This window comes from Streptomyces sp. NPDC001617 (assembly GCF_053596855.1).
The window spans coordinates 1-57500 of record NZ_JBSFHA010000065.1 but is presented as its reverse complement, the minus strand read 5'-3'; the positions used below and the strand labels follow the sequence as shown (position 1 = coordinate 57500).

The 57500-nt window shown below is 70.1% G+C and carries 48 protein-coding genes, 3 pseudogenes and 1 riboswitch (1 of these 52 running past the window's edge); of the genes and pseudogenes, 29 read left to right on the top strand and 22 right to left on the bottom strand.

The window, feature by feature from the left end:
- Both ACWC09_RS36870 and ACWC09_RS36865 read left to right on the top strand, forming a co-directional pair.
- Positions 1-267 carry the end of a class I SAM-dependent DNA methyltransferase gene (locus tag ACWC09_RS36870; protein ID WP_450855396.1) on the top strand. 423 nt of this gene lie to the left of the window's left edge, so the window shows 267 of its 690 coding nt (coding positions 424-690); its start codon lies off the left edge, out of view; the stop codon is at positions 265-267.
- 23 nt (positions 268-290) lie between these two features.
- Complete coding sequence (locus tag ACWC09_RS36865; protein WP_450855395.1) at positions 291-2129, top strand: SpoIIE family protein phosphatase; 1839 nt, start codon at positions 291-293, stop codon at positions 2127-2129.
- Positions 2130-2159: 30 nt separating this feature from the next.
- Here the strand turns inward: ACWC09_RS36865 and ACWC09_RS36860 are convergent, their stop codons facing one another.
- From ACWC09_RS36860 to ACWC09_RS36850, 3 genes are all read right to left on the bottom strand, one after another.
- Positions 2160-3632: an FAD-binding protein gene (locus ACWC09_RS36860; RefSeq protein WP_450855394.1), complete on the bottom strand. Its 1473-nt coding sequence runs from the start codon at positions 3630-3632 to the stop codon at positions 2160-2162.
- A 195-nt stretch (positions 3633-3827) separates the two neighbouring features.
- Positions 3828-4046, bottom strand: a complete 219-nt coding sequence (locus ACWC09_RS36855; RefSeq protein ID WP_450855393.1) for a hypothetical protein — start codon at positions 4044-4046, stop codon at positions 3828-3830.
- A gap of 228 nt (positions 4047-4274) precedes the next feature.
- Positions 4275-4688: a class I adenylate-forming enzyme family protein gene (locus tag ACWC09_RS36850; RefSeq protein WP_450855392.1), complete on the bottom strand. Its 414-nt coding sequence runs from the start codon at positions 4686-4688 to the stop codon at positions 4275-4277.
- A 152-nt stretch (positions 4689-4840) separates the two neighbouring features.
- On the opposite strand from ACWC09_RS36850, the gene ACWC09_RS36845 reads away from it, so the two are divergent.
- From ACWC09_RS36845 to ACWC09_RS36790, 12 genes are all read left to right on the top strand, one after another.
- On the top strand, positions 4841-5908 hold the full coding sequence (locus tag ACWC09_RS36845; protein WP_450855391.1) for a glucose-1-phosphate thymidylyltransferase: 1068 nt from the start codon (positions 4841-4843) through the stop codon (positions 5906-5908).
- On the top strand, positions 5905-6897 hold the full coding sequence (gene rfbB, locus ACWC09_RS36840; protein WP_450855390.1) for a dTDP-glucose 4,6-dehydratase: 993 nt from the start codon (positions 5905-5907) through the stop codon (positions 6895-6897). The genes ACWC09_RS36845 and rfbB overlap by 4 nt, the downstream gene beginning before the upstream one ends.
- Positions 6894-7823, top strand: coding sequence for a dTDP-4-dehydrorhamnose reductase (gene rfbD / locus ACWC09_RS36835; RefSeq protein WP_450855389.1), 930 nt, complete (start codon positions 6894-6896; stop codon positions 7821-7823). The genes rfbB and rfbD overlap by 4 nt, the downstream gene beginning before the upstream one ends.
- Positions 7820-8419 carry an acyltransferase gene (locus ACWC09_RS36830; RefSeq protein ID WP_450855388.1) on the top strand — a complete coding sequence of 200 codons (600 nt, stop codon included), beginning with the start codon at positions 7820-7822 and terminating at the stop codon, positions 8417-8419. Before rfbD ends, ACWC09_RS36830 begins: the two co-directional genes overlap by 4 nt.
- Before the next feature lie 271 nt (positions 8420-8690).
- The gene (locus ACWC09_RS36825) at positions 8691-9854 is read left to right on the top strand and encodes a hypothetical protein (RefSeq protein WP_450855387.1); all 1164 of its coding nucleotides are present in this window, start codon (positions 8691-8693) and stop codon (positions 9852-9854) included.
- The gene (locus ACWC09_RS36820) at positions 9851-10621 is read left to right on the top strand and encodes a WecB/TagA/CpsF family glycosyltransferase (protein WP_450855386.1); all 771 of its coding nucleotides are present in this window, start codon (positions 9851-9853) and stop codon (positions 10619-10621) included. Before ACWC09_RS36825 ends, ACWC09_RS36820 begins: the two co-directional genes overlap by 4 nt.
- A complete protein-coding gene (locus ACWC09_RS36815) occupies positions 10621-11880 on the top strand; it encodes a nucleotide sugar dehydrogenase (protein WP_450855385.1) in 1260 nt (419 codons plus the stop codon). The genes ACWC09_RS36820 and ACWC09_RS36815 overlap by 1 nt, the downstream gene beginning before the upstream one ends.
- A gap of 4 nt (positions 11881-11884) precedes the next feature.
- Positions 11885-13018 carry a non-hydrolyzing UDP-N-acetylglucosamine 2-epimerase gene (wecB, locus tag ACWC09_RS36810; protein WP_450855384.1) on the top strand — a complete coding sequence of 378 codons (1134 nt, stop codon included), beginning with the start codon at positions 11885-11887 and terminating at the stop codon, positions 13016-13018.
- 51 nt (positions 13019-13069) lie between these two features.
- A complete protein-coding gene (locus tag ACWC09_RS36805; RefSeq protein WP_450855383.1) occupies positions 13070-13936 on the top strand; it encodes a chain length determinant protein in 867 nt (288 codons plus the stop codon).
- Positions 13899-15395, top strand: a complete 1497-nt coding sequence (locus ACWC09_RS36800) for an oligosaccharide flippase family protein (protein ID WP_450855382.1) — start codon at positions 13899-13901, stop codon at positions 15393-15395. Before ACWC09_RS36805 ends, ACWC09_RS36800 begins: the two co-directional genes overlap by 38 nt.
- Entirely contained in the window at positions 15392-16438 is a 1047-nt protein-coding gene (locus ACWC09_RS36795; RefSeq protein ID WP_450855381.1) for a hypothetical protein, read from the top strand. The genes ACWC09_RS36800 and ACWC09_RS36795 overlap by 4 nt, the downstream gene beginning before the upstream one ends.
- Before the next feature lie 14 nt (positions 16439-16452).
- Positions 16453-17244: a glycosyltransferase family 2 protein gene (locus tag ACWC09_RS36790; protein ID WP_450855380.1), complete on the top strand. Its 792-nt coding sequence runs from the start codon at positions 16453-16455 to the stop codon at positions 17242-17244.
- Positions 17245-17254: 10 nt separating this feature from the next.
- On the opposite strand, the gene ACWC09_RS36785 is transcribed toward ACWC09_RS36790, so the two are convergent.
- Positions 17255-18154, bottom strand: coding sequence for a glycosyltransferase family 2 protein (locus ACWC09_RS36785; RefSeq protein ID WP_450855379.1), 900 nt, complete (start codon positions 18152-18154; stop codon positions 17255-17257).
- Positions 18151-20166 (bottom strand): O-antigen ligase family protein, encoded by a 2016-nt coding sequence (locus ACWC09_RS36780; protein ID WP_450855378.1) that lies wholly within the window; start codon positions 20164-20166, stop codon positions 18151-18153. The genes ACWC09_RS36785 and ACWC09_RS36780 overlap by 4 nt, the downstream gene beginning before the upstream one ends.
- Before the next feature lie 71 nt (positions 20167-20237).
- Between ACWC09_RS36780 and ACWC09_RS36775 the strand changes: the two genes are divergently transcribed.
- The gene (locus tag ACWC09_RS36775) at positions 20238-20894 is read left to right on the top strand and encodes a hypothetical protein (protein ID WP_450855377.1); all 657 of its coding nucleotides are present in this window, start codon (positions 20238-20240) and stop codon (positions 20892-20894) included.
- A 17-nt stretch (positions 20895-20911) separates the two neighbouring features.
- Here ACWC09_RS36775 and ACWC09_RS36770 read toward each other — a convergent pair whose 3' ends face one another.
- The 8 genes from ACWC09_RS36770 to ACWC09_RS36735 all read right to left on the bottom strand — a co-directional run bounded on the left by ACWC09_RS36770 (position 20912) and on the right by ACWC09_RS36735 (position 32190).
- Positions 20912-21940 (bottom strand): glycosyltransferase, encoded by a 1029-nt coding sequence (locus ACWC09_RS36770; RefSeq protein WP_450855376.1) that lies wholly within the window; start codon positions 21938-21940, stop codon positions 20912-20914.
- A gap of 94 nt (positions 21941-22034) precedes the next feature.
- The gene (locus tag ACWC09_RS36765) at positions 22035-25592 is read right to left on the bottom strand and encodes a DUF4082 domain-containing protein (RefSeq protein WP_450855375.1); all 3558 of its coding nucleotides are present in this window, start codon (positions 25590-25592) and stop codon (positions 22035-22037) included.
- A gap of 115 nt (positions 25593-25707) precedes the next feature.
- Positions 25708-26826 carry a DegT/DnrJ/EryC1/StrS family aminotransferase gene (locus tag ACWC09_RS36760; RefSeq protein ID WP_450855374.1) on the bottom strand — a complete coding sequence of 373 codons (1119 nt, stop codon included), beginning with the start codon at positions 26824-26826 and terminating at the stop codon, positions 25708-25710.
- Between the two features lie 30 nt (positions 26827-26856).
- Positions 26857-27534: an acetyltransferase gene (locus tag ACWC09_RS36755; protein WP_450855373.1), complete on the bottom strand. Its 678-nt coding sequence runs from the start codon at positions 27532-27534 to the stop codon at positions 26857-26859.
- Complete coding sequence (locus tag ACWC09_RS36750) at positions 27531-28670, bottom strand: DegT/DnrJ/EryC1/StrS family aminotransferase (protein ID WP_450855372.1); 1140 nt, start codon at positions 28668-28670, stop codon at positions 27531-27533. Before ACWC09_RS36750 ends, ACWC09_RS36755 begins: the two co-directional genes overlap by 4 nt.
- Positions 28667-29647 (bottom strand): SDR family NAD(P)-dependent oxidoreductase, encoded by a 981-nt coding sequence (locus ACWC09_RS36745; protein WP_450855371.1) that lies wholly within the window; start codon positions 29645-29647, stop codon positions 28667-28669. Before ACWC09_RS36745 ends, ACWC09_RS36750 begins: the two co-directional genes overlap by 4 nt.
- A 24-nt stretch (positions 29648-29671) precedes the next feature.
- Positions 29672-30727, bottom strand: coding sequence for a Gfo/Idh/MocA family protein (locus ACWC09_RS36740; protein ID WP_450855370.1), 1056 nt, complete (start codon positions 30725-30727; stop codon positions 29672-29674).
- A gap of 23 nt (positions 30728-30750) precedes the next feature.
- Positions 30751-32190, bottom strand: a complete 1440-nt coding sequence (locus ACWC09_RS36735) for an exopolysaccharide biosynthesis polyprenyl glycosylphosphotransferase (RefSeq protein ID WP_450855369.1) — start codon at positions 32188-32190, stop codon at positions 30751-30753.
- 287 nt (positions 32191-32477) lie between these two features.
- Between ACWC09_RS36735 and ACWC09_RS36730 the strand changes: the two genes are divergently transcribed.
- From ACWC09_RS36730 to ACWC09_RS36720, 3 genes are read left to right on the top strand one after another with little or no spacing between them, the layout of a single operon-like run.
- Positions 32478-33332: a glycosyltransferase gene (locus tag ACWC09_RS36730; RefSeq protein ID WP_450855368.1), complete on the top strand. Its 855-nt coding sequence runs from the start codon at positions 32478-32480 to the stop codon at positions 33330-33332.
- Positions 33333-33357: 25 nt separating this feature from the next.
- Positions 33358-34701: an MFS transporter gene (locus ACWC09_RS36725; protein ID WP_450855367.1), complete on the top strand. Its 1344-nt coding sequence runs from the start codon at positions 33358-33360 to the stop codon at positions 34699-34701.
- Positions 34698-35747: a TolB family protein gene (locus tag ACWC09_RS36720; RefSeq protein WP_450855366.1), complete on the top strand. Its 1050-nt coding sequence runs from the start codon at positions 34698-34700 to the stop codon at positions 35745-35747. The genes ACWC09_RS36725 and ACWC09_RS36720 overlap by 4 nt, the downstream gene beginning before the upstream one ends.
- Here the strand turns inward: ACWC09_RS36720 and ACWC09_RS36715 are convergent.
- A pseudogene (locus tag ACWC09_RS36715) lies at positions 35744-35878 on the bottom strand (cupin domain-containing protein); the annotation flags it as partial. The gene ACWC09_RS36720 and the pseudogene ACWC09_RS36715 sit on opposite strands and share 4 nt — an antisense overlap.
- A 113-nt stretch (positions 35879-35991) precedes the next feature.
- Between ACWC09_RS36715 and ACWC09_RS36710 the strand changes: the two are divergent.
- A complete protein-coding gene (locus ACWC09_RS36710) occupies positions 35992-36927 on the top strand; it encodes an ornithine cyclodeaminase family protein (RefSeq protein WP_450855365.1) in 936 nt (311 codons plus the stop codon).
- A gap of 14 nt (positions 36928-36941) precedes the next feature.
- On the opposite strand, the gene ACWC09_RS36705 is transcribed toward ACWC09_RS36710, so the two are convergent.
- Both ACWC09_RS36705 and ACWC09_RS36700 read right to left on the bottom strand, forming a co-directional pair.
- A complete protein-coding gene (locus ACWC09_RS36705; RefSeq protein ID WP_450855364.1) occupies positions 36942-37640 on the bottom strand; it encodes a TetR/AcrR family transcriptional regulator in 699 nt (232 codons plus the stop codon).
- Between the two features lie 113 nt (positions 37641-37753).
- Entirely contained in the window at positions 37754-38041 is a 288-nt protein-coding gene (locus tag ACWC09_RS36700; protein ID WP_450855363.1) for a hypothetical protein, read from the bottom strand.
- Positions 38042-38085: 44 nt separating this feature from the next.
- On the opposite strand from ACWC09_RS36700, the pseudogene ACWC09_RS36695 reads away from it, so the two are divergent.
- The 7 genes and pseudogenes from ACWC09_RS36695 to ACWC09_RS36665 all read left to right on the top strand — a co-directional run.
- Positions 38086-38652: pseudogene (locus tag ACWC09_RS36695) on the top strand (DUF3500 domain-containing protein); the annotation flags it as partial.
- Between the two features lie 411 nt (positions 38653-39063).
- Positions 39064-41358: a protein kinase domain-containing protein gene (locus ACWC09_RS36690; protein WP_450855362.1), complete on the top strand. Its 2295-nt coding sequence runs from the start codon at positions 39064-39066 to the stop codon at positions 41356-41358.
- A gap of 433 nt (positions 41359-41791) precedes the next feature.
- Entirely contained in the window at positions 41792-43972 is a 2181-nt protein-coding gene (locus tag ACWC09_RS36685; RefSeq protein WP_450855361.1) for an RICIN domain-containing protein, read from the top strand.
- Positions 43973-44058: 86 nt separating this feature from the next.
- The gene (locus tag ACWC09_RS36680; RefSeq protein WP_450855398.1) at positions 44059-44763 is read left to right on the top strand and encodes an NPP1 family protein; all 705 of its coding nucleotides are present in this window, start codon (positions 44059-44061) and stop codon (positions 44761-44763) included.
- Between the two features lie 232 nt (positions 44764-44995).
- Positions 44996-45832: a maleylpyruvate isomerase family mycothiol-dependent enzyme gene (locus ACWC09_RS36675; protein ID WP_450855360.1), complete on the top strand. Its 837-nt coding sequence runs from the start codon at positions 44996-44998 to the stop codon at positions 45830-45832.
- A gap of 54 nt (positions 45833-45886) precedes the next feature.
- Positions 45887-45955: riboswitch (guanidine-III (ykkC-III) riboswitch) on the top strand.
- A 12-nt stretch (positions 45956-45967) separates the two neighbouring features.
- Positions 45968-46870, top strand: coding sequence for an MBL fold metallo-hydrolase (locus ACWC09_RS36670; RefSeq protein WP_450855359.1), 903 nt, complete (start codon positions 45968-45970; stop codon positions 46868-46870).
- Between the two features lie 63 nt (positions 46871-46933).
- Complete coding sequence (locus ACWC09_RS36665) at positions 46934-47380, top strand: SRPBCC family protein (protein WP_450855358.1); 447 nt, start codon at positions 46934-46936, stop codon at positions 47378-47380.
- 63 nt (positions 47381-47443) lie between these two features.
- On the opposite strand, the gene ACWC09_RS36660 is transcribed toward ACWC09_RS36665, so the two are convergent.
- The 6 genes from ACWC09_RS36660 to ACWC09_RS36635 form a co-directional block, all read right to left on the bottom strand.
- On the bottom strand, positions 47444-47680 hold the full coding sequence (locus tag ACWC09_RS36660; protein ID WP_450855357.1) for a DUF5302 domain-containing protein: 237 nt from the start codon (positions 47678-47680) through the stop codon (positions 47444-47446).
- A 192-nt stretch (positions 47681-47872) separates the two neighbouring features.
- Positions 47873-50350 (bottom strand): carbohydrate binding domain-containing protein, encoded by a 2478-nt coding sequence (locus tag ACWC09_RS36655; protein ID WP_450855356.1) that lies wholly within the window; start codon positions 50348-50350, stop codon positions 47873-47875.
- Between the two features lie 122 nt (positions 50351-50472).
- The gene (locus ACWC09_RS36650) at positions 50473-51330 is read right to left on the bottom strand and encodes a glycoside hydrolase family 43 protein (RefSeq protein WP_450855355.1); all 858 of its coding nucleotides are present in this window, start codon (positions 51328-51330) and stop codon (positions 50473-50475) included.
- 97 nt (positions 51331-51427) lie between these two features.
- Complete coding sequence (locus tag ACWC09_RS36645) at positions 51428-52354, bottom strand: carbohydrate ABC transporter permease (RefSeq protein WP_450855354.1); 927 nt, start codon at positions 52352-52354, stop codon at positions 51428-51430.
- Between the two features lie 32 nt (positions 52355-52386).
- Positions 52387-53259 carry a carbohydrate ABC transporter permease gene (locus ACWC09_RS36640; protein ID WP_450855353.1) on the bottom strand — a complete coding sequence of 291 codons (873 nt, stop codon included), beginning with the start codon at positions 53257-53259 and terminating at the stop codon, positions 52387-52389.
- A gap of 89 nt (positions 53260-53348) precedes the next feature.
- Positions 53349-54617, bottom strand: coding sequence for an ABC transporter substrate-binding protein (locus ACWC09_RS36635; RefSeq protein WP_450855352.1), 1269 nt, complete (start codon positions 54615-54617; stop codon positions 53349-53351).
- A 420-nt stretch (positions 54618-55037) separates the two neighbouring features.
- Between ACWC09_RS36635 and ACWC09_RS36630 the strand changes: the two genes are divergently transcribed.
- The 3 genes and pseudogenes from ACWC09_RS36630 to ACWC09_RS36620 all read left to right on the top strand — a co-directional run.
- A complete protein-coding gene (locus ACWC09_RS36630) occupies positions 55038-56057 on the top strand; it encodes a LacI family DNA-binding transcriptional regulator (RefSeq protein ID WP_450855351.1) in 1020 nt (339 codons plus the stop codon).
- A gap of 413 nt (positions 56058-56470) precedes the next feature.
- Positions 56471-57232 carry a DeoR/GlpR family DNA-binding transcription regulator gene (locus ACWC09_RS36625; protein WP_450855350.1) on the top strand — a complete coding sequence of 254 codons (762 nt, stop codon included), beginning with the start codon at positions 56471-56473 and terminating at the stop codon, positions 57230-57232.
- 81 nt (positions 57233-57313) lie between these two features.
- A pseudogene (locus tag ACWC09_RS36620) lies at positions 57314-57500 on the top strand (sugar ABC transporter substrate-binding protein); the annotation flags it as partial.

The window sequence follows — 57500 nt, the reverse complement described above, 5'->3', positions numbered from 1 at the left end:
CTGCGGGCCATCCACCACCTGCTGGTTCCGGACGGCCTGTTCGCGCTCTCGATGGTCGAGGCCGACGTGGACGACTTCTCCATCCCGTTCATCGGGAGCACGATCCGGGTCTCCGGCTATCTGCGGGAGGAACTGCGGGAGGTGGTCGAGGCGGCGGGCTTCGACATCGTCGACGAGTCCTCGTACTCGTACGCTCCGGCCATCGCGGACGTCCCGCCGGAGGTACAGATCTTCCTGCGCTGCAGGCGGCGCCCCGACGACTCCTGATCCGCCCGGCTGGAAGGACACGCGTGACGAAGCACCTCGGAGCCGACTCGGGCAGCGGCGGGCAGCCGGCCGGCGGGCAGCCGCCCGCGCGCACGCGCCCGTCGCGGCCTCCCGCTCCGTCACCCGTGGACACCCCCTCCGGACGTCTGCGGCGCGACCGGCCGGCGGTCGCCGAGCTGCAGACCGACCGGCTCCGCTATCTCGACGCGGCGACCCGGCAGATCGCCCGGGGCATCGATCTCGACGAGAGCCTGCAGGAGCTGAGCCGGGTGGCCGTCCCGGCGTTCGCCGACACGGCGTTCATCCATCTGTACGCTCCGCTGCCCGTCGGCGACGACACCGCCGAGGCCCCCGACATCCTGCGGCTGCACACCGCGAACGCGCCGTCCACCGAGTCCGACCCGCCGACACCGGCCGTCGGCGCCGTACGGGCGGCGGAGGTCGTGCGCCCGGCCGCCGCGGGTCTGCTGGCCAAGCTGCTGCGGACCGGACGGCCGGTGTTCGGGAACACGCCGGGCATCCGCTCCGCCGTCGCCGAACTGCTGGGGGTGGTGAACGCCCCGGGCGCGGTACCGCCCGGCAGACGGCTGATCATCGCCCCGCTGCACGGCCGCAGTCACGTCATGGGCAGCGTCGTCCTCGTACGCGGCCCCGGCCGCCCGCATTTCACGTACGACGACCTGCTCGTCGCCTCCCAACTGGCCACGCACACCGCGCTCGCGATCGACAAGGCGGCGGCGTACGAGCGTGAGGCGTCCGTCGCGGACGCGTTGCAGCGCGCGATGCTCCCGCCGTCGCTGCCCGAGCCGACCGGCATCCGACTGGCCAGCCGCTATCTGCCGGCCTCGCGGACCGCGCAGGTGGGCGGCGACTGGTACGACGCGATCCCGCTGCCGGGCAACAGAATCGCCCTGGTCATCGGCGATGTGATGGGCCACTCCATGACGTCGGCCGCGATCATGGGCCAGTTGCGCACCATCGTGCAGACCCTGGCCGGTCTCGACCTGCCGCCGGACGAGATCCTGCACCACCTCGACGAGCAGGCGGAACGACTGGGCAGCGAGCACACCGCGACCTGTCTGTACGCGATGTACGACCCGGTGCTGCACCGGCTGCTGGTGGCCAACGCCGGCCATCTCCCGCCCGTGCTCCTGCATCCCGACGGTCGTCCGGAGGTGCTCGAGGTTCCGCCGGGGGCGCCGATCGGCGTCGGTGTCGGTGGTTTCCAGTCCACCGAGATGCACGCGCCGGCCGGGGCGACCCTGTTGCTGTACACCGACGGTCTGGTCGAGTCCCGCGACTCGGACGTGCTGACCGGGGTGGAACGGCTGCGCTCCCGGCTGAAGGCGGCCGCCTCCGACTCCGCGCCACCGGCGCTGGAGGACCTGTGCGACCGGGCGCTCGGCACGTTGGAGACGGGGAACCGGGACGACGACATCGCGCTGCTCGCCGCCCGGTTCGAGGGCATCCTGCCGGAGACCGTCGCCTACTGGTACATGGCTCCCCGTCCGCAGACCGCGGGGCAGGCCCGTCGGCTGACCCGCCGGACGCTGCACCACTGGGGGCTCGACTCCCTGGTGGAGTCCACCGAGCTCCTGGTCAGCGAGGTGGTGGCCAACGCCGTGCGCTTCGCCTCCCGGCCGATCACCCTGCGGCTGCTGTGCACGGACGTCCTGCGCTGCGAAGTGGAGGACGACTCGTCGGTGGTGCCGAGGATGCGGCACGCCCAGCTGAGCGACGAGGGCGGCCGGGGCCTGTTCCTGGTCGACCAGCTGGCCGAGCGCTGGGGGGCGACACGGCTGAGCACGGGCAAGGTGGTCTGGTTCGAGCAGCCGCTGCCCGGCGACCGGTACCGCCGCTGAGCGGTCCGGCGCCGGCCGCAGGCCTTCGGCTCAGAAGATGCCCTGGCCGGGGACCAGGATGCCCCGTGGGTCGTACGTGTGCTTGGCCGACTTGAATGCCGGCCAGGCCGCACCGAAGTGGGTGCGCCAGTCCGCCTCGGTGAACGGGATGCTGCCGACCGGGTACTGGGTGCCGCCCGCCGCCGCGGTGGCCTCGTAGGCGGAACGGTTGGCGGCCAGCAGTCGGTCGACGGTGACGGTGTCGTCGGGCGGGGTCGCGCGCAGAACGGCGAAGAGGTACGGCACCGGGTCGGCCGGGGCGCTCAGCAGGGGCGTGGTGAGGCGGGCGCGCAGGACCGGGTAGACGAGGACGACACCGGGGCCCAGGTCGGAGGGGGTGAGGGCGTCGAGCACCTCGGCGGTGAGGGCGCGGGCGGACCTGCCGGGGAGCAGCAGGTTGAGCCAGGGGTGTGCGTACGACCAGAGGCCCGCTTCCTTGAGAGCGGCGACGGCGGCCGCGAGCCGGTCGAGGAAGTCGTAGTAGGCGAGGTCGGCACTCTGGACGCCGGTCGGGTTGTGGCGCAGTCCGCGCAGCAAGGCCGTGTCGTCCGGGGCGGGGCCGACCGGAGGGCCGTAGGCGACCGCCTCCAGGGTGTAGACGCGGAACGCTCCGTCGCTGTCCGCCGAGACCTGGCCCTCGACGTAGTCGAAGCGGCCCTCCTCGACGAGGGCGCGCTGGTCCTGGAGGAAGGTGTCCAGGTCGTCGTAGGGCAGGAGGTAGTGGCGTACGGTCTTCGGCGCGCGCACCAGGCGGAGGGTGGCGCCGACGATGACCGCGCACTGGCCGAGGCCGGCCAGGACCGCGTGGAAGAGGTCGGGGCGGCGGGTCGGGGAGCAGCGCACGATTTCGCCTGCGCCGGTGACGACCTGGAGTTCGGTGACGTTGTCGACCTGGGCGCCGTGCCGGTGGGTCTGTCCGCCGATGCCGCCCACGGAGAGGGTGCCGCCGACGGAGAGTTCGAGATAGTCGGTGAAGACGGGCGGGGTGAGGCCGTGGGCGACCGTGGCCTTGGCGACCTCGCTCCATCGGACGCCGGCGCCCACGGTGACGGTGGTGCTGTCCGCTCTCAGGGGGCCGATCTCCGCGAGCGTCGCCGTCTCGATGACCAGGCCGCCTTCGACCTGCGCCTGACCGAAGGTGCCGTGGCCCTGGCCGCGCGGGGCGACGTGCAGACGGTGCTCGTTGCAGAACCGGACCATGGCGACGACGTCACGGACCGATCCGGGGCGCAGGACGGCGACGGGCCGGTGGTGCACGATGTGACCGTAGTCGTCGGCGGCCGCCGTGAGCGACGCGTCGTCCGTGACGAGCGTGCCGTCCAGCGGCGGGATCCCGGCGAGGCCGTCGCTCGCCCCGGCACCGGTCGTGGCCCAGCTGCGGGCCGCGGGGTCGAAGCCGATCACGGCGGCGCCGGTGACCGTGAGACCGCGCAGGACGGTACGGCGTGACGGGGTGTGGGACATGCGCACTACCACCTCCGAAGAAGACCGGAATGATCAATTACATTTGATCTTAGGGGAGTTGGTAGAGCTTTGGTGGGACATGCGCGGCGATACCGGCGTGCGGTGGGGTTCCGGCGCTCAGCTTCCCGGTACGTGGTCCGAGCGAGTCGTGGCCGGGCGGGGTGGGTCCCGGGGTGGGTCCCACCCCCGAGTGAGTCAGATCTCGACGAGGTAGCCGGTGAAGCCCCCCGCGCCGCTCGACACCCCGGAGATCGCCTCGTTGATCTCGTCGAGCGGCCAACTCCTGGGCTCCAGTACGGAGATGTCGATGGACCCGCTGCCCAGCAGCCCGGTGAGTTCCATGCCTTCGGCCGCGGTGAACCAGACCGAGCCGATGAGTTCCATCTGCTCGTCCATCCACCACTTGACGTCCACGCCGAGCTCGCCGGCGGTACCGCCGATGTTGAATCGGCTCCCTTCTGCTGAAGAAGCTCGACCTGGGTGACCACGTCCGCATCAGCGCGCTCGGCATGGGCGGAATCGTCCTCGAACTGACCTACGGCGGTATCTCCAGCTTCCTCCGGGCCAACACGGCCGGGCAGATGGTGCGGCACGTCCTGACGGCGTTCCGCAACTCCGCCCGGGGGTAGCGCGCCGTCCGGCTCAGCCGAGTTCGGCCAGAGCCCCGTCCGCGATCCGCCGGCGCAGGATGAACTTCTGCGTCTTCCCCATGGCGTTGGCGGGGATGTCCTCGGACACGTACCAGTGGCGGGGCGTCTTGTGCGGGGCCAGAGTGGCCCGCAGGTGGTCGTGGAGGGAGGCGGGGTCGGCGGGGTGGATCACGGCGGCGACCTCTTCGCCCCAGTCACGGTCCGGGATGCCCAGCACCACGGCCTCACGGACGAGGGGGTGGGCGGCGAGGACGGCTTCGATCTCCGTGGGATAGATGTTCTCCCCGCCCCGGATGATCATGTCCTTGAGGCGGCCGGTGATCGTGACGTAGCCGCGTTCGTCCATCGCGGCCAGGTCCCCGGTGTGCAGCCAGCCGTCGGCGTCGACGGCCCGCTTGTCCCTCACCTTAGTGGACGCCCGCCCGCCGCCACGGAAGGCCCCTCCATCGCCGCCCTGCCGGTCCGGCAGCCCCACCGAACCGGGCGATCGCCGGGACTCGGACGTATGTTCACGAAAGCCCTTCTTAGGCGGGTCCGGTGTAAGTATGGTGATCGCTTGTGAAGGCACTGTTGTTGTCCGGTGGCTCAGGCACACGTTTGCGCCCCATCACCCACACATCGGCGAAACAACTCGTACCGGTCGCGAACAAACCGGTGCTGTTCTACGGTCTGGAGGCGATCGCGGAAGCGGGCGTCACCGAGGTCGGGATCGTCGTCGGGGACACCGCCGAGGAGATCCGCGAGGCGGTCGGCGACGGTTCCGCGTTCGGGCTCGACGTCACCTACATCCCGCAGGAGGCGCCGCTGGGCCTGGCCCATGCGGTGCTGATCGCCCGGGAGTTCCTGGGCGAGGACGACTTCGTGATGTACCTTGGGGACAATTTCGTCGTCGGCGGCATCACGGATCTGGTGGACGCCTTCCGTGCCGAACGGCCGGACGCGCAGATCCTGTTGACGAAGGTGGCGAACCCGACCGCGTTCGGGGTGGCCGAGCTGGACGCGGCCGGCCAGGTGATCGGTCTGGAGGAGAAGCCCCGGCAGCCCAAGAGCGATCTGGCGCTGGTGGGCGTCTATCTGTTCACGCCGGTGATCCATGAGGCCGTCCGCGCGATCGAGCCGTCCTGGCGCGGCGAGCTGGAGATCACGCACGCCATCCAGTGGCTGATCGACTCCGGCCGTGAGGTGCGCTCCACGATGATCTCCGGCTACTGGAAGGACACCGGGAACGTCACCGACATGCTGGAGGTCAACCGCTCGGTGCTGGAGACCCTGGAGCCCCGGATCGACGGCACGGTAGACGACGGCAGCGAGATCATCGGCCGGGTGCGGATCGAGGCCGGGGCGAAGGTGACCGGCAGCCGGATCGTGGGCCCGGTGGTCGTCGGCGCCAACACCGTGATCGCCGACTCCTACGTCGGCCCCTTCACCTCGATCGCCGACGACTGCCGGATCGAGGACAGCGAGATCGAGTACTCGATCGTGCTGCGCGACTCCTCGCTCAGCGGCGTCGGACGGGTGGAGGCCTCCCTCATCGGCCGCAACGTCGAGGTGACCCCCGCGCCCCGCAAGCCCGCCGCCCACCGTCTCGTCCTCGGCGACCACAGCAAGGTGCAGATCTCCTCATGACGACCAGAATCCTGGTGACCGGCGGTGCCGGTTTCATCGGCTCGCACTACGTCCGTACGCTGCTCGGTCCGGCCGGTCCGGGTGAGGTGGCGGTGACGGTGCTGGACAAGCTCACCTACGCGGGCAACCCGGCCAACCTCGACGAGGTCCGCGACCACCCCGGCTTCGCCTTCGTCAAGGGCGACATCTGTGACGCCGAACTGGTCGGCGAACTCCTCGCCGAGCACGACGAGATCGTCCACTTCGCGGCCGAGTCGCACGTCGACCGCTCCATCCTGGGCGCCGGGGAGTTCGTCCGCACCAACGTCGTGGGCACCCAGACCCTGCTGGACGCGGCCCTGCGCACGCGCAGACCGAAGACCTTCCTGCACATCTCCACCGACGAGGTGTACGGCTCCCTCGACTCCGGCTCCTGGCCGGAGACCGACCCCCTGCGCCCCAACTCCCCCTACGCCGCCTCGAAGGCGTCGAGCGACCTGCTCGCCCTCTCCTACCACCGCACCCACGGCCTCGATGTGCGGGTGACCCGCTGCTCCAACAACTACGGGCACCACCAGTTCCCCGAGAAGGTCATCCCGCTGTTCGTCACGAATCTCCTGGACGGCAGGAATGTCCCGCTCTACGGCGACGGCGGCAACGTCCGCGACTGGCTGCACGTCGACGACCACGTCCGGGGCATCGAGCTGGTGCGGGCCAAGGGGCGGCCCGGCGAGGTCTACAACATCGGCGGCGGCACCGAGCTGTCCAACAAGGAGCTGACCGGCCTGCTGCTGCAGGCCTGCGGCGCGGACTGGGACACCAGCGTCGAGTACGTCGCGGACCGCAAGGGCCATGACCGCCGCTACTCGGTGGACTGCGCGAAGATCCGTACGGAGTTGGGCCATCAACCCCGCAAGGACTTCGCCACCGGCCTCGCGGAGACGGTCACTTGGTACCGCGAGAACCGCTCCTGGTGGGAGCCGCTCAAGGAGCAGGCGGCGAGGCGATGACCACGACCTGGCTGATCACCGGCGCCACCGGAATGCTCGGGCAGGACGTTCTGGCCCGGCTCGGGCAGGACGACGAGCCCGCTCTCGGCCTGTGCCGTGGCGACCTCGACCTCACCGACGCCGACAGCGTGCACGCCGCGGTCGACGCGCACCGTCCCCGGATCGTGGTCAACTGCGCCGCGTGGACGGCCGTGGACGACGCCGAGACGCACGAGGCGGACGCCCTGCGGGTCAACGGCGACGCACCCCGCCACCTCGCCGAGGCGTGCGCGAAGGCCGGGGCCGTGCTGATCCAGGTCTCGACGGACTACGTCTTCGACGGCGCCGGCACCAGCCCGTACCCCGAGGACGCCGCGACGGCACCGCGCAGCGCGTACGGACGGACCAAACTGGCCGGAGAACAGGCGGTGTCTGCCACCCTCTCGGACACGGGGTACGTCGTGCGCACGGCCTGGCTGTACGGGGCGGGTGGCGGGAACTTCGTCCGTACGATGATCGGGCTCGAGTCGGCCCGGGACACCGTGGACGTGGTCGACGACCAGCGCGGACAGCCCACCTGGACGGTGGACCTCGCGGACCGGCTGGTCCGGCTCGGGCGTGCCGCCCTGGCCGGAACCGCGCCCCCCGGGGTCTACCACGGCACCAGCGGTGGGGAGACGACCTGGTTCGGCCTGGCACGGGAGGTCTTCCGGCTGCTCGGTGCGGACCCGGCCCGGGTTCGGCCGACGACCAGTACCGCCTTCGTACGACCGGCTCCCCGCCCCGCGTACAGCGTTCTCGGACACGACCGTTGGCCGCAGGCCGGGATCGAGCCCATCCGTCCGTGGCGCGAGGCGCTCCAGGCGGCGTTTCCGGCTCTGCTCGACGAGACGCCCGGCCACGAGCCCGGTGAGAAGAAGGACAAGAAGAAAGGTTCAGCCCGGTGAGTTCCAGGATCCAGCCGACCGCCCAGGTCGACGAGACGGCCACGATCGGCGACGGGACGACCATCTGGGATCTGGCCCAGATACGGGAGGACGCCCGGCTCGGCGGCGGATGCATCGTGGGCCGGGGCGCCTATGTCGGCCCGGGGGTGCGGATCGGCGACCACGTCAAGCTCCAGAACTATGCGCTGGTCTATGAGCCCGCGGTGCTCGGCGACGGGGTGTTCGTCGGCCCGGCGGCGGTCCTCACCAACGACTACTTCCCGCGTTCGGTGGACCCCCAGGGCAGGCTCAAGCGCGGCGACGACTGGGAGGCCGTGGCCGTGGTGGTGGACGAGGGGGCCTCGCTGGGGGCCCGTTCGGTGTGTGTGGCGCCGGTGCGAATCGGCCGGTGGGCTCTCGTCGCGGCCGGCGCCGTGGTGACCCGGGACGTGCCCGATTTCGCTCTCGTGGCCGGTGTACCGGCGCGCCGGATCGGCTGGGTGGGCCGGGCCGGCGTACGACTGGCCGAGCGGGACGGGGAGTTGGGCGTGTGGGAGTGCCCCGAGACGGGCGCGCTGTACGACGAGAAGGACGGCGTGCTCCTCGAACGCGCATGACTCGTGTTTCCGCCAAATCGCAAATCTTCGAACATTCACCGGCATAACATGTGTACGAACTGTGCAGACCAAGCACAATGAGCACACTAACCGGTAGTGCCCAGGGGGGGTTACGGGGTGGAAACACCTGTGTCTGCAACCAGGAGCGGGAATCGCTCCGACACCTGACGTCTGACGTCTGACGTCCGCCTTGCGCCGCGTGGCGATCGCGCCGCGGCGATCACCAGTTTGTCCGCAACAGGACCCACAGGGGGGTCGGTGTGCCCAGAAGATGACCAACACACGTCTCGCGGAGCTCGGTCGTGAGGAACCGCCGCTGCTCGCGCTCGCCCAACGGCTCCTCGCGGTAGCCGAGTCGGGGCTTCCGTCGATGCTGCTCCCCGGCGGTGAGGCCTTCGTCTTCACCATGGCCGGGCACCGGGCCCCGGACGGTTCCTGGGCCCTGGAGCAGCGCGGGACCAGCACCCGGTACGCGGCCATCACCGCGTTGGGGGTCCGCTTCCTGCCCGAGGAGCGTCAGCGCGCGGTACTGGCGGGGCGTACCGCCCAGGAGTTCACGGGCCTGCTGGTGGAGTCGCTGCCCGCGGTGACCAACCTCGGCGACGCGGCGCTCATCGCCTGGGCCGCCGCCGAGACCGGGCACCCCAAGCTCTCCGACGCCGTCGAACGGGTCGAGGCCCTCGACGAGGACGGCCGGCCGCAGTACACCGTCGAGGCGGCCTGGGTGCTGTCCGCCCTCGCCGCGGCTCGCGACACGGTCGATGTGGAGAGACGTTTCACCGTCGCCCGCGACCGTCTGCTGCGGGCCCGCATCGGTGACAGCCCGCTCTTCCCGCACGCCACCGGACCCGGGCTGCTGCCCTGGTACCGGGCCCATGTCAGCTGCTTCGCGGACCAGACCTACCCTCTCCAGGCCTTGGCCCGCGCCCATGCCAGCGACGACCAGGGCGGCGATCCCGAGGCGCTGGCCGCGGCCGATGCCTGTGCGGCTCGCATCTGCGAACTGCAGGGCGACGGCGGCCAGTGGTGGTGGCACTACGACGCGCGCACCGGCGGTGTCGTGGAGGGCTACCCGGTCTACAGCGTCCACCAGCACGCGATGGCGCCGACCGCCCTGTTCGACCTCACCGACGCCGGCGGCACCGACTTCGGCGCGGCGATCCGCAAGGGTCTCGGCTGGATGACGGAGGTACCGGAACTGGCCGCCGACCCGGAGCCGTTGATCCACGACGACCTCGGTGTCACCTGGCGCAAGGTCTACCGGGGCGACCCCAAGAAGGCGGTACGGGCGGTCCGCGGACTCGGCACCCGGCTCTCGCCGAGCCTCCGGCTGAAGTCCCTGGACCGGGTCTACCGCCCGCTCTCCGTGGACCGTGAGTGCCGGCCGTACGAGTTCGGCTGGATGCTCCACGCCTGGCAGGGGGGCGCGATATGAGCGAGCGCACGTCCCTCTTCGGGGTCGAGCTGGACCCGCTGACCATGGACGAGACCGTCGAGCGCTGCCTCATGGCGGTGCGCGAGGACCGGCAGCTGGAGATCGGCGTGGTCAACGCCGCGAAGCTGGTGAACATGCGGCGCGACCCGCGGCTCGCCGAGGCCGTGGCCGGCTGCGATCTGGTCGTGGCCGACGGACAGGCCGTGGTGTGGGCCGGGCGGGTGCTGCGCGCCCGGCTGCCCGAGCGCGTGGCCGGTATCGACCTGTTCCTGCGGCTGCTCGCCGAGGCGGAATCGAACAGCATGTCGGTGTACTTCCTCGGTGCCAAGGAGGAGGTGCTGGAGGAGATGCTGCTCCGGGTCGCCGACCGCTTCCCCGGCCTGAAGGTGGCCGGCAGCCGCAACGGCTACTTCGACGACTCCCAGCAGGAGTCCATCGCGGACGACATCGCCCGCAGCGGCGCCCACATGCTGTTCCTCGGCATGACCTCGCCGAAGAAGGAGATCTTCACCGCCGCCTACGGAGCCCGCACCGGCGCCCGCGTGGTGCACGGCGTCGGCGGCTCCTTCGACATCCTGGCCGGCGTCACCAAGCGGGCGCCCGAGACCTGGCAGCGGTGGGGCATGGAGTGGCTCTACCGCGCGCTGCAGGAGCCGCGCCGCCTCGGCCGGCGCTACCTCACCACCAACGCTGCCTTCCTTCTCATGACGGCACGCGAGTTCATCCGGCTCACCCCACAGGCCGCCTCCCCGAACAGGAGCCACTGATGCGCGTAGTCGTGGTCGGACAGGGATACGTCGGCCTGCCGCTGGCCATCCGGGCGGCCGAGGTCGGCCACGAGGTGATCGGCTACGACGTCGACGCCCGGCGGATCAAGAGCCTCGCCGCCGGTGAGTCCTTCGTCGAGGACGTCTCCTCGGAGCGGATCCGGGCGGCGCTGGACAACGGCAGCTACCGGCCGAGCGAGTCGGCGCGGGACTGCGGCGGCTTCGACGTCGCCGTGGTGACCGTGCCGACGCCGCTGCACGAGGGCACCCCGGACCTGCGGTACATCAGGGAGTCGGCGGCCACCCTCGCCCGCTACCTGCGCCCGGGTGCCACCGTCGTCCTGGAGTCGACGACCTATCCCGGCACCACCCAGGAGCTGTTCGCCCCGATCCTGGAGGACGGCTCGGGCCTGACCGCGGGCGCCGACTTCCACCTCGGCTACAGTCCGGAGCGGATCGACCCCGGCAACACCGTCTGGGGTTTCAAGGAGACCCCGAAGGTCGTCTCCGGCGTGGACCCGGCGTCCCTCAAGGCGGTGCAGGACTTCTACGGCCAACTCGTCGACACCACCGTGCCGGTGAGCTCGCCGAAGGAGGCCGAGCTCGCCAAGCTCCTGGAGAACACCTTCCGGCATGTGAACATCGCGCTGGTCAACGAGATCGCGATGTTCGCCCACCACCTGGACATCGACGTCTGGCAGGCCATCGACGCCGCGTCCAGCAAGCCCTTCGGCTTCATGAAGTTCACGCCCGGACCGGGCGTCGGCGGCCACTGCCTGCCGATCGACCCCTCGTACCTGTCCTGGCGGGTGCAGCGCGAACTCGGCCAGAGCTTCCGCTTCGTGGAGCTGGCCAACGACATCAACAACCACATGCCGGACTATGTGACGCGCCGTATCGCCGACCTGTTCAACGCGAGACGCCGGTCCGTGAACGGTTCGCGCATCCTGCTGCTGGGGCTCGCGTACAAGAAGAACACCGGCGACGCCCGCGAGTCGCCGGCGCTGCGGATCTCCCAACTCCTGCTCGACATGGGCGCCCAGGTCAGGGCGGCGGATCCGCACGTGGTCGAGAGCCTGCCGGTGGACACCCGGCTGGTACGGGTCGAACCGACCCCCGAGGAGCTGGCGTCCGCCGACGTCGTGGTCCTCCTCACCGACCACGACGGCTTCGACTACGAACTCATCACCGAACACGCTCCCTTCGTCCTCGACTGCCGCCGCCGGCTGCCGTCGGGACCCACGATCGAGGTGCTCTGAACCCATGCCGCGCATCGTCTGCGTCGCCGGGGCCCGCCCCAACTACATGAAGATCAAACCGGTGATGGACGCCCTGGAACGCCGGGGCGCCGAGGTGGTCCTCGTCCACACCGGCCAGCACTACGACCCGGCCATGAACGACGTGTTCTTCGCCGACCTCGGCATCCGTCCGCCCGACCGGTATCTCGGGGTCGGCTCCGGCACCCACGCCGAGCAGACCGGACGCGTGATGACCGCCTTCGAGCCGCTCCTGGAGGAGGTCGCCCCGGACGTCGTCGTCGTGGTCGGCGACATCAACTCCACGCTGGCCTGCGCCCTGGTCACCGCCAAGGCCGGACCACTCCTCGCCCATGTCGAGGCGGGCCTGCGCAGCCGCGACTGGAGCATGCCGGAGGAGGTCAACCGCGTCGCCACCGACCGCGTCAGCGACTATCTGCTGGCCCCCTCCCCCGACGCCGCGGAGAACCTGCGCGCGGAGGGGTACCGGGAGGACCAGATCCACCTGGTCGGCAACGTCATGATCGACACGCTGCTGGCCAACCTGGAACGGGCCCGGTCCTCGGACATCCTCGATCAATACGGCCTGTCCACGGGCGCGTTCGGCCTGGTCACCCTGCACCGGCCCGCCAACGTGGACGACCCGGAGGTCCTCGCCGGGCTCCTGAAGGCCCTGGGCGAGATCGCCGGCCGCTGCCCGCTCGTCCTGCCCGTGCACCCGCGCGCGGCCGGAAAGCTGGCCGACATCGGCGTCCCCGGGGGCATCCGGCTCGTACCGCCCGCCGGATACCTGGACTTCATCGCCCTGCAGGACGCCGCCCGCGTGGTGCTGACCGACTCCGGCGGAGTCCAGGAGGAGACCACGGCGCTGGGCGTGCCGTGCGTGACCCTGCGGGACAACACCGAGCGGCCCATCACCGTCGAGCAGGGCACCAATGTGCTGGCCGGCCGGGACCCCGCACGGATCGTGTCCACCGTGAACGCGGTGCTGGACGCGCCTCCCGCGCCGCGCCGGCCCGATCTGTGGGACGGCCTCGCCAGCGACCGTATCGCCGAGGTGTTGCTGGAGGGAGGCACCGCGAGCACCCGGCCGAGACCCACCGACCAGCCCAGCCCCGAGGACCGAACGTTCCCCATATGATCCGCCTGCAACATATGCTCGTCGAACGTCTGGTCGTAAGGGGGGACCACCATGGATCTCGCTGAGATCTTCCGGGTCATGCGCAGGCGCTGGTACGTCCTGCTGCCCGGGCTGCTGCTGACGGCCGGCCTGATCGTCGGCGTGGTACTGCTGGTTCCGGTCAGCTACCAGTCACAGAGCACGGTGGTCCTCCTCAACTCCCAGAAGGCCACGGTGGCCTACGACGGCAACCCGTTCCTGAGCACTCAGACCTCGCTCACCGGCATGGCCGACAGCCTGGCCCGCAATCTCAACTCGGACGTCTCCATCCGGGAGCTGAAGTCCCGTGGTGCGAAGGGCACGTTCGAGGCCAAGCTCGCCGACAACGCGCAGGGCCCACTGATGTGGCTCACCGTGACCGGCACGGACAAGGCCTCCGTCCTGGCCTCGGACAAGATCCTGACCTCGTACGCCAAGGAGCGGCTGGACCAGTTCCAGCGGCAGCAGAAGGTCACCTCCAAGGCGATGATCCGTATGACGACGATCGTGCCTCCGCAGAACCCGGTGGCGCAGACCAAGACGCGGATCGAGTACATGGTGATGGCCGGCGCCCTGGGCCTGGTGCTGAGTCTGGTGCTCGTCTTCTACGTGGAGGCGCGCCGCCGGTCCCGCCCGGTACCGCAACCGGTGGAACCCACGCTGCCGGAGGAGCCCGTTCAGCGGGTCACCGTGCCCGAACCCGAGACCGAGACCGAGGAACGGGTCGCGGAACAGACGATGGCCCTGCGGACCCCGCCCAGCTGGTCGCGGTCCGCCGGACAGAGGACCGGCGCGGAACAGAGGGCGGGGCGGTCCGCCACGGCCGTGGCCCCCGCCGAGCCGCTCGACGAGGAGTCGACTCATGGACAGCGTTCGCACACCGGACAGCGAGACCGCTGAACCGAGCGACACCCCGGCGCCCGCGGCCCCCGACTCCTTCGGCCGGAAGGTCCGGTCGGCGGCCCGCTGGAGCCTGATCAACACCGTGGTCATGCGCCTGGGCAACTTCGCCACCGGCATCCTGCTGGCACGGTTCGCCCTGGGACCCGCGGAGTGGGGTGTCTACGGCATCGCCCAGACCGTCCTCCTGGTCCTGCTCTCCGCCAACGAACTGGGCGTCAGTCTGGCCATCGTCCGCTGGGAGGGCGACCCGCGCCGCTTCGCACCGACGGTGCTGACCCTGGCGACCGCGTCCAGCGGTCTGCTGTACGCCGCCCTGTTCTTCGCGGCGCCGACGGTGGCCGGGCTGCTCGACTCGCCCGACGCCTCGGGCGTACTGCGGGTGATGTGCCTGTGCCTGGTGATCGACGGGATCGCCCAGGTGCCGGCCGGCTACCTGACCCGGGAGTTCGCGCAGGGCAGGCGGATGGTCATCGACGCGCTGAACTTCGTGCTCAGCACCGCGGTGACCCTGGCGCTGGCCTTCGCCGGCTGGGGCGCGATGAGCTTCGCCTGGGGCGCGGTCGCGGGCAACATCGCCGCCCTCGTCGGCTGCGCCCTGGCCGCCCCCGGTCTGCTGCGGTTCGGCTGGGACCCCGGGCAGGCCCGCGCCCTGCTGAGGTTCGGGCTCCCGCTGGCGGGCGCGAGCCTGCTCGCCCTCGCCGTGGTCAACGTCGACACCATGGTCGTCGGCTCCACCCTCGGCGGGGTCTTCCTCGGCTACTACGTCCTGGCCTTCAACATGTCGGGCTGGCCGGTGCGGGTCATCTCCGAAGCGGCCCGGCGGGTCTCCTTCGCCGGCTTCTCCCGTCTCGCCGACTCCCCGCAGGCCCTGGCCCAGGGCTTCAGCCGCGCCCTGGGAGTGCTGGTCGCCGGCACCGTCCCGCTGTGCGTACTGCTCGGCGGCCTCGCCGGCCCCGTCGTCCGACTCGTCTACGGCGGCAAGTGGTTGCCCGCCGCCGACGCCCTGCCCTGGCTGATGGCCCTGGGCCTGATCCGCATCGGCTGCGAACTCGCCTACGACTGTCTCGTCGCCGTCGGTCAGCGCCGCTCCCTCATCCTCGTGCAGGGGTTGTGGGTCGTCGCACTGATCCCGGTCCTGATCGTCGGCGCTCGCACGGGCGGCATCGTCGGCGTCTCCCAGGGCCATGTCCTGGTCGGTGCCGGCCTGGTCGTGCCGGTGTTCCTCTACGCCCTCGGCCGCGCGGGCATCGGACTCGTCCACATCGCCAGAGCCTGTGCCTGGCCCTTCCTCGGGGGAATCGTGATGACCCTGGTGATCCTCGCCGCCAAGCAGCTCCTCGGCGACGGCACCCCGGCCCTGTTCGCCATCGGCACGGCCGCGCTGGCCAGTTATGTGGTGTGCGTGCTGCCCGGGCGCCGTTTCCTGCTGGGCTCCCGGGCGGTGGCGACCGTATGAACCGGCTCCGCCTCCTGCTCGCCGGCCTGACCCTGGTGCTGTGCGTCGGCTGCTCCGAAAGCACCGGCTCGACCGCGGCGTCCCAGGCTCCGAGCACCACCCAGGACGCGCCCTCTCCGTCGGCGAGCCCCAGCGCCGGCCCCTCGGCCTCGCCGTCCAGCGCCTCTCCCTCGGCTCACGCCACGCACAGCTCTCCGAGTGCCACTCCCTCGGCGCGCGCCACGACCATCGCACCGCAGGAAGCCGCCTTCCCCGACGCCCGGTCCGCCGGCCCCCGTATCTCCCTCAAGCCGGACAACACGGGGAACCTGAGCATCAGAAGAAGCGGCATGGTCATCAAGGGCAGGAACATCACCGGCTCGCTCGACATCTACGCGAACAACGTGACCATCGTCGACTCCAAGATCACCTCCACCAACTGGTGGGGGGTCAATCTGCGCCCCGGCTACCACGGGCTGCGGATCCTGCACAGCACCATCACCGCCGTCCCCGGCAAGGGTCCCGACAACGGCGGTGTCGACTACGCCGTCTCCAACATGGGCAGCAGCTCCATCGAGGTCGGGTGGTGCGACATCTCCGTCTTCGGCAACGCCCTTTCCATGGGGCAGGGCAACATCCACGACAACTACGTCCACGACCTCGTGCCGTTCCGCAACGAGGGCGGCGAGTGGCAGCACACCGACGCGGTGATCAGCAGCGGCGGCAGCACCGGCACACTGACCATCCGGCACAACACCCTGCTCAACCCGGTCGCCGTCGACCAGGGCGCGTCCGCGGCCATCGGCCTGTTCGCCGACACCGGCCATGTCTCCAACACCGTCGTCGACAACAACCTGCTGGCCGGCGGCGCGTACGCCCTCTACGGCGGCGGTGACGGGGCCACCGGGATCACCGTCACCAACAACGTCTTCTCGACCCGGTACCACGGCAACTCCGGTGTCTACGGCGCCGTCACCGCCTGGAACGCCGGTGGCTCCGGCAATGTCTGGCAGGGCAACCGGTTCTCCGACGGCACCGCGCTCACCCCCAAGCCGGCCGACTGAGGAGGACCACCATCGTGAGACGCATCGCCCGCGCCCCCTGGGAGTTCCTCAAGCGCGCCTTCGGCTGGCTCGTCCTCTTCGAGCTCCGCAACAAGGTCCTCCTCGCGCCCTCCGCCATCCGGCTGCGCCGCCTGGAGACCGCCGAGGTACGCCGCCTCACGGCCACCGTGTCCGCCCTGCCCGACGCCCTCGTCGCCACGGTCATCGCCACCCACCGCCGTCCCGACGAGCTGCGGGCGGCCGTACGGTCCGCGCTCGCCCAGACCGTCACCGACCAGGTCGTCATCGTGGTGGACGACGGCGCCGGACTCCCCGAACTCCCGGACGACCCGCGGCTGTTCGCCGTCTCGCTCGCGCACAACGTCGGCATGGCCGGTGTCGTGCGCAACGTCGGCATCCGGCTCACCCGCTCGCGGTACATGGCCTTCCTCGACGACGACAACCTGTGGGAACCCGACCACCTGGAGCGAGCGTTGGCGGTCCTGGAGTCCCCCGACGGACCCGACGGCGTCTACACGGCCCTGCGCCGCGTGCTGCCGGACGGCACCGAACGGGACATCCTGTCCGTGCCGTTCGACCGCCACCGGGCCGCCCGCGAGTCCTTCCTGGACACCAACGCCTTTGTGGCGAAGCGCGACAGAGCTCTGCGCTTCAGCCGGTTGCGGCGCACCCCGAAGGTGCTGCCGCGCGAGGACTGGGAACTCGTGTACCGCTACAGCCGCGGTCACGAGGTGCGCCACGTACCGCACGCCACCGTGCGGTACCTGGTCAACCCCGGGAGTTTCTATACGACTTGGTCCGGCTGAGGGCCGGGCCTCACGGTCCCGGCGTGGCCCGCAGCGCGCCCGGCCGGAGCAGCGCGGTCGCCGCCATGCGGCTGGCCTTGCGGCCGAAGGCGGCCCTCGACGCCTCGCGCAGGAACACGGCACCCCTGAAGCACGCCGTGGCGAGGGCGCTGTGCCGCCGCCTGTACAGCCGTACGCGATTGAGGGTGAGCAGGGTCCACAGCCGGGGCGACACCTGGGAGTCGCCGCCCAGGTGGACGGCCTCGGCCGTCGGCTCCAGCTGCGTGGCGTATCCGAGGTCCCGGGCGCGCAGGCAGTACTCGGTCTCCTCCGAGTAGAGGAAGAATGACTCGTCCCACGGACCGCACGCGGCCAGGCAGTCGGCCGAGACGGCCATGAGCGCCCCGGTCGCCCAGTCCGCGCGCGTGGGTCGGCTGTACGCGGCCGGGTCGGTGACGAGTTCGCTCAGGCTCGGGAAACGCCCGGCCCGGCGGTTGCCGATCACGGCCTCGCCCAGCGCCCGGGACACGCTGGACTCGCGGCGCAGCGAGAAGTGGGGCGTGTCATGGCCCTCTTCGTAGAGGAGGGGTACGGCGATCCCCACTCCGTCGCCCAGTCGGTCCACGAGCCGTTTGGCGCAGCCCTGCCGCATCCGGATGTCGGGGTTGCAGATGAGCACACCTCCGTGGTCACCGGCGGCGTTCAGCGCCGCGTTGACGCCCGCCGCGTATCCGGCGTTGCGGCCGGTCCGGACGACCGTGGCGTCGGGGGCCAGCGTGCGCAGCACCTCCAAGGTGTCGTCGGCGGAGTCGTTGTCGGCGACGACGAGCCGCCAGTCCAGGCCGGCCATGCCGTCGGGAAGCGCGGCGAGGAACCCGGGGAGCACCGAGGCGCTGTTCCAGGTGACGACGAGGACGGCGATCGGGCTCAACGGGACTCCACGAGTTGGGGGAGCTGGTCTTCGGAGGTCCTGCGGGGCGCCGGGACCGCGGACGCGGACACCTCGCGCCGGATGAAGCCCAGGTAACTGCACCCCGCTCCCAGCATCAGGAAGTACATGCCGGCGAACATGGGGAAGCTGAGCGAGTCGAAGGTGGCGCTGATGACCAGGGCGACCAGCGACGAGGCGAAGAAGGCCTGCCCCAGTTCGCGGTCGGCGTCGCTACGGGCCAGCCGCCGGATGGCGCCGCCCTGGTGGATGCCGGTGATGAACAGGATGAGCAGGGCGATCAGCCCGAGCACGCCCATCTCGGCCAGAGCGAGCATGTACTGGTTGTCCGTGAAGAAGTACAGGTCGGGCGTGAAGGTGCCGAAGCCCCGCCCGAACAGCGGATGTTCCTTCAGGTACGGCACGATCGCGCTGTACTTGACCGTGCGGGCCTGGGTGCTGCTGTCGGAGTTGGACAGGAACGACGCGAACAGACCCGTGATCGTGCCGATCAGCCCGGGGATCAGCACCTTGAAGACGGCCACGGAGGCCGTCATCACGCCGATCGCCGCCCAGCGCTGGGCCGGCTTCCAGCGCGGCACCATCACCAGGGCGACGATGAGCAGCCCGATGATCGAGGTCCGCGACACCGACAGGGGCAGCGCACCGGCCATCAGCACCACCGGCGCCCAGCGACGCAGGACGTGGAGGTGACGGCGTACGGGATCGAGGGCCTGGTGGATCGCGAAGGGCAGCAGGATCGCCAGCATGCCGGCGAACTCCAGGGGCTGGGCCGTGGTGGCGCGGGGCCGGGTGAAGGCACCGCGGTCCAGGGTGGTCACCGCGGCCACGCTGCTCTGGAGACCGGGGATGTGGATGGAGTCGGCGATGTTGGTGGCGGCGAAGAAGTCGTAGAAGCCGATCGCGGCGACGAGGGACGCCATCACCACCACACGGCGCATCAGCACGTCCAGTCGGGCGCGCTCCTGGACGGCCGCCGAGGTCAGCACGACCAGGGACACCCACACCAGGTACCCGATGAGCCCCCGGTCTGCGCCGAGGACCTCCTCGTGGGAGCTCTCGCGCATGGCGTCCGCGATGTACGCGGCCATGACGGCGAGTCCGAGCACGCACACCACGACCCGTACCAGTCGGGTGCCCGGCGCGGGCAGGACGCGGCCGCCGAGCCAGGTCGCCAGGTACCACAGCAGCCCCAGCAGGGCGAAGACGTTGGCCGGGGTGCCGACGCCGCCGAGGGCCGGCAGGGCCAGGTTCGACGGGATGAAGAAGGCGAGCACCAGATAGACGGTGAGGACCGCGGTCGCGTCGACCCGGCGGCTCAGCCAGCCCGGTCGTTCCCGCTTCGGGACGCGGGCCTCCTGCGGCCGTGGCGTCCCCTGGCGCCGGCGGCGGACCACCGCGACGCCCTCCATCAGGATCGACAGCAGGAAGGCGCTGACGACGCCCAGGATGATCACGGCCGCGATGTCCTGGTAGCGGCTCTTGGACTTCGCCACCGGTGTCTGCGGCAGCACGACCGGCGCGGTCTGCACGAGGTAGGCGGGCGGGACCTTGGCGGCGGCCTGCAGGGCGTCGAGCTGCTCACCGGCGAAGGTGGTCAGGGTGTTGGTCTCCTTCAGCACCTTCGCCCGGTCGGTGCCGGTGACGCTGAGCACCAGCAGCGGGCTGTCGCTCTCCGGCGCGAAGCCGGCCGTGTACTGGTCGGTGACGCCACGGCTCCGCAGCTCCTTGGCGGCGTCGCTGGATTCGAGGGTCCTGATCAGCACGTCGGCGGTGACGATGAGCGAACCGCCCGCGTTCGAGATGGGGTTGCCGAAGGTCGGGGCCAGCCGGGCGACGGCCGAGGAGTCCAGCAGCGCGACCGAGCTCTGCGACTCGTAGGAGACGGGGACTGACACATAGAGATAGGCGCCGCCGAGCAGGCTGAGCACGGTGAAGGGCACCATGAAGTACCAACGACGGCGCAGAATGGCCCATATCTCACCAAGGCTCACAATTCCTCCCCCGATTCGGTGGCATCCCGCCCCACACCCTGCCAGTATCGGCGGTGACGGAAGGAACCCGAATGTCGCCTGGGAACGTGGCCGATGCACTGCTCCGCCGCTGGTACGTGCTGGTGGCCGCACTGCTGTTGACGGCCGCCGGCGCGTACTCCGTGGTCCGCCCGACACCCCAGTACGTCGGCTCCGCGGTGATCGTCCTCAAGCCGCCCGTGACACAGAACCAGCCCAACCAGCTGACGAATCTCCAGCCGCCGCTCGCGATGGTCTCCTACTCGGTCGTCCAGCAGCTGGAATCCCCGGCAGGGGCAAGGGAGTTGAAGGCGGCGGGCGTCAGCGGGACCTACCGTCTCGTCCCCCGCAACAGCGGCACCAGCGCGACGCCCCGCTATCTGATCCCCTCGCTGCAGGTGCAGTCGCAGGCGTCCGCTCCCGACGCCGCGGAGACGGCCGTGCGCCGCGTCATCGACGTCTACACCCAGCACGTCGAGCAGATGCAGACGGCGCAGCGGGTCCCCTCCACGGGGCGGATCACCGCCTCCGTCCTGGTGGCCCCGAGCGCCGCGGAGGTGCAGGGCAACAAGAGCCGGGGCCTGGCGGGCGTGGCGCTGCTGGGCCTGGCCGCCGGGGTCGTGGGCGCGCTGTGGCTCGACCGCTACGCGCTGAGCCGCCGCGCGGACTCCACGCGCCGGCACGCCGGTCCGGTGCCCGTGCCCCACTGAGTCGTTCCGGTGGTTCATCAGATACCGCGACGCTTCCACGACTCCCACCACAGCATCTCGCGCCCGCGCTCGAACACGGCCGACCAGACGAGCGGTTGCAGATACGGCATCGCCTTCGGCCCGATCCGCTCGCGCAGCCGTAGCGCGCGGTACTCGGGCAGCGCCCGGTACCCCGGGAGGCACTCCTCGGCGAACGCCACGCAGTCGTCGACCGGTACGACGCCGGTGCGCCCGCGGTCGTAGGCCCGGTAGGCCCGGCGCAGCGCGAAGCGGGCGAGGCGGGTGTGGACCTGGTCGGCCAGACGGTCGGCGTGGGGCAGCAGGTCGCCGCACTTGGTGAGGACCGAGTCGAAGGCGACCAGGCGCTGGCGCAGGTCGTCGAGCTGTCCGCCGAAGTCCGTGGTGGACATGTTGTTCCCGTGGACACGGTAGAAGGCCTGGTCGGCGCCGCGTATGTAGCCGACGTCGGCATGGGCGGCGAGCCGCATCCACATCTCGATGTCGCCGGCGTGGGGCAGGGCGGGGTCGTAGCCGCCGACCTTCCGCTGGAGGCTGGTGCGGACGACGACCTCCGGGGAGGTGATGCAGCCGGTGCCCTCGCGGAAACGCCGCTCCAGCCACCAGTGGCCCGGGTAGACGACCGAACCGGTGCTGTGCGTACGGGCCTTGGGCAGCGGGCCGCCGTGCTGGAAGCGCAGGGGGCGACCGTAGGCGAACCCGGCCTCGGGGTGGGCGTCCAGGAGCGAGGCGGCGCGGACCAGCGCGCCGGGCACCAGTCGGTCGTCGGCCGACAGAAGGGCGACGTAGTCGCTGTCGGCCCACTCCAGCAGGCCCTCGTTGTAGGTGGCGATATGGCCCTTGTTGGTCCTGTGGACGAGGACGTCGATGCGCGGGTCGGAGGCGGCCAGCTTCTGCGCGACCTCCGCCGAGTCGTCGGGCGAGGCGTCGTCGATGATGAGTACCCGGACGTCCACGCCGTCCTGCTCGTCCAGGACGCTGCTCACGCAGTCGGCGAGGAAATGGCCGTACTTGTAGCACGGGATCACAACACTGACGGTGCTCATCTGATGGGGGAAGCCAATCCCCGGTGGTGGTCCCCCGCGGCCTCGCGGGGGACCACCACCGGTGGGGTGTTGTCGGTCAGTTCTTCTTCTTGCGGACGGTCGTCTTGCTGGTCAGCGTCCAGCTGTGGGACTTCACCGTGTGGCGGTTCCTGTCCTTCGCCGTGAGCGTGACCTTGAACCGCGTGCCGTCCGGCAACGGGCTGGACAGGTGGACGGTCACCTTGTGGGTGGCCCGGTTGTAGGAGGTGACGGCCGTGACATGGAGCTTCTTGGCCGCCTTGGAACCCTTCAGGACGGTCACGGTGGCCTTGACCGACGACAGCTTCACGTCGGCGGGCAGGGTGGTGACCAGCGGGCTGCCCGCGTCGGCGGTGTGCGCCAGCAGGGACGTGGTCACCTCGGAGGAGGTGACGGTCGCCAGCTGGGCGCTGGGGTCGTCGGCCGTGAAGACCGGGCCGACCCAGTAGTTCGCCGATCCGTACGAGCCGTTCGGGAAGGCCGAGTCGCTGCCGTACCGGTAGAGCCCGTTGTGGTGTGCGGTCGTGTCGGCCGTGGCCGTCAGCGGATAGGACTGGTGGGCCGCCGAGAAGTAGCCGCCGTCCACCGCGTAGTTGCCGTTCGGCGCGTGGTAGGAGACGACGTACGCCGTGTCCGCGGTGACCGCCACCGGAGTGGCGAAGGTCAGCGTCTGCCAGCCGGATGCCGTCTCGTTGGTGAAGGTGCCACTCGCGAGCAGCGTGCCGTCGTCGCCCCACAGGCTTCCGGTGTGGGTGCCCGTGTTGCCGGTGCCCTTGTAGAAGGTGACGCCGGTGATCCAGCCCGCCGAGGAGGACGTGAACCGGGTGCCCAGCTCGACCGAGTTGGTGTCACCGGTCACGTCGGTGGTGGCCGGCACCGCGGACGAACTCCACAGCATGCAGGGGCAGGTCACCGCCGGCGGCGTGGAACTGGTGGTGAAGCTCCAGGTCACCGGATCCGTCATGGCGTTGCCCCACACGTCGGAGGCCTGGACGGAGGCGGTGTACGTGGTGTGCAGCTCCAGTTCGGTCGACGGGGTGAAGGTCGCCTTGTTCGACGCGGGGAAGGTGACCGCACCCGGCACGGTGTTGCCGTCCGGGTCCTTCACGGTGAACGTCACGCTGTCGGTGTCGATCGCCGAGCTGAAGGTGGCCGACACCGGTGCGGTGATCGAGGTGCTGGTCGCCCCGGAGGTCGGGGACGTCGAGCTGACGGTGGGCGGGGTGGTGCTGGCCGTCGAGGTGTCCAGCACTGCGTCGACCCAGTAGTTGCTGCCGGAGGACGCGGAGGACGGGAAGGCGCTCGTCGAGCCGTAGTGGTAGACGCCGTTGCCGCCGTCGGTGCCGGACTTCAGGCCGGTGAGCGGGGCCAGGCCCGCGTCGCTGTTGCTGAAGTAGCCGGCGTCGTACGAGTATCCGCCGTTGGGCGCGAAGTACGAGGCCACATAGGTGGTGTTGGCCTTGACCGTCACCGGGGTGGAGAAGTTCAGCTGTTGCCAGCCGGAGGCCGACTCGCCGGTGAAGGTGCCGGTGGCCAGTCGGGTGCCGGAGGCGCTCCACAGGCTGCCGGTGTGGGTGCCGGTGTTGGCCGGCGACTTGTAGAAGCGGACGCCGGTGATCGAGCCGGCCACCGTGGTACGGAACTTGACGCCCAGCTCCAGCGAGCTGCCGTCACCGGCGTTGACCGTGCCGGGCACGGACGAGGCCGCGAAGATGGAGCAGGGGCAGGCCTGGGGGCCGACCGTGATCGGGATGGTGGTGACGGCGCCGATGTTGACGCTGTCGTCGACCGCGCGGACCTTGATGGACGCCGAGCCCGGAGTCGTCGGGGTCCAGCTGTAGCTCCAGGACGACAGGCCGGTGGCCGCCTGCCAGGTCGATCCGCCGTCGGTGGACACCTCGACGCGGGCCACCACTCCGCCGGAGTCGGTGGCGGTGCCCTTGATGGTGACGGGCTTCAGCGCCGGGACGGTGGTCCCGGAGGACGGGCTGGTCACGGTGATGGTCGGACCGGTGGTGTCGCTGGAGGCGGAGGCGCTGACCAGGTTGCTCTGCAGGGTCAGCGGCTGGACGCCCATGTCGGCGAGGATGTTCACGGTCGCCTGCTGCATCCGCGAGTCCTCGGTGACCACGGTGTCATCGGGGTTGTACGTCGGGATGTTGGTCAGACCCCACGACCACTGCACGGTCGCCGAGCCGAACACCAGGGCCCCGGAGTCCTGGTCGCGGAACTCGACGAGATTGTGCGTCGCCGTGCCGTTGCCGTAGACGTTGCCCCAGTCCTGGCGGAGCTTGCCGTCGTTGATGTCGACCGTCGTGGACGACACGTCGATGGCTCCGGCGGGTCTGGTGGCGTTGTCGATGTCGCTGTCCCACTCGTACCCGAGGGTGCCCGTCGGGAAGGTGGCGGTCTGGCTCGAAGTGAGGTTCGCGATCGAGGTGTTGCGCCAGATCCGGTTCTTGCCGTACGAACCCGGGACCGTGATGGCGTCGCTGCGGTAGCCGTTCACCGTGAACATGGAGCCGGTGAGGATGTTCGGCGGCTGGTAGTTCTGACCGTAGTTGGTGCTGGTCGGGTCCATCCAGGTGCCGGTCCAGACGCCGCTGGGGTCGGCGATGCCGTTGTTCTGCGCCATCTTGGTCATCTTGTAGCAGACCAGGGTCCGGTCGGCGGTGCTGGTGCCGTCGATGCTCGGGGCGAGCCGGGTCTTCCAGAAGACCTCGTTGCCGCTGAAGAAGCCCTGCCGCACGCCCGCCTTGCGGGCGGCCAGCACATTCGAGTACTGGCTCTGCGTCCAGTACTCGTCGTGCCCGGAGGACAGATACACCTTGTGCTTCTTCAGCAGGGTGGCACCGCTGCTCGACGACACGTCCACGCCGGACGTGTAGCTGACGTCGTAGCCGTTGCGCTCCAGCCAGGACAGCATCATGTACTCGGAGCCGTAGATGCCGTTGTCGCCGCCGATGTCCAGCGGCCGGTTGTAGCTGACCTCGTAGGCACGGCCGTCCGGCGCGGGGCCGGTGCCGCCGTAGAGGTCCTGGCCGCCGTAGTCGTTGTACGCCTGCCAGGTCTGGTCACTGGTCTGCACGACGATGTCGGAGGTGCTGGAGTCGTTGCGGACCACGAACGGGTACGGCATGAGACCGTCGCCGTCGGTCTGCGTCAGGTTGGCGATGTACAGGCCCGACACGGCGTCGCTGGGCACGGTCCAGGTCGCGGTCACCGGCCAGTTGCCGCAGTCGACCAGGCCGGTGCTGCTCTTGGTGGTGCAACTGGCGGGCTTGGACGTGTAGTTGGCCGGGTACGTCACGGCCGCCTGCGCCGCGGTCGACATCTGGCGCGCGCCGTCGCCGCCGTACCAGCCCAGCCGGTAGATCTGGATGTTGTACGAGGTCTTCGACTGGACCTTGAACTGGACGGTGTCACCCGCCTGGACGCTCTCCTTGGTGGTGAAACCCTGGATGTCGCCATAGGCGTTGGGCGAGAACCAGTCGGACTTGGGGCTGCCCGTCTTGGAGTTCTCGCAGACGACGGGGTTCGATCCCGAACCGCACGGATCGGACGCCGCCTGGGCGGACCCGGTCAGCGGGAGCACCGCCAATATCAACGCTGCCACGACGGCGAGGCGGCTGCCTCTGATCCGTCTGCTCCATCTTTTCATGTGTACCTCTCAGCGGTGCTGTGCAGGACCGACCCGTGCGGTCTGCGTGGAGCGTGAAACCGTGGGGGGGTCAGCCGCGAAGCGCGTGGATGAGCGTGTCCACGACGCACTGCTGCTGGTCTGGGGTGATGTGGGGGTGGAGCGGGAGTGAAAGGATGCGGTCCGCCGCCTTCTCCGCGTTCGGGAAGTCGCCCCGCGAGTACCCGAGATGGCTGTACGCCGGTGTGAGGTGGACCGGTGCCGGATAGTGCACGCCCGCGCCGATGCCCTCGGCGTTCAGCTTGCCGACGACGTCGTCGCGGTCGGCGCCGTCGACCTGGAGGACGTACAGGTGCCAGACATGGAGGTTGCCGGGTGCCGTGACGGGGAGCACGACCTGTCCGGTGGCCGCGAGGTCGGCGAGCAGCTCGTCGTAGCGGGTCGCGGCCGCGCGCCGGGCCGCGTTGCCGTCGGCCAGGCGTGCCAGCTTCGCCCGCAGGACGACGGCCTGCAGTCCGTCCAGCCGGCTGTTGAAGCCGGGCACGTCGTGGCGGTACTTGGCGACGCCGCCGTGGTTGGCGACCGCGCGGACCAGGTCGGCCGCTTCCTCGTCGTCGGTGAGCACGGCGCCCGCGTCGCCGTAGGCGCCCAGGTTCTTGCCCGGGTAGAAGCTGGTGGCCGCGATCCCGTCGCTGCCCGGCGTCCGGCCGTCGCGGGTCGCGCCCTGGCACTGAGCCGCGTCCTCCACCACCCGTACCCGGTCGGGCAGTTGGCGGGTCAGCTCGGCCACCTCGGCCATCTGCCCGTACAGGTGCACGGGTACGACGGCGCGGGTGGCGGGGCCGACCGCGTCCAGCGCGGCCTGGGGGTCGAGGAGGTAGCTGTCGGGCAGGCAGTCCGCCAGGACCGGACGGGCCCCGATCCGCGCGACCGCGCCGGCGGTGGCGATGAAGGTGTTGGCGGGTACGACGACCTCGTCGCCGGGCCCGACGCCGCTTGCGCGCAGGGCGAGTTCGACGGCGTCGGTGCCGTTGGCGACGCCCACGCAGTGCGCGACGCCGCCGAAGTCGGCGTATTCACGCTCGAACCGACGGACCTCGTCGCCCCCCACGAACGCGGTGTTGGCCAGGACCCGTTCGAATCCGGCCCGCACCTCGTCGGCGACCTCCTCATGGGCCGCCTTGAGGTCCACAAGCGGAATCTGGTTCATGTCAGCGGTCCCCCCACTGTTCTGTTCGCTTCACTGATCTGTTCGCTTCGCGAGTTCGTCCAGCGCGGGCGCGTCCGCCGCGCGCAGTCGTCGGGCCGGGCTCCCCACCCAGACCTCGCCCGGCGGTACGTCGCCGAGCACACTGCTCCCCATCCCGATCAGCGACCAGGCGCCGACCGTCGTGCCCTCCCTGACCAGAGCCCCGGAGCCCACATAGGCGCCCCGCTCCAGCCGCGCTCCCCCGCCCAGGCGGACGCCGGACGCCAGCGTGGCGTGGTCCTCGACCACGTCGTCATGGGTGAGGACCACGTGCGGCATCACGGCGACGTGCGCACCCACCCGCACGGCCGCGGTCAGCACGCAGTGCGCCAGGAGCACCGAGCCGGGGCCGACCTGCGAGGTCGCCGAGACCGCCGCCGTCGGGTGGATCACGGTGGCGTAGCGCTCCGCGGGCAGGCCGAGCCTGTGGACCAGGCGGGCGCGGGCCGCATAGTCCCTCGGGTTGCCGACGCAGATCACCACCTGCGCGTCGGGCAGGTCGTGGACCAGGTCGCAGCCGCCGAGGACGGGCACGCCGTCCACTTCGGTGCCGTCCAGGGCGGGGTTGTCGTCCAGGTGCCCGAGCAGCTTGAACTCGCCCGTGTCCGCGACGGCCTGGGCGGTCTCCCGGGCGAAGCCGCCCGCGCCGACGATCACAAGTTCGTTCATCCACGGGCCTGTTCGCGCAGCGCCGCCACGACCCGGTCCTGTTGGGCCTCGGTCATGGTGTGGAAGAGCGGCAGGATCAGCGAGTCGCGGGTGAGCCGCTCGGTGACCGGCAGGGGTGCGCGGGGGTGGTCCACGTAGGCGGGTTCGAGGTGCGCGGCCATGATTCCGCGCCGCGCGGAGACGCCGGCGTCGGCGAGAGCGGCGAGCAGGTCGTCGCGGCCGACGGGGAAGTCCTCGTCCAGCAGCACCCAGTAGGACTGGAAGTTGCTCTGCCCGTGCGCCGGGTCGCGTACGGGGGTGAGGCCGACGACGTCGTGCAGCAACTCCTCGTAGCGGGCCGCCAGCTCGCGGCGGCGGGCGATCATCGCGTCGAGCTTGCCGAGCTGGACCAGGCCGATCGCGGCCTGGACGTCGGTCATCCGGTAGTTGAAGCCGACCTCCAGATAGCTCTCCAGAACCGGCTTGTTGCTGGCGTGGCGCTCGGCCGCCGAAGCGCTCATGCCGTGCTCGCGCAGCCTGCGCAGCCGGGCCGCCCACTCGGCGTCGTCGGTGGTGACCATGCCGCCCTCGCCGGTGGTGACGAGCTTGCGGGGGTGGAAGGACCAGGCGGCGAGCAGCGCGCCGTGGCCCACGGGCTTGCCGCCGACGGTCGAACCGATGGCGCAGGCCGCGTCCTCGACCAGGGGCAGGTCCCACTCGGCGCAGGCGGCGCGCAGACTGTGCACGTCGGCCGGTACGCCGCCCTGGTGGACGGCGAGGACGGCCTCGGTGCGCGGGGTGCGGACCGCGTCCACGGTCGCCGCGGTGAGGTTGCCGGTGGCGGGGTCCACGTCGGCGAACACCGGCTCGGCACCGACGTACCGTACGGCGTTGGCGGTGGCGATGAACGACAGCGAGGGGACGATCACCTCGTCGCCGGGGCCGAGCCCGAGCGCGACGAGGGACAGGTGCAGGGCGGTGGTGCACGAGCTGACGGCGACGGCGTGCTCGGCGCCCACCCGCTCGGCGAAGGCCCGCTCGAACTCGGCGACGCGGGGCCCCTGGGCGACCCACCCGGACAGCACCGCGTCGGAGGCGGCCTTGGCCTCCTCCTCGCCGAGCCAGGGGATCATCACGGGGATGCGGTCGGTGCTCACTTGGCGGCCTCCCGCTCCGCGCGCCACCACTGCACCAGGTCGCGCAGTCCCGTACGCAGGTCGATCTCCGCGGTGAAGCCGAGCCGGTCGGCGGCCTGCGAGGTGTCGGCGAGTCGCCGGGTCACCCCGTTCACCGCACGCGCGGGCCCGTGCACCGGCTCCAGGCCCGACGCGCCCATGGCCTCCAGGAGGCCCTCGGCGAGCTCCTTCAGCGAAGTCTCCGTACCGCTCGCGACGTTGAACACCTCGTCGGTGAGGTCCGACTCGGCGGCCAGGACGTTCGCCCTGGCGATGTCGCGGACGTCGACGAAGTCCATGGTCTGCGTGCCGTCGCCGAGGATCAGCGGCGGCTCGCCCGCCTCGATGCGCTCCATCCAGCGGATGAGGACCTCGGTGTAGAGGCCGTGGATGTCCATGCGGGGGCCGTAGACGTTGAAGTAGCGCAGGGCCACGTAGTCCAGGCCGTACATGGAGTGGAAGCTGCGCAGCATGCCCTCGTTGAAGGCCTTCGCGGCGCCGTAGAAGGTGTCGTTGTTGTACGGGTGGTGGCGCTCGGTCGTCGGGAAGGTCTCGGCCATGCCGTAGACGGACGCCGAGGACGAGGCGATCACCTTGGCCACTCCGGCCTCGGCCGCCGCCTCCAGGACGTTGAAGGTGCCGTCGACCAGGACCTCGTTGGCCAGCCGGGGCTCCTCCGCGCACTGGGTGATGCGGATCGCGGCGAGGTGGAACACCAGGTCGGCGCCCTCGGTGACCTTCCGTACGGTCTCGGCGTCCCGGACGTCACCCTCGACGATCTCCACGACACCGCTGGGCAGGGCCTGGGCCAGGTTGGCGCGCCGCCCGCGCACGAAGTTGTCGAGTACGACGATCTCGCGGGCGCCGCCCTCGGCCAGCAGGTCGACGAGGTTGGAGCCGATGGTGCCCGCTCCCCCGGTGACCAGGATCTTCTTGCCGCGTACGCTGCTCAACTGCACTTACCTCTCAGCGAATTGGATCTGTCAACGCCCGGCGCGCAGGCCGACGACCGCGCCCTTGAACTCGAGGCTCCGGGACGCCGCCTCGAGAATGTCCAGCACCCTGAGGCCCGCCCGGCCGTCGGTCAGCGGCGCCCGGCCCTGGCCGATCGCGTCGCCGAACTCGTCGACCATGCTGCGCAGCGCCTCTTTCTCGCCGATGGCGGGCGCGACCATGTCCCCGGAGCGGTACGAGACGAGCATGTCCCGGCGCTCGTCCGCGCCGATCTCCTGCGGCGAGGCCAGGTCGACGCCGCGGTCGAAGATCGCCACGCGCTGGGCGGGGTTGAGGTCGTCCCAGATGAGGGTGCGCTTGGAGCCGCCCACCATGGTGGTGCGCACCTTGGTCGGCGACAGCCAGTTGACATGCACGTGGGCGATGGCGCCGGTGTTGAGCGTGAGTGTCAGATAGGCCACGCAGGCCTGGCCCGCGCCGATCGGGTCGGCCCCGTGGGCGGCGACGGCGACCGGTTCGACGTTGTCGGGGAGGATGAAGTCCAGGATCGACAGGTCATGCGGGGCGAGGTCCCACATCACGTCGATGTCCTTCTGCACGAGCCCGAGGTTGATGCGGACCGAGTCGACGAAGTGGATCTCGCCGAGTTCGCCGGAGCGGACCAGCTCCCGGATGCGGGCCACGGCGGGTGTGTAGCAGTAGGTGTGGTCGCACATGAGCGTGAGACCACGCTCCTCCGCCTCGGTCACCAGGCGCATCCCGTCGGCGTAGGTCGCCGCGAGCGGCTTCTCCACGAGGACGTGCTTGCCGGCGCGCAGGGCGGCGAGGGCGATGTCGAGGTGGGTTCCGGCGGGCGTGGCCACGGCCACGGCGGCGACGGAGGGGTCGGCGAGGACGGCCGCGTAGTCCGCGGTGGCCTGGACCGTCGAGTACCCGCCGAGGACCCTCTGGGCCCGGTCCACGTCGAGGTCGCAGAGCCAGCGCAGCCGGAACCGGTCACTGGCCTGGAAGTTGCGTACGAGGTTGGGACCCCAGTAGCCGGCCCCGACGACCGCGACCCCCAACGGCTCCTTGGTCTGCGTCACTTGGCTCCTCTTGTTTCGGTCCATCAGTAGGCCCCCGTTCCCCGCACCACCGCAGACCCGGTGCGCACCAAGATCGACAGGTCGAGGCTCATCGACCAGTTGTCCACGTATCCGAGATCGAGCCGGACCGCCTCGTCCCAGGGCAGGTCGGAGCGTCCGCTGACCTGCCACAGTCCGGTGAGGCCGGGCTTCACCAGCAGTCGGCGCTTGATGTCCGGCGTGTACTCCTCCACTTCCTGGGGCAGCGGAGGGCGCGGGCCGACGAGCGACATCTGCCCCATGACCACGTTGATCAGCTGGGGCAGTTCGTCGAGCGAGCTGCGCCGCAGGAACGATCCGAAGCGAGTGATCCGCGGATCTTCCTTCACTTTGAACAGCAGACCGTCGCTGTTCTGGTTGAGGTGCTCCAGCTCCGCCCGCAGGGCCTCCGAGTCGGGCCGCATCGTGCGGAACTTCAGCATGGTGAAGTGGTCGCCGTAGCGGCCCACCCGCTGCTGCCGGAACAGCGCGGGTCCGGAGCTGTCCAGCCGGACGATCAGGGCGATCAGCAGCAGGGGCACCGCGAGGAGGGCCAGGAGCAGGGCCGCCAGCGAGCGGTCCAGCAGTTCCTTGGGCAGGCGGGAGAACCGGGAGAGGTTCGGCGGGTGGATCCGCACCAGCGGCACCCCGTTGGTGGTCCGCACCGCGAGCCGGGCCGCGGACACGTCCGTCAGCACGGGGGCCAGCAGGAAGTCGACGCCCTGCACGGCCGCCGTCCAGGACATCCGGCGCAGGACGGAGGCGTCGAACTCGGGCGCGGGCAGCACCACCACGGTGCTGATGCCCAGGGCCCGGACGACGTCGTTCATGCCGCCGACACCGCCGAGGACGGGGAGCCCCAGCCTGCGGATCTCCGTGGCGTTCTCCGGATCGCTCAGGCAGACACCGGCGGCCTGGAGTTCCTGGGCGCCGCCGCGCCGCAGCACGGAGACCATGTCCACGATGCCGCTCGACGGGCCGACCAGGAGCGTTGCGCTGCGGTCCCGGTTGCGGGCCCATCTTCGGTGCAGTCTGCGGCGCAGCGTGTAGCGCAGGGGCACGGCGATCGCCGCGGCCGGCACCGCGGCCATGATCATGTCATGGAGGAGCCCCGAATCGTGTGCGAACAGCCAGTGAACGACCGCGGCCAGCGCCGGCAGCGCGACGGCCCCGCGAAGCACCCGTCGGTACTCCTCGGTCCCCAGACCCAGCGTGCTGCGGTCGTAGGAACGGTGGGCCAGCATGGCCACGATCCAGGTCGGAGGCAGCACCAGGGCCACCGCCCAACGGCCGTACGCCGCGTGGATCAGGAAGGCCGCGGCAACGGCCGCCAGGCCGTCCGCGACCAAGAGGACGATGCGGTACTTGCGTTCCCCACGTCTTCGACGGGCTTGTGGATTCCTGTGTTCCACAAGCGGATGCTCATGCGTGACCTCAATGGTCATGCTCCCCCCACCACATGCGCGGCTCCACCCCTGACCGAAGTGCCCTCGACACGGCGGCACCGGAAAGCGAGGGAGGCTTCGGCGGTTCCCCAACCGCCTCATGCCCCCAGCATGCTGGCAACTGACTGTTCAATGATGTTCAGAAAGCCGAACCTGACATGCAGTCAAGAACAAGTTCCCCACCCAAACCGGTCCGGCGGTCGTCAATCTAGACCACGCGGCGCAGTCTCGGGAACAGTTGGACGAAACACATGTCGCAATAGTGACACCGACGGCATACTGCCCCCGTGACGAGCATCGTGATCCCGGCCCACAATGAGGCCCGAGTCATCGCCCGCCTCCTCGATTCACTGTTGGCTGATTCCTCACCCGAGGACGACACCGACATCGTGGTCGTATGCAACGGGTGCACGGACGAAACCGCGCGGATCGCCGCCGACCGCGGCCCACGCGTGCGGGTGGTGGAGATACCCGTGCCGTCCAAGCACGCGGCGCTGCGGGCGGGTGACGATCACGCGCGCGGCTTCCCGCGCCTCTACGTGGACGCCGATGTCGTGATCACCGATGCGGATGTACGGGCGCTCACCGAGCCCTTGGACGACGCGGCGTCCGGCATCCTCGCCACCGCCCCCGAACGGCACATTCCGCTGGAAGGCTGCGCCTGGCGGGTGCGCGCCTACTACCGGGTCTGGCAGCGGCTGCCCGCCGTTCGGGAGGGCCTCTTCGGCCGGGGTGTCATCGCGGTCTCCAAGGCCGGGCACACCCGGATCGCCGAGCTGCCGCCACTGATGGCGGACGACCTGGCCGCGTCCCTGGCGTTCGCCCCGAAGGAGCGGCTGGTGGTCGACGCGGCCCGTGTCGTGGTCCACCCACCGCGCACCTGGCCGGATTTGATCAAGCGGCGGATCCGCGCCATGGTCTCCACGGCCCAGGTCGAACAACAGCACAAGAGCCCGGACGAGGCCTCGGCGCGCACCGGCAAGGCCGATCTGATCGCCCTGCTGCGCGAGGACCCGAAGCTCCTGCCGGGTGTCGTGGTCTTCGTCGCGGCGGCGGTCGCCTCCCGGCGCAGGGCCCGAAAGGCCATCCGGGCACAGGACTTCGGCACCTGGCTACGGGACGAGAGCAGCCGGCAGAACTGAACGCACCGCACCTGGAGTACTGGCTTTGTACCTCACCGACCGCTCCGCGCCCGTGAAGGCGGACACCGATCCCGCCCGAAGACGCGACCTGCGGCCCCGGGTCGCCCCGGTCGTGCTCGTGCTGGGCACGGTCAGCCTGATCACCGACATCTCCTCGGAGATGGTCACCGCGGTCCTGCCGCTCTACCTCGTCACCACCCTCGGCTTCAGCCCGCTGGGCTTCGGCACGCTCGACGGTGTCTACAACGGCGTCAGCGCCCTGGTGCAGCTGACCGGCGGCCATCTCGCCGACCGCATACGCAACCACAAGCTGCTGGCCGGCCTCGGCTACGGGCTGTCCGCGCTGTGCAAGCCGCTGCTCCTGATAGCCGGCAGCATCGGCACGCTCGGTACGGTCCTCGCCCTGGACCGCACCGGCAAGGGCCTGCGCACCGCCCCGCGCGACGCGATGATCTCCCTGTCCACGTCGGCCGACAAGCAGGGCCGGGCCTTCGGCGTGCACCGCGCGATGGACACCACCGGCGCCATGCTCGGGCCCCTGACGGCCTTCCTCATCCTGCGCGCGGCGGCAGACGGCTACGACGCGGTGTTCGGCGTGAGCACGTGCGTGGCCGTGCTGGGCGTGGTCGTACTGGTGCTGTTCGTGCCGGGGAGGGCGCAGGGTGCGGCAGGTGTGCCGAGTGCTGCTCAGACCGCACGGCCGGACCAGGCAAGCACAGCGGACGGCGCGCAGACCCCGGGCTCGGAACCTGCCGACGTGCCGCCCGGCAAACCCCCCGTCCGCCTCCGCGAGGCGCTCGCGCTGTTGCGGCTGCCGCGACTCCGTGCGCTGGCCGGTTGTGCCGCGCTGCTGGGGCTGACCACCGTCAGCGACGCCTTCGTCTATCTGTTGCTGCAACGGCGTGCGGGCATCGGCGAGGAGTGGTTCCCGCTGCTGCCGCTGGGCACCGCTGTCGTGTTCCTGCTGCTGGCCGTGCCCGTCGGCGCGCTGGCCGACCGGGTCGGGCGCCGCACCGTGTTCCTCACCGGGCACGCGGTTCTGCTCGCCGCCTACGCCCTGCTGCTCTGGGCTCCGGACACCCCGGCTCTGCCCCCTCTCGTGCTCGCCCTGCACGGCACGTTCTACGCGGCCACCGACGGCGTACTCCCGGCCGCTCTCGCCGGCATCGTGCCCGAGCGGCTGCGCGCCAGCGGCCTCGCCATCGTCGGCACCAGTCAGGCGCTGGCCCGGTTCTGCTGCTCGCTGGCCTTCGGCGCCGCCTGGACGGCGTGGGGAGACGGCCCGGCGCTGGCAGGATCGGCGGTCGGCCTGCTGTGCTGCGCGGCCGTTGCCGGCTTCGTGCTGCGGCCGGCCGGAGAGACCCGATGACCACCACAGCCACAAGGATCCAGATGACACCGCTCCGCCGCCGCCTGATCGTCCTCGTCACGGCGGTGCTGCTGCTCGCGGGCGTGGGCACCGCCGTGGTCCTGCACGCCGAGGCCCGCGCGGACCGGGCGAACCAGGCGCAGGCGGGCGGCCCCACCGTCGGCGCGGGCAGGCTGACGCTCGACCAGAAGAGCCGCCTGACCTTCGTCAACGGCGCCGCGGGCCCGCACCGCACCGCGGTCGCCTCGGTCCCGTCGGCCGATCCGCACGGCAAGCGGATCGCCTCGGACCTGAAGTGCGCGCGCTTCTACGCGGCGGCCGGCACGGGCGTCTGCCTCCAGTCCACCACCGGCGTCCTCAAGCAGAGCAACCGTGCCCTGCTGCTGGACGCGAACCTCCGCACCAAGCACACGTACCCGCTCGCGGGCACCCCCAGCCGGGCCCGGGTCTCGCCGAGCGGCCGCCTCGTCGCCTGGACGGTGTTCGTCTCCGGCGAGTCCTACTCGTCCGCCTTCTTCTCGACCCGGACCTCGATCCTGGACACCCGCACCATGAAGCTGATCCCCAGCCTGGAGACGTTCTCCGTCATCAAGGACGGCAAGCCCTACCACGCCTCGGACATCAACTTCTGGGGCGTCACCTTCGCCTCCGACGACGACACGTTCTACGCCACCCTCAACACCGCCGACAAGACCTATCTGGTCCGTGGTTCGCTCTCCCAGCGCAAGGTCACCACCCTGGTCGAGAACGTGGAGTGTCCCTCACTCTCCCCGGACGAGACCCGGGTCGCCTTCAAGAAGCGGGTGTTGTCCCGCACCGACCTCTGGCACGAGTACGTCCTCGACCTGCGCACCCTCAAGGAGACGCCGCTGGCCGAACGCCACAGCGTCGACGACCAGGCCACCTGGCTCGACGACCACACCGTCGCCTACGCCCTCCCCACCCAGGGCAAGGTCGGCAGCAGCGACCTGTGGAGTGTCCCGGCCGACGGCACCGGCAGCCCGCGTCTGCTGATCGCCGGGGCGACTTCTCCGGCGCCGCTCTAGGGGCGGGTGGGACCGGGCGGCAGATGGACCGTCATGATCAGGCGGCAGGGTTCGGTGCCGGAGCCGCGGTAGGTGTGCGGGGTGTCGCCGTCGAACGTGGCGGTCTGTCCGGCTTCCACGGTGTGTTCGGTGTAATACCTCAGTGACGTTCAGCGCCGCACCGGCCCGTGAGGCGTCAGAGCTTACGGGCGCCTTCCCCTGTGCAGAGGCGGTGGAGGAAAGGGTCGACGAGGAAGTGGGGGCCATGCAGGCGATGACCGTGGGTGAGCGTGAGATCCGCGAGGCCGTGACGATGAAGGAGGCCGTCGACGCCGTACGCCGGGCCTTCGTCGATCTCGCCGGCGGGGAGTTCGAGATGCCGCACCGCACCGCACTGCGGGACGGGCAGTTCCTGGCGATGTCGGCTCATCACCGGTCGACGGCCTCCGCCATGTTCAAGGCGCTGAGCGTGAACTTCGAGCGCAGGCCCGCCATCACGGGCACCGTGGTCTGGAGCGAGACCGGCCGGCCGGATCAGCTCGTCGCCGACGCCGGTGCGGTGACGGCCCTGCGCACGGGTGCGGTCGTCGGCGTCGCCACCGACCTCCTCGCTCCGCCCGAGGCCGGGCGGCTCACCCTGATCGGCGCCGGCGGACAGGCCCTCGACCAGGTCCGCGCCGTCCATACGGTCCGGCCCCTGCGTCAGTTGACGGCGGTGGCCACCGACCTGCGCCGCGCACAGGACCTCGTCGAAAGGCTGGCACCCGAACTGGCGGGGGTGGACCTGCGCGCCACGACCGACGTGGTGTCGGCGGTCGAACAGGCCGAGATCGTCTGCTGCGCCACCAACGCGACCAGCCCGCTCTTCCCCGCGTCGACGCTGCCCGCCCGGGTGCATGTCAACGCCATCGGCGCGTACCGCCCCACCATGCGCGAGCTGCCCGACGAACTGCTCGCGGGCAGCACCGTCTTCGTCGACGAACTGTCCGCGGTCCTGGAGGAGTCCGGGGAGATCATCCACGCGCTCGAAGCCGGGGCCATCACCCGGGACTCCCTCGTGGAGCTCGGCACCGCGCTGACCGCCCCCACCGTCGACCACGGCGAACGCACCGTGTTCAAGTCCGTCGGTGTCGCCGTGCAGGACTGGGCCATCGCCCGCCTCCTGGCCGACAGATTCCTGCACCGCGCCCAGGAAGGGTGAATCCGGCCCTGCGGTCAGCCCTTCTTGCCCGGCGCCGGTGCGGTGGGGCCTGCCGGGCCGGTGCGCAGCATGGCCTGGTAGAGGGCGTCGTGTTGAGGTGAGGCGGGCAGGGGGCCGCGGGCCGGTGTCTCGAAGGACTGGGTCAACAGGGCGGCGACACGGCGCCAGGCGTCGGGGGCGGCATCGCCGGTGGCGTTGACGACACCGGCGTTGGCCATGTGCAGCAACACCAGGTCCGAGGGGTCGAAGTCCTCGCGCAACCGGCCGGTCTCCTTGGCACGGCCGATGAGCCGCACCATCCCCTCGTAGGCCTCGTTGCGCCGCTGCTCCAGAGCCTTGGCGCCGGGGAACACGGTGGTGAGCACGTCGGCGAAGCCGAAGTCGGCGGCCTGCATCGCGCAGGCGGCCTCGATGTAGCCGACGAACCCGTGCCAGGGGTCGGGATCGTCCAGGGCGACGGTGACCGCCTGCGCGTAGGCGTCCATCCGGTCGGCGAAGACGGCGTCGACCAGCTCCTCCTTGGTGGGGAAGCGGCGGAACATGGTGGCGATCCCGACGCCGGCCTCGCGGGCCACGGACGCCATGGACGCGCCCAGTCCGTCGCGAGCGAACACCTTGCGCGCGGCGGCGACGATCCGCTCCCGGTTGCGCTCGGCGTCACTGCGCAGCGGCTGGGGAGCGGGGGCGTCGGGGTGCTGGGCGCCAGGTGTCATGCGCGTCACTCTACCAATCGGAGATCCTTATCCACTTTCGGTGCCGGTCCGGCTCCGGCACATCAGAGAGGCCTGTCCGGATCACCGAAGGGGGTTCGGCCTGCCCCTATGCGTCACTTCCCTCGCACGCCGTCCGGGGTGATGGCGCGGACCTGGGCCTCCGGATCGCCGGTGAAGTCGACCGTGTGGATCTCGGGGTCGGTCAGGCCGGTGACGCATTCGGTCGCGGCGCCGGGACGGGCGGTCGCGATCGCCTTCGCGCCGCGGGCAGCGACGAGCCGGACGACCGGCGCGCCGACTCCGCCGGTGGCACCCGAGATCAACACCGTCTCCCCCACGGCCGGGGACACCGCGTTCAGGCTGTCCGGAGCGGCCGTCCCGGCCACACCGGGAGCGCCCACGTCCACCACCGTCAGCCGCGCGGGATCAGAACTGTTTCTGGGGATCCGAACCGACCTCCATGGAGATCGACGGCGAGACCGTGAGCGTCTGCCGCGAGGAGGTCGTCGCGAGCCTCGCGTTCATCAACTCCCTGACCAAGGCGCAGCAGAAGGTCGCCATCGAATCCTCGACCAAGTCGAACGAGTCGATGAAGGCCGGCGCGTTCTCCGACAACGCGGTCCAGGAGTACACGGGCATCCGCGGAACCGCCCTCACCGGCACCCAGAAGACCAAGCTCCTCGGCACCGTGGAGGCCTTCGTCTCGCGCGCCGAGGCGGATGCGGCCGAGGTGAGGCTGTCCGAGGTCCGCAAGCACCTGAACGACACCTATGTGACCTGGGCCGGCGGCACCGGCGACGACGACGCCTTGTACGTCCGCGTACACAGCCCGGTGGTGTGGGTCGAGGTGGACTGCCAGTCGCCCGGTCCGCTCGCGGGCGCGTACGGCGCGACGCGGGACGACGGCCCGACGCAGAAGCACGTGCACTCCATCATCCGGACCCCGAACGGCAACGACTACGGAAAGGAACTCCTCAGGCAGCACTACCTGACGTCGCCTCATCACCGGTGACACGGACGGAGTGACAAGGGGCGCGAACGGGGTGAGCTTCGACACATCGGAGGTCTGTGGCCTCTACAGCCGCCCCACTCGCCCCGTGTTGCGTATCGCGCACTGTTCCCGCTGTCCAGACACGAGTCACCACCTATCTGACGTCCCATCACATCACCCTGGAACAACGGGAGAAGGGCTGGTCACCTACTTATCGGTAAGTGCGGACGGCCGCTTGGCAAGACCTCGTACGTCACTTGAGCCTCTAGTGTGGTGCCAGCCCCTTTCCGGGCCCCTCACCCCCACACAGCGGGCACGACTGCCGCCCGCCACCATCGAGAACAGGCGGCTGAGGCAATGAAGCCACTTCGCCCAGAAGATCCCGAACAGCTGGGTCCCTACCGGCTCGTGGCTCGGCTCGGAGCAGGCGGCATGGGCCGGGTCTATCTGGCGGCCTCGGCGGACGGCCGCACCGTCGCGGTGAAAGCCATCCGTCCCGAGATGGCGGAGGACAAGAACTTCCGCATCCGGTTCCGGCGCGAAGTGGCGGCCGCGGCCGCGGTCGGCGGCGTCTTCACGGCACCCGTGGTGGACGCCGCGCCGGACGCGGAGACACCCTGGCTCGCCACCGCCTACATACCCGGCCCCACGCTGGCCGAGGCCGTCGCCGAGCACGGTCCGCTGCCGGTGGAGTCGGTCCTCGCCCTCGGCGCGGGCATGGCGGAGGCGCTGATCGCGGTGCATGCCGAGGGGCTCGTGCACCGCGACCTCAAACCCTCCAACGTGCTGCTCGCCGCGGACGGCCCGCGCGTCATCGACTTCGGCATCGTGCGCGCCCGTGACGGCTATCAACTCACCGGCACCGGCGGCCTGTTCGGCTCCCTGGAGTACATGTGTCCCGAGCAGGCGACCGGCGAACCCATGGGGCCGGAAGGAGATGTCTTCTGCCTCGGCTCGGTGCTGGCGTTCGCCGCGTGCGGACGCCCTCCGTTCAGCGGTGCCGCGGCGGCCACCCTCCTCTACCAGGTGGTGCACGGCTCATCGGACCTGGCCGGGGTACCCGAGCCCCTCGACAAGATCATCAGCCTCTGTCTGGCCAAGGACCCGGCCCTTCGCATCACTCCCGACCGGCTGTCCGCGGCCTGCGCTCCCGGGGGCGTGGAACAACTGTTCACGGGGGACTGGCTGCCCGCGCCCGTGGCAGCCGCCCTCGTCGGGTACGAGGCCGCCGTCATGGATGTCGACCTCCTCCCCCGGCCCCAGGCCCCCGCGCGATCCTCCGACGACGCACCCGACCCGGTGCTGTCCACGACCGGCCGACAGGGGTCGGCCTGTGCGACGGCGACACGGCCTCAGCACGGCCCGATCGCCGCCCACGGCACGGGCGGAGGGGACGGAACGCACAGTGCCGACCTGGCCGGGGGCATCACCGAATGGAGGGCCGACGAAACCGGTGGCACAGGACTCGCCACCGAGCCGCCCGAACGGGACTCCTTCCCCCGGCCGACGCCACCGGAGAGATCGGCGCCCGAACATGCCACGGCACCCGTGCACCGCCGCGCCCGCCCCGGCATGTCCCGACGCGCGCTCCTTGCCGCGGCCGTGGGGACGGCGGTCGTCGGAGGTACGGTCCTCCTCGCTGCCCGGCGGACGACCCGCGCACGCCCGGCGCGGCCCCTCGGCCAGGCCCCCGAGCCCACCTGGGTCTACCGCGGTGACCCACTGCTGCAGACCCCGGCCGTCTTCAACGCCGGCACGGCTCTGCTGAAGGGCCGGCCGGGCAACATGATCTGCCTCGACCTCAAGAACGGCTCCCGGCCCAAGTGGGTCTATCCCGGCATCAGCCTCTCGCCCACTCCGGTGCTGCTGACCTCCGGCTCCGCCGTCGCGCTCGGTACCGGCGCCACGGTGATCGGCGTCGATCCGGCCAGCGGGGCCGAGCACTTCGCCCTCAATTTCGGTCAGGACTTCCAGTTCGACCAACTGCTCGGCAGCTACGGCGACTTCGCCGTCTCCGTCCTCGGCACCCATCTGCAGCGCCGGTCGGCGGAACAGGGCGTCGCGACCTCCACCAACGCGGTCTTCGGCGTCGACCTCCAGGCCCGCCAGGCGATCGTCATCCCGATCAGCCCGGAAGACATCGGTGTCCCCCTTCAACCGGTCGTCACGACCGAATACTTCGTCTACGCCGACGGACTGCGCAACGTCTCGGTGCGCAACACCCAGGACGGCGGCAGCCTGCGCTGGCGGCACCACGTCGGCTACGACCTGCGGCCCGGACTCGCCGTACTCGGCCGGACGGTCTTCGCGATCGGCTCCGAACTCATCGCCCTGGAGCTGAGCACCGGCAAGCTCCGCTGGCGGGCGAAGCCCCAGCACGGCCTGTTCGCATCCCTCGGAGCGGGCGGCGACACCGTCTACGCCACCGGCAACGACCCCTCCGGCGTCTACGCCTTCAACGCGGCGAACGGCTCCCGGCGCTGGTTCTGCGAGACACCACGCCTCAACATCGACAACCCGATCGCCGTCGGAGGGCACACCATCTACGTCCCGGCCCTGGAGAACAAGAACGGCTTCTTCGCCATCGACGCCGCCACCGGCCGCCTGCTCTGGAACTTCACCGACGGCCGTGAGACCGGCGTCAACGACTGGCAGCTCTCCTGCGACGGAGCCGGACACCTGGTGGCCCAGCACTACGACCGCGCCTACGGACTGCCGGCCGCCTGACCGGGGTCCGTCACAAAGCCATCCCCCGGCAACCAGGGTGCCCACTCAACTCCCTTTCCTCAACTCTTACTTCACATCTTGACGTAAGTGGTCCGCACCTTTAGTTTCTCCGGGCGACCCCACCCCCGTGCATGCACTCGTCCGTTCACAAGGCGAACACGGCACGCGTGCACCACCCCCCACGAAAGGCCGCCCCGCCATGGCCAGATCCAGACCCTTGCGCACCATCCCCGCCTACGCCGGCAACACCACCTGGCACGGCTGACGTTCTGGTCCGCCGACGGCGACCGCCCCTGCACCGGCGGCCCCGCCGACAGCTGCTCCGGCGTCAGCCGGTCGGACCGGGACTACCCGCGCGTCTTCGCCGCCTGCACCGGCTGATTCCGCCGGCCGACCGCATCGGCCGAACTCCCGCTTCCGGCAAGGAGGACCCATGCCTTCCCTACCCCACCGCGGCAGATCCGCCGCGGCCGCCCTGGTGGCCGTCACGGCCGCGTCCGTGCTCACCGGCGCGCCCGCACGGGCCGCGACCTCCGCCCTGCCCACGGGCTTCGCCACCGTCATGAACGCCGCGAGCGGCAGATGTCTCGACGCCAAGGCGGCCGCCACCGCCAACGGCACCGTCGTGCAGCAGTACACGTGCAACGGCACCACGGCACAGCAGTGGAGCTTCACCGCCACCAGTGACGGATACGTGCGGATCAACAACGGCAACGACACCAACCAGGTCGTGGACGTCGCCGACGTCTCCACCGCCGACAACGCGCAGGTCCACCTGTGGAGTTACGGCGGCGGCACCAACCAGCAGTGGCTGCCGGTGGACGACGGCGGGGGCGCCTACCACTTCGTCAACCGCAACAGCGGCAAGTGTCTGGACGATCCCGGCGCGTCGACCGCCGACAGCGTGCAGTTCGTGCAGTACACCTGCAACGGCACCGCGGCCCAGCGCTTCCAGGTGGTCCCCGTGACCCAGTCGGCCGCCAACCCCGACCTCGGCCCGAACGTCGTCGTCTTCGACCCGTCCATGTCCTCGTCGACGATCCAGAGCAAGCTGAACACCGTCTTCCGGCAGCAGGAGACCAACCAGTTCGGCTCCCAGCGCTACGCCGCGCTGTTCAAGCCCGGCGCCTACAGCACCGACGTCAACGTCGGCTTCTACACCCAGGTGTTGGGCCTCGGTCTGACGCCGGACGCGGTGACGATCAACGGAGCGGTGCACGCCGAGGCGGACTGGTTCCAGGGCAACGCCACCCAGAACTTCTGGCGCGGCGCGGAGAACCTGTCGGTCAACCCGACCGGCGGCAGCGACCGTTGGGCGGTCTCGCAGGCGGCGCCGTACCGTCGCATGCATCTGCGCGGCAACCTCGCCCTGGACGACGGCGGTTGGTCCAGCGGCGGTCTCATCGCCGACAGCAGGATCGACGGCCAGGTCAACTCCGGTTCGCAGCAACAGTGGTTGACCCGCAACTCCCAGCTCGGCAGCTGGACCGGCTCCAACTGGAACATGGTCTTCGCCGGCAGCACGGGCGTCCCGGCCACCAGTTTCCCCAACCCGCCCTACACCACGGTCGCCCAGAGTCCGGTCTCCCGGGAGAAGCCGTTCCTGTACGTGGACGGATCCGGCGCCTACCAGGTGTTCGTGCCGTCCCTGCGCTCCAACTCCTCGGGCACCAGCTGGGCCGGCGGCGCCTCCGGCAGCTCGCTCTCGCTGAACAGCTTCTACGTCGTCAAGCCGGGCGCCACCGCCTCCCAGATCGACTCCGCGCTCGCCGCGGGCAAGAACCTCCTGGTCACTCCCGGCGTCTACCACCTCGACCAGACCCTGCAGATCAACCGCGCGGACACGGTGGTCCTCGGTCTGGGCCTGGCCACCTTCGTCCCCGACAACGGCATCACCGCGATGAAGGTCGCCGACGTCGACGGCGTCAAGATCGCAGGGCTGCTGTTCGACGCCGGCACCACCAACTCGCCCTCCCTGCTGGAGGTCGGGCCGACCGGCGCCTCCGCCTCCCACGCGGCCGACCCGACCTCCCTGCACGACGTGTACTTCCGCGTCGGCGGCGCGGGCGTCGGCAAGGCGACCACGAGTCTCGTCGTCAACAGCGACCACGTCATCGGCGACCACATGTGGATCTGGCGCGCCGACCACGGCAGCGGCGTCGGCTGGACCAGCAACACCGCGGACACCGGAATGATCGTCAACGGCGACGACGTCACCATGTACGGCCTGTTCGTGGAGCACTTCCAGAAGTACCAGACCGTCTGGAACGGCAACGCCGGCCGCACGTACTTCTTCCAGAACGAGATGCCCTACGACCCACCGAACCAGTCCGCCTGGATGAACGGCTCCACCCAGGGCTACGCCGCCTACAAGGTCGACGACTCGGTCACCAGCCACCAGGCCTACGGCCTCGGCAGCTACTGCTACTTCAACGTCGACCCGAGTGTCGTCGCCGCACGGGCGATCGAGGCGCCCAACACCTCGGGCGTCCGCTTCACCAGCATGGTGACGGTCTCCCTCGGCGGCACGGGCACCATCGGCCACGTCGTCGACAACACCGGAGGCCCGTCCAACTCCGGCACCAATGTCGCCAACCTGACCAGCTACCCGTAGGAGTTGACGTGCGCAACCGACTGCTCACTGCAAGAAGGCCCCGCAGCACGGCGCTCGCCGCCGCCCTCGGCGCGCTGGCCCTCGTCATGGCCCTCCCGGCCCAGGCGAGCGCCAACGTGCTGACGCTGCTGCCCCAGAACGCCGACGGCCTGGAACAGACCTTCTCCCCCGCCTACGACTACGACGGCGACGGCTGCTACGCCACCGCGGCCATCGGCGCCGACGGCACCATCAACCCCGGCCTGGCGCTCGGCGGCGACGTCAACGGCCACTGCCACGACTACGCCCAACTGGCCAACGCCAACACCTACTCACGCGAGAAGTGCGACAACGGCTGGTGCGCCGTGATGTACGCCAGCTACTTCGAGAAGGACCAGGCGACCCTCGGTCCGGCGGCCATCGGGCACCGGCACGACTGGGAGCACGTGGTCGTGTGGATCAGCGACAATCAGGTGCGGTACGTCTCGGTGTCCCAGCACAGCGGCTACCAGGTCGCGGCCGCCTCGGCCGTCCGCTTCGACGGCACCCATCCGAAGATCGTCTACCACAAGGACGGCGTCTCGACCCACGACTTCCGCTTCGCCAACACCAACGACGACCCCCCGGAGAACGCCACCGGCGGCTGGTTCTACCCGCGCCTGGTCGGCTGGAACGGCTATCCGGCCGGCTACCGCGACAAGCTCCTGAGCGCCGACTTCGGCGCGGCCACCATCAAGATCAAGGACGGCGACTTCGAGTACGCCCTCGCCCACTCCATGCCGTCGGGCCTCCCCTTCGACCCGAACGCCTGACACCGCTCGTCCGATGGACCTGGGGCCCGATCGACTCACCCCCGGTTGGTGTGCTGCCCGGTCCAACGGGTCTGCAGGTCAGCCCCAGGCCGTCGCAGGCACCAACCAGCTGTCCTGGCGGAACCGTGGGCCTGCTCCACGGCGTACGACGGCTTGTCGCGCGTCCCCAGGTCTGATTGGGTACGGCGGCCGGATACGCGAGGGGCGCGGCGGGCGGGAGGGAACAGGCAGCGTGCAGCCTACGGCGCAGCAGTACATCCAGGGGCCGCTACCCGAAGGGCTCGCACGAGCGATACGTGAGACCGCCGGTGACATCGCCACGGTATTGAAAAGCGCCTCCGACACGACCGTTCCCGTACCGGATTCGGAGTGGACGGTCGGTGAGGCGGCCGCCCATCTGGCACTGGCCAACGAGCTGATGGCCGACCTCGTGTCCGGGCACGCACGCCCCTACGGGGACGGCACGCCGCAGAGTCTGGCCGCCGCCAACGCACAGGCCCTCGCCGTGTTCGCGGAGCGCGGGGCACAGCCGCTGGCGTCGATGATCGCTGAGCAGGCCGCCGTGTTCCTCGACGCGGCCGATCGGGCCGCGAGCGACGAGAGCGCCGTCGGTCCCGCACTCGTCACACCGCTGGGTTCCATGGACCGGCACGTTCTCGCGTCCTACCTGCTGACGCACATGCTGGGCCATGGCTACGACCTCGCTCGCGCGCTGAACCGTCCGCACATGATCGACCGCGACCGTGTCGGGCTGTGCATGCCGTTCATGCTCTCGGTCATGCCGCGCGTCGTCGACACGGCGGCCATCGCCGGCCTGGCTGTCCGCTACACCGTCCGCCTCCGGGGCGGCGCGGCGTTCGGCGTCAGCCTGGACGACGGCGCCGTGCACGTGACCCCGGCGCCCCTGGAACGTCCGGACTGCACCATCCTGATCGAGCCCGTGACCTTCCTCCTGATCGCGCTGGGCCGTCGCAACCCGTGGCGGGCCATCGGACGGGGACAGGTCGTTGCCTGGGGACGCAGACCCTGGCTCGCGCCCCGCTTCCCGACCCTGTTCACCGCGCCCTGATCCTCCACCGGGCCACTGCCCGCTCGTACTCGATGTGCGGTGATAGCGTCCCGGCTGGAGACGCGGGCGCGTGTCTTCCCGGACGAGCTGTGCGACGTACCCGGCCCGCCAAGACGACGCACTTCGGGAGGCATCGTGTCCGGTGCGGGCGAACCAGGTGTCCGGAAGTTCAGCGCAGAGCCACTGGGCGTCGACTGGATTCACGGGTCGCCGTCGGCCAAGCACAACACCGACCCCGATCTTCAAGTGCACTGGTACGACGACCACACGGTGTTGCTGAGACAGAACAAGGCGATCAACTACGAGGCCCCGTTCCTCTACTTGTTGTTCGGGAATCGCGAGGCGGTCCTGATCGACACGGGCGCCACAGCGTCACCGGAGTTCTTTCCGGTGCGCCGGACTGTCGATGACCTTGTCGAGACCTGGCTGGCTCGCAACCCCCGCGACTCCTATGGCCTGCTCGTACTCCACACGCACTCGCACGGCGATCACGTCGCGGGCGACAGCCAGTTCCTGGACCGACCGGACACGATCGTGGTCGGTGGCGATCGGGATACGGCCTGGACGTACTTCGGGTTCGCCGACGACCCGGAGGCGGTGCGGCCCGTCGACCTCGGGGGGCGGGTGCTGGAAGCGCTCGCGACTCCGGGCCATGACGCTGCGGCCATCACCTTCTACGACCCGTGGACCGGATTCCTGCTGACCGGAGACACCGTCTACCGCGGACGGCTGTACATCGAGGACTGGTCGGCCTTCTCACGGACCATCGACCGGCTGATCGCGTTCGCCGGTCGCCGTGCCGTCACCCACGTACTGGGCTGCCACATCGAGATGACACGCCGGCCCGGCGTCGACTACCCGATCCGCACCACCTACCAGCCGGACGAACCCCCGCTGGAGATGACCCCGGCCCATCTGCACGCCGTGCGCGCGGCCCTGGACGAGGTCGGGCCTCAACCCGCTCGCCGCGCCTTCGCCGACTTCATCCTCTGGCCGACGCCCATGAGGAGCACGGGTGGAGCCGCGCCGATACGCTGAAGGCGCTCGGCAAAGCAGCATGCACTCAGCCGGAACTCCAGCGACCGCAGCACAGGAGGAATCGTGGCCGGTCAGTTTGAGGCGACAGCCGAGATCAACCGTCCCATCGAGGAAGTCTTCACGTTTCTCGCCGACGGCACGAACGACCCCAAGTTCAGCCCGAGGGTCCAGGCGATCACGAAGACTCCGGAGGGGCCGACGGCAGTCGGCACGGTCTTCACCAGCACGGTCAAGGACGCCGGCATGAAAACGGGCCGGAAGTTCCGGATCACCGAATTCGAGGCGCCCCACCGCATCCGCTGGGCGGAGACCTCGAAGAACGTCGTGACGGCGGGCGAGGGTGGCTATGACCTGGAGTCCACCGGTCCGGGCACGACCAGGGTGAGGATCTTCAACGTCCTCGAAGGCCACGGCATCGGAAAGCTGCTGGTGGGCTTCGCACTGGGTGCGGCGCGCAAGGACGCGCCCGCGTTCGGGCAGCGGATCAAGGCGGCGGTGGAGGCATCCTGAGGGACCGGTGCGGACCGCCGGCGCCACCTGCGCGCCGACGCCCCGCGCCGGGCCCCGCAGGGCTCAGCCCCCGCTCTTGCGCCGGAACGACCGCTGGCTCGCGGCCGGGCCGTGCGCGCCACGGATCTTGGAGGCATCCGTGTGTGCGGCACCCTCGGTCTGGCCACCGCGCTTGCGCGCGAGGGCCTCACGGAACTTGCGCTTGAGGTCGTACTGGCCGTCCTCGTCGGGCGTCAGAGGAGGACGCTCGGCGTCGGCGGCCGACTCCGGACTGTCTTGCGGTGAAGAATCGGCAGTCATGGTGACCTCCTGCGTTCGCACGGTTGAAGGCACAGCGTGTCATGCCGAACGCTGCAAGGACACTCGTATTCCCGGCGGCCGCGGGGACTGCATCCTTGCAGCCGGTGCCCTCGGACGTCGCGTGGGCGGGCCGAACGCTCCGACCCGCCCACCTTTGCTGCGATCTTGCTTCCTCCGGGGAATCGGGCGTGGTCAGGAGAGCTTGATCAGGGTGTAGTCGTCGCAGTACCCGGCCGCGGAGCCGGAGTTCTTGTAGCAATAGGCGCCGGCCGTGGTGGTGGAGGCACCCGTGGTGAAGAAGAGGGGCTGCTGGGTGTAGGACGTCGTCGAGCTCCGCAGATACGTTTCTGTACCGCCGAAGCTCTTCACACCGACCGCCACCTCCTCACCGGCGGTGGCCACCTTGGCCCAGCCGGCCAGCAGATAGGTACCGCTGGCGGTGAGGCCGCTCACCGTCTGGATGGCACCGCTGGCACTGACCCCGGTCTGCAGGGAGTGCGTGCCGGAGCGGGCGTTCGACGCGACCACGCTGGACGCCGTACCCGTGCTCTGGGTCCAGGGGGTCAACGCGCCCGTCTCGAAGCCCGGGTTGCTGACCGTGTTGGTCGCGGACGACAGGGCCTCCACCGCGAGGTCGTCGCAGTAGCCCGCCCCGCTGCCGCCGGAGTTCTTCCAGCAGTACACCGTGGCCGAGGTGCTGGAGGAACCGGTGGTGAACAGGACCGCCGCCTGGGTGTACGACGCCGTCGCCACGTTGGTGAACGTCTCCGTGCCGCCGTAGTTCTTGACGCCGATGGCGAGGGTCTCGCCCGCGTTCGCCACCTTGGCCCAACCGGTCAGCAGGTAGGTGGTGTTGGGGCTCAGGCCGGTCAGGGTCTGGTTGGCTCCGCTGCCGCTGGCCTGGGTGGTCAGCGCGTAGCTTCCGGTGCGGGCGCCCGCCGAGGTGACGGACGGGGCCGCACCGCTGTTGGTCCAGGGGCTCATCGCGCCCGACTCGAAGCCGGCATTGGAGACGAGGTTGCCGCCCGTGCCGTTGTAGGCGCCGATGTTGGGCGCGGCCGTCGCGGAGACCGTGTTGCCGAAGGCGTCCTTGCCGCCGTTGTCGCTGATGACCGTGCCGGTCCGGATCACCGGGGAGGACGGGTGGACCTGGTAGGCGTTCTTGCCGGTGTACGAGGAGGAGGTGTCCGCGTTGCCGGGGTCGCGGAACTCGGGGTCGGTCACCACCTTCGCCGAGTCGGTGGGCTCGGAGGACGGGTGGGTGCCGTAGAAGAGGTTGTTGGAGTAGACGGAACCGGAGCTGGTGGTGAAGTAGCCGCCGGTGCCGTAGTTGAAGACCGCGTTGTTGCGGAAGGAGAGGGTGCCGGTGACGCTCGATCCCCTGCGCGAGTACAGGATCGGGGTGTTCAGGCCGCTCTTGTTGACGTAGATGCTGTTGTTGTAGAAGAGCGGGACGGCGGCCGAACTGCCGCTCTGGTTGGGGATGTTGCCCACGAAGTGGAAGACGCCACTGCCGTGGGTCGGGGTGCCGGAGGCGGGGCAGCCGGAGTTGGTGCCGTCGTTCTCGCTGATGTTGTAGCGGACCACCGTGCCGTCGCTGGGGACGGTCGAGGTGGGTTCGTTGGCGATGGTGAAGGGGGGCATCACCAGCAGGAAGCCGCCGAGGTTCTGGTGGCTGTAGTTGTACTGGAACGTGGTGTTGTGGTTGCCCCAGTCGACGTCGTAGCCGGTGCCGTCGGCGCCGTTGATGTGGCAGTACACCTCGTTGTTCTGGACGACGGTGTTGGAGCTGCCGGACATCCAGATGCCGGCCGAGGCTCCGTTGCAGTACTGGCCGGAGGGCGGGCAGGTGTTCTTGGCGCCGCCGTAGCCGGCCTTGTTGCCGTCGATGAGGGCGCCGTCGTTCTTGACCACGAGGATGTCGTCGGCGCCGTCGTAGGTCATCGTGTTGCCCCGGATGACCGTGCCCGTCGTCAGGCCGGTGCCCTGGCCGTCGGCGTCCGGGGTGACGGCGACCGCGATGCGGTCCACATGGTCGAAGGTGTTGTTCTCGACCACCACGTCGTCCCAGGTGGAGACCGGGGTGGTGTGGTCGGTCTGGACGCCGACGCCCGCGTTGGTGGAGTACCAACCACCGCCGTAGCCCGTGATGTTGTGGATGTTCATGTCGTGCACCCGGATGTGGTGCAGGACGCCGCCGGAGCTGTTCTCGGCGAGGACGCCGGAGCGGTAGGCGGGCGAGGAGGCGGCGTTGGTGAGGTCCAGGCCGCCGATCTCCCAGTACTGCTGGTTGAGCAGGTGGATGACGGGGCCGGTGGCGCCGTTCGCGTCGATGACCGGCTTGGCGCCGGTGCCGTACGCCCCCATGGTGATGGGGCTGCCGGAGGCGCCCGAGCCACCCGGGGTGAGCTGGCCGGTGCAGGTGGTGCCGGCGGCGAAGAGGATGCTGTCGCCCGAGGCGAAGGTGGTGCTGTTGACGCTGCTGACGGAGTTCCAGGGGCTGGCCTGGGTGCCGCTGCCGTTCGTGGAGGCCGAGCAGTTGACGTAGTACGTCGTGCCAGCGGCCAGGGCGGTATGGGCCGGGAGGAGGAGGGCGCCCGCCAGCGTGGCGAGCAGGGTGAGGATGCGGGACGCCCGGACTCCCGGGCGGTCCGATCTGCGACGCTTCATTGCGGCGCTCCTTGCTGGGTGAAGGTGTCCGCCGCGCCGCGGGATGCGACGCGGGGCTTCCTGCACCGGGCGGGCCGACCGAAGCGGACCCGCCCGGGACTCTGGGGGGGGGAGGGGCTGCCTCAGCGCGGCGGGAGCGATGCCAGGAGGGACGTCTCGAAGACGGAGGCGTGGCGCATGCCCGTGGGCAGAGCCAGGGAGACGGGCTCCCAGTCCACGCCGTCCTTGCTGCGGGCCGCGCCGTACCTCCCTTCGAGGAAGTGGTCGAAGATCATGACCAGTTCGTCTCCGCGGCGGAAGAGCGACGGTCCTTCCACGACCGAGGGAGTGACCGGCCCGAGGGCGGACGTGTGCGGACCGCCGGGGGTGTCGAAGGTGATCAGGTGGATGTCCTTGTGCGCGGTGGCGAGGTCGTTGGTGCCGCGCTCGTCCTTGTAGGCCATGAGGAATCCGCCGTCGTCCAGCTCCTGCACCGTGGCGTCGATGACCGAGTGGCCGGGGTCGAAGAAGACGTCCGGGGCCGAGAACGTGCTGAAGTCCTCGGTGGTGCAGTGCCAGATGCGGTGGTCCTGGCCGACGTGCTCGAAGTCGCGGCCCTCGGCCGTGCCCCCGGCCTCGACGACCGACGACCAGATGAGGTGGTACAGCCCGGTCCCGCGGTCCAGGAAGAACTCCGGGGCCCAGGCGTTCTGGGCGCCCTCCACACCGGCCATGACCGGGAGGAGTTCCTGGGCCGACCAGTTGAGGAGGTCGGCCGAGGTGGCGTGGACGATGAGGGGGCTCGTCCAGCCGTCGGTGGCCAGCAGATGGAACAGGCCGTCGGGGCCCACCCCGATGAAGGGATCGCGCAGTCTGCCGGTGCCGACGGTTCCCCGCAGGACGGGCCTGCCGCCGTTCACGGGCACGAACGCGTGGCCGTCGTCGCTGTGGGCGAGGTGCAGTGCCTCGTCGGCGTTGGTGAAGTAGGAGACCACGTACATCGTGGGAGTTCCTTCCGGGGGCGTCGGGGCAGGGGGCAGCCCCCGACGGTGAGGGCGTCGAGTGTCTGGGGGGCGCGGCTCAACCGGCCGGAGTGGGTCAGGACTTGACCGCGCCGGCGGACATGCCGGCCACCACCTGGCGCTGGAAGAAGACGAAGATGATCAGCAGCGGCAGCACGCCGAGCAGGGCCGCCGGGAACAGGGTGGTCGGCTGCACGGTGTGCGGGTCGATGAAGGAGTACGCGTTCACCATGACGGTCCGCTTGTCGGGGTCCTGCAGGAAGACCAGCGGAACCAGCAGGTCGTTCCAGATCTGCAGGGAGACGAAGGTCAGCAGCGTGCTGGTGACCGGGCGCAGCAGCGGCAGGATGACCGTGAAGAACGTACGGAAGGCGCCGCAGCCGTCGAGTGCCGCCGCCTCCTCCAGGTCCGCCGGGATGGAGCGGATGAAGCTGGTGTAGAAGAACACGGCGACCGGGAGGTTCAGGGCCGTGTAGATGAGGATGACGCCGGCGTAGTTGTCCAGCAGGTTCAGGTCGCGCATCAGCAGGTACAGCGGTGCCACCACGACGAACACGGGCACGGACGTGCCCAGGATGAACAGCCGGTACACCGCGGTCGACCAGTGCTGGGTGATGCGGGCGAGCGGATAGGCGGCGAGCGAGCCGATCACCGTGACGGCCACGCACGAAAGGCCGGTGACGAGCAGGGTGTTGAGGGTGCTGCGCCCGTAGTGGATCTGGCTGAAGGCGGTGGAGAAGTTCTTCAGGGTCAGGGAGTGCGGGATGCCCAGCGGGGAGCTGGCCACGTCCGCCGCGGTACGCAGCGAGGTGACGACCGTGAAGACGAAGGGCAGGACGAACAGCAGTGTGCCCAGGCAGAGCAGGACGGTGCCGAGGCCGCCGGTCAGGCGGCGCAGCCGGCCGCGGGACGCCGTGGATGTCGTACGACTGCCGGGGAGGCGGGTGGCGGGCCGGGGACCGGAGAGCGACGGGATGTCCGGCGCGGTGGTGTCTGAAGTCATGGTGGCGATCCGTCAGATTCCGTGAGAGGCCGTCAGATACGTCGCTCGCGCAGCCGGAGCAGGGAGGAGGTGGCGCTGGACAGGACGACCACGGTCACCAGGAGGACGACCGACAGCGCGACGCCGTAGGCGAACTTCCCGCCGCCGAAGACGTTCCGGTAGACCAGCAGGGTCAGGGTGTCCGTGGACCCGGCCGGGCCGCCGTTGGTCAGTACGAGGGGGAACTCGAAGACCTTCAGCGAGCCGATCAGGCTCAGCGTCACGTTGACGGTGAGCGCGGGGGCGAGCAGCGGCCATTCGATGCTGACGAAGCGCCGCCAGCCGCTCGCGCCGTCCAGCGCGGCCGCCTCCAGGAGTTCGGTCGGCATGCTCATGTAGCTGGCGAGGAAGATCGCGCAGGAGTAGCCGGTGAACATCCAGATGTTGACGGCGGCCACCGAGTACAGCGCGGTGGAGGTGTCGCCGAGCCAGACGTGGTTCAGGCCGTGCAACCCGACCAGGTCGAGGAGCGCGTTGATGCCGCCGGTCGGGGCGAACAGGTACGACCAGATGAAGGCGGCCATCACCGGCGAGATCAGCGTCGGCGTCAGCAGGACGACGCTGAGCGCCTTGCGGACGCCGGGGCGGCGGAACAGCATGCTCGCGAAGAGCAGCCCGAGGCCGTTCTGCACGACCACGACGACCGCCGCGTACAGCACGGTGTGCCACAGGGCCGCGGAGACGGCCGAGTCGTCGGCCATGGCGCGGTACTGCTGGGTGCCGACGAAGTGGGAGATCGGACCGCCCAGGCTGTCGGTCATGCTCAGATAGACGCCGCGGGCCAGCGGATACAGCATGAAGGCGCCGTACACGACGATCGCCGGAAGCAGGAAGGCGGCCATGGTGGCGCGCCGTCGATGGAACACGAGGGTCCTCCTCTTCCCCGGATGGCCGTGGCGGGGGCGGCCAGGAGCCGTCCTCCCGCCCCCGCCACGGCAGACCAGGGGTGGCCGGGTTACTTCGCGGACGCCGCGGTCTGGATGTCCTTCAGCGTCTGCGCGGCGGACGCCGTGCCCAGCAGATAGGCCTGGATCTTGGAGCCGATCGCGGTCTCGGCGGTCGCGCCGTACCAGGAGTTGGACGGGAGGATCCGGTAGCGGCCGTCCTTGAAGGCCGTGGTGAAGGCCGTCGTCTCGGTGCTCTCCGGCGTGGTGCCGCCGGTGAAGGGGGACTCCGCGTGCTCGGCATCGAGGTACTTGGCGAGGTTCGCGCTCTGCGACCAGAACTTGACGTACTCGCGCGCCGCGTCACCCTTCTGGGACTGGGAGTTGACGCCCCACATGGTGCCGGAGAACAGCATCCCGTTGGGCTTGGTGCCCGCGGCACCGCCCGGCCACGGCGCGAAGGAGACGGGGAAGCCGGCCTTCTTGACGTTGGAGACCTGCCACGCGCCCTGGTACCAGAAGGCGCTCTTGCCGGCGCTGAAGTTCTGCGGGCCCTGCGACCACTCGTCGGTGCCGAGCTCGTTCTTCCAGTTGACGTACCCCTTGTCCTCCAGGGTCTTCAACTGCTCCAGCGAGCTCTTCCAGTCGGGGTTGAACGACGCCTTGCCGGCCAGGAAGTCGGCGTCCCACTGCTTGTTCTTCTGGTAGACGACGGTCGAACCGGCGGCCTGGAGGACGGAGCTGCCGGTCCAGGCACTCTTGTCGGGCAGCGCGATGGGGCTGATGCCGGCCTTCTTGACCTTGGCGAGGTCCGCGAGGAACGTCGGCCAGTCGGCGGGGACTTCGGTGATGCCCGCCTTCTTCAGCAGGTCCATGTTGGCGTAGAGGCCGATGCCGATCAGCTCCATCGGCATGGCGAGGGTCTTGCCGTCGGACTGCGCGAACGGCTTGGCGTCGGGGGCTATTTGACTCGCCCACGACTCCTTGGACAGGTCGGCGAGGTAGCCGGAGGCGCCCCACTTCTTCATCTTGTCCGTGTCGACCATGATGACGTCGCCGGCCTTGCCGCCGAGCAGTTCCGGCTGGAGCTTCTGGACGTAGGTGTCGTTCGCGGTGATGTACTCGAAGTCGACCTTGATCTTGGGATGGGCCTTCTCGAACGCCTTGTTGATCTCCGCGACGTTCGCCGGCTCCGCGCCGCCGCCCTTCCACGCCTGCACATGGATGGTCACCGTGCCGTCACTGGAGGCACCGGACGACCCGCCTCCGCACGCGGCCAGCGACATCGCCATGGCGGCGACCGTGGTGGCGACCGCGAGACGTCTCCCAGAGCGCTTCATTGCACACCTCACCCGTCGTCGGTACGAACCGACTTGTCATGTCTGAAGGGGTTCTTGAATCGATCAGCCTGTGCCGTGTGGGTGCAGCGCTGATCCGTGTGGAAAGGGGTCGGTCGACCCGGGTTGCGGCGATCGTTGCCCGCCGCTGGCCGGGACTGTAACGCAAAACTTAGCGGACATCTATACGTAACTTTCCGTGGTCGGCCAGTCGGGTCGAAGCCGCCGCATCTTCCGGGCGTTCTACGCAAGCCCGTCACGTCCACCCTGCCCACAGGGCCGAACCTCGGCCTCTCGGGAGTTTCCATTGACCCCCATGCAACTTATCGTTAAAGTTTCCTCGAATATGTGGCAGGCGCGAGGCAGCACAGGCTCTAATGTCTTCGCATGCCGGGTGGCCGGGGTCGGGCAGAAGGAGTTCGGGTGGCAGGGCGGGTGACCATCGCGCAGGTGGCCGAGGAGGCCGGCGTCTCCGCGATGACCGTGTCCAACGTCATCAACGGCAAGCCGGGGGCCTCCGAGGAGACCCGGCGCCGGGTCTTGGAGGTGGCCGGGAAACTCGGCTACCGGCCGAACGTCTCGGCCCGCAACCTCAAGGCCGGCCGCAGCGGGCTGATCGGCCTCATCGCCCTGGACCTGACCAGCCAGTACGGCCTGGAGATCCTCCGCGGAGTCGCCGACGAGCTGGCCAGCGCCGAGCAGGAGCTGCTCGTCAACGCCTCGTACCACGACGCGGTGCGCGAGAAGGACCGCATCGAGTTCCTGGCCCGTGGCCTCGTCGACGGCGTCCTGCTGATCGCACCGGTCCTGGAGGACGACACGGTCAATCTGCTGCGTCGGCAGAAACTGCCCTGCGTCATCATCGATCCACGGCGCCTGGACGTGCCGCTCCCCCGGCTGACCGTGGACAACTATCACGGGATGCGCCACGGCACCCAGCACCTGATCGACCTGGGACACACCCGGATCGCCTACCTCCGCGGCGAGGAGGACCTCGAAAGCACGTCCATCCGCTTCCAGGGCTTCGAGGACGCGATGCGGCTCGCCGGACTGGAGGTCGACGAGCGGCTGGTCGCCTCCTGCGACTTCTCCTACGCCTGCGGCTTCCGCACCGCCACCCGCCTGATCACCGAACACCGTCCTACGGCGATCGTCGCCGGCGCCGACCTGATGGCACTCGGCGCCATCGACGCCGCGCGGGCCTGCGGCCTCAATGTGCCCACCGACATCTCGGTCCTCGGTTTCGACGACCTTCCGCAGGCGGCGCAGAGCTTCCCCGGCCTGACCACCGTCCGCCAGCCGCTCCACGACATGGGCCAGAAGGCGGCCCGCGCGCTGCAGTCCCTCATCGAGGGCCAGCAGTTGCTCATGGACCACATGGAGGTCGGCACCGAACTGGTGCTGCGCAACTCGACCGCGCCGCCGAGCGGCGGGGCGGCGTGACGGTCCGAGCCGTCGTACGAGCTCACCCATCGCTTTTCCCGTACGCCGAGCACACCGGCCCGTAGCGGTCGGCCCGATCAACAGGCGAGTGTCCTGAACGGCGTCATGGCCGGATTTTCGCCTCGGTTCCCCAACGGTTGTCCTGATCCATCCGGGAAAACGGACAGCGAACGGGCAGATCCAAGCTGGTGAGCAGGCAGTGGCCTCCCCCGTCCCGGAGCCTTCCACCGCTTCCACCAGGGGCTCCGCCCTCCGAAAAGCGGGCTTATTCGGTCACGAACTTCGCTACGGCGAATCTGGTCAGTAGCCGCAATCCGCTTGTACAAATTGGGCCACCAGAGCCGAACGGGCCGGGCTCCGGAAAGCCGCCCACTCGGGCACAACTTGCGGAGCCGTGAAACGGAGGTGTCGCCGTGGACACCGAGGAACGAAGACGCGGGATCCTGGAAACGGCCCGCCGTGACGGATCCGTCGACGTCGGACAGCTCGCAACCGAGCTTGCGGTCTCCAAGGAGACCGTGCGACGTGATCTGAACGTGCTGGAGCGGCACGGGCTGGTCCGGCGCACCCACGGCGGTGCCCATCCGGTGGAGAGCGCGGGCTTCGAGACCACGCTCGCGGCCCGCACCACCATGCACGTCCCCGAGAAGTCCCGGATCGCGGCCGCCGCGGCCGAACTCCTCGGAGATGCCGAGACCGTCTACGTCGACGAGGGCTACACCCCCCAGCTCATCGCCGCCGCCCTCCCCCGCAACCGGCCACTGACCGTGGTCACCGCCTCGCTGACCACCGCGGGTGCCCTGACATCCGCCGAGAACATCAACGTGCTGCTGCTCGGCGGCCGGGTGCGCGGCGGGACACTGGCCACCGTCGACCACTGGGCCACCGGCATGCTGGCCGGCTTCGCCATCGACCTGGCCTACGTCGGCGCGAACGGCATCTCCCGCGAGTACGGACTCACCACCCCCGACCCCGCAGTCAGTGCACTGAAGGCCGAGGTCATGCGAGTCGCCAGACGCCGGGTGTTCTCCGGCGTCCACACCAAATTCGGTGCCGTGAGCTTCTGCCGCTTCGCGCAGGTCACGGACTTCGAGGCCATCGTCACCGATGCGGGACTGCACGGTTCCGAGGCCCGCCGCTACGCACTGCTGGGCCCCCAGGTCATCCAGGCCTGAGCCGCAGTCCGCCCCCTCATATCCCATCCCGCAAGGCCGGGGCCTGGTTCCCCATGCCCTCGTACATCCCTGGAGTCAGTCATGCGTACACGGAGAATGATCCACGTCCTCGCCACGGCCACGGCCGCGGGCTCACTGCTCGTCGCCTGCAGCGGGGCGGGCGCATCCTCGAGCTCCGGTGGTGGCAAGAGCATCAATGTGTTGATGGTCGGCAATCCGCAGATGGAGGACATCCAGAAGCTGACCAGGAGCACGTTCACCAAGGACA

What these genes read in the sequence shown, in the direction of transcription:
- ACWC09_RS36755 (WP_450855373.1), bottom strand. Translation starts at nt 27,534, where the DNA reads ATGAACGAACTTGTGATCGTCGGCGCGGGCGGCTTCGCCCGGGAGACC.
- rfbB (WP_450855390.1), top strand. Translation starts at nt 5,905, where the DNA reads ATGACGACCAGAATCCTGGTGACCGGCGGTGCCGGTTTCATCGGCTCG.
- ACWC09_RS36685 (WP_450855361.1), top strand. Translation starts at nt 41,792, where the DNA reads ATGCCTTCCCTACCCCACCGCGGCAGATCCGCCGCGGCCGCCCTGGTG.
- wecB (WP_450855384.1), top strand. Translation starts at nt 11,885, where the DNA reads ATGCCGCGCATCGTCTGCGTCGCCGGGGCCCGCCCCAACTACATGAAG.
- ACWC09_RS36650 (WP_450855355.1), bottom strand. Translation starts at nt 51,330, where the DNA reads ATGTACGTGGTCTCCTACTTCACCAACGCCGACGAGGCACTGCACCTC.
- ACWC09_RS36825 (WP_450855387.1), top strand. Translation starts at nt 8,691, where the DNA reads ATGACCAACACACGTCTCGCGGAGCTCGGTCGTGAGGAACCGCCGCTG.
- ACWC09_RS36680 (WP_450855398.1), top strand. Translation starts at nt 44,059, where the DNA reads ATGGCCCTCCCGGCCCAGGCGAGCGCCAACGTGCTGACGCTGCTGCCC.
- ACWC09_RS36800 (WP_450855382.1), top strand. Translation starts at nt 13,899, where the DNA reads ATGGACAGCGTTCGCACACCGGACAGCGAGACCGCTGAACCGAGCGAC.
- ACWC09_RS36635 (WP_450855352.1), bottom strand. Translation starts at nt 54,617, where the DNA reads ATGAAGCGCTCTGGGAGACGTCTCGCGGTCGCCACCACGGTCGCCGCC.
- ACWC09_RS36760 (WP_450855374.1), bottom strand. Translation starts at nt 26,826, where the DNA reads ATGAACCAGATTCCGCTTGTGGACCTCAAGGCGGCCCATGAGGAGGTC.
- ACWC09_RS36775 (WP_450855377.1), top strand. Translation starts at nt 20,238, where the DNA reads ATGTCGCCTGGGAACGTGGCCGATGCACTGCTCCGCCGCTGGTACGTG.
- rfbD (WP_450855389.1), top strand. Translation starts at nt 6,894, where the DNA reads ATGACCACGACCTGGCTGATCACCGGCGCCACCGGAATGCTCGGGCAG.
- ACWC09_RS36795 (WP_450855381.1), top strand. Translation starts at nt 15,392, where the DNA reads ATGAACCGGCTCCGCCTCCTGCTCGCCGGCCTGACCCTGGTGCTGTGC.
- ACWC09_RS36660 (WP_450855357.1), bottom strand. Translation starts at nt 47,680, where the DNA reads ATGACTGCCGATTCTTCACCGCAAGACAGTCCGGAGTCGGCCGCCGAC.
- ACWC09_RS36645 (WP_450855354.1), bottom strand. Translation starts at nt 52,354, where the DNA reads ATGACTTCAGACACCACCGCGCCGGACATCCCGTCGCTCTCCGGTCCC.
- ACWC09_RS36735 (WP_450855369.1), bottom strand. Translation starts at nt 32,190, where the DNA reads ATGACCATTGAGGTCACGCATGAGCATCCGCTTGTGGAACACAGGAAT.
- ACWC09_RS36820 (WP_450855386.1), top strand. Translation starts at nt 9,851, where the DNA reads ATGAGCGAGCGCACGTCCCTCTTCGGGGTCGAGCTGGACCCGCTGACC.
- ACWC09_RS36705 (WP_450855364.1), bottom strand. Translation starts at nt 37,640, where the DNA reads ATGACACCTGGCGCCCAGCACCCCGACGCCCCCGCTCCCCAGCCGCTG.
- ACWC09_RS36815 (WP_450855385.1), top strand. Translation starts at nt 10,621, where the DNA reads ATGCGCGTAGTCGTGGTCGGACAGGGATACGTCGGCCTGCCGCTGGCC.
- ACWC09_RS36655 (WP_450855356.1), bottom strand. Translation starts at nt 50,350, where the DNA reads ATGAAGCGTCGCAGATCGGACCGCCCGGGAGTCCGGGCGTCCCGCATC.
- ACWC09_RS36860 (WP_450855394.1), bottom strand. Translation starts at nt 3,632, where the DNA reads ATGTCCCACACCCCGTCACGCCGTACCGTCCTGCGCGGTCTCACGGTC.
- ACWC09_RS36805 (WP_450855383.1), top strand. Translation starts at nt 13,070, where the DNA reads ATGGATCTCGCTGAGATCTTCCGGGTCATGCGCAGGCGCTGGTACGTC.
- ACWC09_RS36690 (WP_450855362.1), top strand. Translation starts at nt 39,064, where the DNA reads ATGGGCCGGGTCTATCTGGCGGCCTCGGCGGACGGCCGCACCGTCGCG.
- ACWC09_RS36720 (WP_450855366.1), top strand. Translation starts at nt 34,698, where the DNA reads ATGACCACCACAGCCACAAGGATCCAGATGACACCGCTCCGCCGCCGC.
- ACWC09_RS36710 (WP_450855365.1), top strand. Translation starts at nt 35,992, where the DNA reads ATGCAGGCGATGACCGTGGGTGAGCGTGAGATCCGCGAGGCCGTGACG.